General features: G+C 32.3%; 37 protein-coding genes and 1 tRNA gene. 16 read left to right on the top strand and 22 right to left on the bottom strand.

Annotation, left to right across the window (positions count from 1 at the left end):
- Positions 1 to 273 precede the first annotated feature (273 nt).
- The 12 genes from ABY285_RS05890 to ABY285_RS05835 all read right to left on the bottom strand — a co-directional run bounded on the left by ABY285_RS05890 (position 274) and on the right by ABY285_RS05835 (position 17,361).
- Positions 274 to 2,169, bottom strand: coding sequence for a helix-turn-helix domain-containing protein (locus ABY285_RS05890; RefSeq protein WP_372768007.1), 1,896 nt, complete (start codon positions 2,167 to 2,169; stop codon positions 274 to 276).
- 424 nt (positions 2,170 to 2,593) lie between these two features.
- Positions 2,594 to 4,063 (bottom strand): GH3 auxin-responsive promoter family protein, encoded by a 1,470-nt coding sequence (locus tag ABY285_RS05885; RefSeq protein ID WP_372768004.1) that lies wholly within the window; start codon positions 4,061 to 4,063, stop codon positions 2,594 to 2,596.
- 207 nt (positions 4,064 to 4,270) lie between these two features.
- Entirely contained in the window at positions 4,271 to 5,350 is a 1,080-nt protein-coding gene (locus tag ABY285_RS05880) for a serine hydrolase domain-containing protein (RefSeq protein ID WP_372768002.1), read from the bottom strand.
- A gap of 10 nt (positions 5,351 to 5,360) precedes the next feature.
- Positions 5,361 to 6,419 (bottom strand): GNAT family N-acetyltransferase, encoded by a 1,059-nt coding sequence (locus ABY285_RS05875; protein WP_372768000.1) that lies wholly within the window; start codon positions 6,417 to 6,419, stop codon positions 5,361 to 5,363.
- Positions 6,420 to 6,427: 8 nt separating this feature from the next.
- A complete protein-coding gene (locus tag ABY285_RS05870; RefSeq protein WP_372767998.1) occupies positions 6,428 to 7,744 on the bottom strand; it encodes an aspartate aminotransferase family protein in 1,317 nt (438 codons plus the stop codon).
- Between the two features lie 1,319 nt (positions 7,745 to 9,063).
- The gene (locus tag ABY285_RS05865; RefSeq protein WP_372767996.1) at positions 9,064 to 9,336 is read right to left on the bottom strand and encodes a hypothetical protein; all 273 of its coding nucleotides are present in this window, start codon (positions 9,334 to 9,336) and stop codon (positions 9,064 to 9,066) included.
- Between the two features lie 240 nt (positions 9,337 to 9,576).
- Positions 9,577 to 10,347: a response regulator transcription factor gene (locus ABY285_RS05860; RefSeq protein ID WP_372767994.1), complete on the bottom strand. Its 771-nt coding sequence runs from the start codon at positions 10,345 to 10,347 to the stop codon at positions 9,577 to 9,579.
- Between the two features lie 617 nt (positions 10,348 to 10,964).
- Complete coding sequence (locus tag ABY285_RS05855) at positions 10,965 to 11,633, bottom strand: DNA-binding response regulator (RefSeq protein WP_372767992.1); 669 nt, start codon at positions 11,631 to 11,633, stop codon at positions 10,965 to 10,967.
- Between the two features lie 5 nt (positions 11,634 to 11,638).
- Positions 11,639 to 13,579 (bottom strand): hypothetical protein, encoded by a 1,941-nt coding sequence (locus tag ABY285_RS05850; protein WP_372767990.1) that lies wholly within the window; start codon positions 13,577 to 13,579, stop codon positions 11,639 to 11,641.
- A 76-nt stretch (positions 13,580 to 13,655) separates the two neighbouring features.
- Positions 13,656 to 13,802, bottom strand: coding sequence for a hypothetical protein (locus ABY285_RS05845; RefSeq protein ID WP_372767988.1), 147 nt, complete (start codon positions 13,800 to 13,802; stop codon positions 13,656 to 13,658).
- 329 nt (positions 13,803 to 14,131) lie between these two features.
- Positions 14,132 to 16,627, bottom strand: a complete 2,496-nt coding sequence (locus tag ABY285_RS05840) for an ABC transporter permease (RefSeq protein ID WP_372768011.1) — start codon at positions 16,625 to 16,627, stop codon at positions 14,132 to 14,134.
- Between the two features lie 41 nt (positions 16,628 to 16,668).
- Positions 16,669 to 17,361: an ABC transporter ATP-binding protein gene (locus ABY285_RS05835; protein WP_372767986.1), complete on the bottom strand. Its 693-nt coding sequence runs from the start codon at positions 17,359 to 17,361 to the stop codon at positions 16,669 to 16,671.
- A 31-nt stretch (positions 17,362 to 17,392) separates the two neighbouring features.
- Here ABY285_RS05835 and ABY285_RS05830 point away from each other — a divergent pair, with 31 nt between their 5' ends.
- Positions 17,393 to 18,136, top strand: coding sequence for an arylesterase (locus ABY285_RS05830; RefSeq protein ID WP_372767984.1), 744 nt, complete (start codon positions 17,393 to 17,395; stop codon positions 18,134 to 18,136).
- A gap of 182 nt (positions 18,137 to 18,318) precedes the next feature.
- On the opposite strand, the gene ABY285_RS05825 is transcribed toward ABY285_RS05830, so the two are convergent.
- Positions 18,319 to 19,899: a phytoene desaturase family protein gene (locus tag ABY285_RS05825; RefSeq protein ID WP_372767982.1), complete on the bottom strand. Its 1,581-nt coding sequence runs from the start codon at positions 19,897 to 19,899 to the stop codon at positions 18,319 to 18,321.
- A gap of 340 nt (positions 19,900 to 20,239) precedes the next feature.
- Between ABY285_RS05825 and ABY285_RS05820 the strand changes: the two genes are divergently transcribed.
- From ABY285_RS05820 to arsB, 5 genes are all read left to right on the top strand, one after another.
- Positions 20,240 to 20,902, top strand: a complete 663-nt coding sequence (locus ABY285_RS05820; protein ID WP_372767980.1) for a hypothetical protein — start codon at positions 20,240 to 20,242, stop codon at positions 20,900 to 20,902.
- A gap of 253 nt (positions 20,903 to 21,155) precedes the next feature.
- Entirely contained in the window at positions 21,156 to 21,488 is a 333-nt protein-coding gene (locus ABY285_RS05815) for an ArsR/SmtB family transcription factor (protein WP_372767978.1), read from the top strand.
- A gap of 49 nt (positions 21,489 to 21,537) precedes the next feature.
- Entirely contained in the window at positions 21,538 to 22,374 is an 837-nt protein-coding gene (arsM, locus tag ABY285_RS05810; RefSeq protein WP_372767976.1) for an arsenite methyltransferase, read from the top strand.
- Between the two features lie 19 nt (positions 22,375 to 22,393).
- Positions 22,394 to 23,029, top strand: a complete 636-nt coding sequence (locus ABY285_RS05805) for a low molecular weight phosphatase family protein (protein WP_372767974.1) — start codon at positions 22,394 to 22,396, stop codon at positions 23,027 to 23,029.
- Positions 23,030 to 23,221: 192 nt separating this feature from the next.
- On the top strand, positions 23,222 to 24,259 hold the full coding sequence (gene arsB / locus ABY285_RS05800) for an ACR3 family arsenite efflux transporter (protein ID WP_372767972.1): 1,038 nt from the start codon (positions 23,222 to 23,224) through the stop codon (positions 24,257 to 24,259).
- Positions 24,260 to 24,575: 316 nt separating this feature from the next.
- Here arsB and ABY285_RS05795 read toward each other — a convergent pair whose 3' ends face one another.
- Both ABY285_RS05795 and ABY285_RS05790 read right to left on the bottom strand, forming a co-directional pair.
- On the bottom strand, positions 24,576 to 26,636 hold the full coding sequence (locus tag ABY285_RS05795) for a tetratricopeptide repeat protein (RefSeq protein ID WP_372767970.1): 2,061 nt from the start codon (positions 26,634 to 26,636) through the stop codon (positions 24,576 to 24,578).
- A gap of 214 nt (positions 26,637 to 26,850) precedes the next feature.
- Positions 26,851 to 27,285 carry a GNAT family N-acetyltransferase gene (locus tag ABY285_RS05790; protein WP_372767968.1) on the bottom strand — a complete coding sequence of 145 codons (435 nt, stop codon included), beginning with the start codon at positions 27,283 to 27,285 and terminating at the stop codon, positions 26,851 to 26,853.
- 116 nt (positions 27,286 to 27,401) lie between these two features.
- On the opposite strand from ABY285_RS05790, the gene ABY285_RS05785 reads away from it, so the two are divergent.
- Both ABY285_RS05785 and ABY285_RS05780 read left to right on the top strand, forming a co-directional pair.
- The gene (locus ABY285_RS05785) at positions 27,402 to 27,827 is read left to right on the top strand and encodes a GNAT family N-acetyltransferase (protein ID WP_372767966.1); all 426 of its coding nucleotides are present in this window, start codon (positions 27,402 to 27,404) and stop codon (positions 27,825 to 27,827) included.
- Between the two features lie 56 nt (positions 27,828 to 27,883).
- Positions 27,884 to 27,956 (top strand) — tRNA-Gly (locus tag ABY285_RS05780).
- A gap of 33 nt (positions 27,957 to 27,989) precedes the next feature.
- Here ABY285_RS05780 and ABY285_RS05775 read toward each other — a convergent pair.
- The gene (locus ABY285_RS05775) at positions 27,990 to 28,634 is read right to left on the bottom strand and encodes a rhomboid family intramembrane serine protease (protein ID WP_372767964.1); all 645 of its coding nucleotides are present in this window, start codon (positions 28,632 to 28,634) and stop codon (positions 27,990 to 27,992) included.
- A 107-nt stretch (positions 28,635 to 28,741) separates the two neighbouring features.
- Between ABY285_RS05775 and ABY285_RS05770 the strand changes: the two genes are divergently transcribed.
- Positions 28,742 to 29,626, top strand: a complete 885-nt coding sequence (locus tag ABY285_RS05770; protein ID WP_372767962.1) for a lysophospholipid acyltransferase family protein — start codon at positions 28,742 to 28,744, stop codon at positions 29,624 to 29,626.
- A gap of 201 nt (positions 29,627 to 29,827) precedes the next feature.
- Here ABY285_RS05770 and ABY285_RS05765 read toward each other — a convergent pair whose 3' ends face one another.
- The 4 genes from ABY285_RS05765 to rpsA form a co-directional block, all read right to left on the bottom strand.
- On the bottom strand, positions 29,828 to 29,977 hold the full coding sequence (locus ABY285_RS05765; protein ID WP_372767960.1) for a hypothetical protein: 150 nt from the start codon (positions 29,975 to 29,977) through the stop codon (positions 29,828 to 29,830).
- 43 nt (positions 29,978 to 30,020) lie between these two features.
- Positions 30,021 to 30,302, bottom strand: a complete 282-nt coding sequence (locus tag ABY285_RS05760) for a hypothetical protein (RefSeq protein WP_372767958.1) — start codon at positions 30,300 to 30,302, stop codon at positions 30,021 to 30,023.
- 200 nt (positions 30,303 to 30,502) lie between these two features.
- The gene (gene glmM, locus ABY285_RS05755) at positions 30,503 to 31,891 is read right to left on the bottom strand and encodes a phosphoglucosamine mutase (RefSeq protein WP_372767956.1); all 1,389 of its coding nucleotides are present in this window, start codon (positions 31,889 to 31,891) and stop codon (positions 30,503 to 30,505) included.
- Positions 31,892 to 31,992: 101 nt separating this feature from the next.
- A complete protein-coding gene (rpsA, locus tag ABY285_RS05750; protein WP_372768009.1) occupies positions 31,993 to 33,699 on the bottom strand; it encodes a 30S ribosomal protein S1 in 1,707 nt (568 codons plus the stop codon).
- 536 nt (positions 33,700 to 34,235) lie between these two features.
- Between rpsA and ABY285_RS05745 the strand changes: the two genes are divergently transcribed.
- The 7 genes from ABY285_RS05745 to lipA all read left to right on the top strand — a co-directional run bounded on the left by ABY285_RS05745 (position 34,236) and on the right by lipA (position 42,794).
- On the top strand, positions 34,236 to 36,143 hold the full coding sequence (locus ABY285_RS05745) for an alpha/beta fold hydrolase (RefSeq protein ID WP_372767954.1): 1,908 nt from the start codon (positions 34,236 to 34,238) through the stop codon (positions 36,141 to 36,143).
- Between the two features lie 213 nt (positions 36,144 to 36,356).
- The gene (locus ABY285_RS05740) at positions 36,357 to 38,459 is read left to right on the top strand and encodes an elongation factor G (protein ID WP_372767952.1); all 2,103 of its coding nucleotides are present in this window, start codon (positions 36,357 to 36,359) and stop codon (positions 38,457 to 38,459) included.
- Positions 38,460 to 38,801: 342 nt separating this feature from the next.
- On the top strand, positions 38,802 to 38,987 hold the full coding sequence (locus tag ABY285_RS05735; RefSeq protein WP_372767950.1) for a membrane or secreted protein: 186 nt from the start codon (positions 38,802 to 38,804) through the stop codon (positions 38,985 to 38,987).
- A 3-nt stretch (positions 38,988 to 38,990) separates the two neighbouring features.
- The gene (locus ABY285_RS05730; RefSeq protein WP_372767948.1) at positions 38,991 to 40,100 is read left to right on the top strand and encodes a glycosyltransferase; all 1,110 of its coding nucleotides are present in this window, start codon (positions 38,991 to 38,993) and stop codon (positions 40,098 to 40,100) included.
- Positions 40,094 to 40,660 carry an RNA polymerase sigma factor gene (locus ABY285_RS05725; protein WP_372767946.1) on the top strand — a complete coding sequence of 189 codons (567 nt, stop codon included), beginning with the start codon at positions 40,094 to 40,096 and terminating at the stop codon, positions 40,658 to 40,660. Before ABY285_RS05730 ends, ABY285_RS05725 begins: the two co-directional genes overlap by 7 nt.
- The gene (locus tag ABY285_RS05720; protein WP_372767944.1) at positions 40,657 to 41,886 is read left to right on the top strand and encodes an Nramp family divalent metal transporter; all 1,230 of its coding nucleotides are present in this window, start codon (positions 40,657 to 40,659) and stop codon (positions 41,884 to 41,886) included. The genes ABY285_RS05725 and ABY285_RS05720 overlap by 4 nt, the downstream gene beginning before the upstream one ends.
- 35 nt (positions 41,887 to 41,921) lie before the next feature.
- On the top strand, positions 41,922 to 42,794 hold the full coding sequence (gene lipA / locus ABY285_RS05715; protein WP_372767942.1) for a lipoyl synthase: 873 nt from the start codon (positions 41,922 to 41,924) through the stop codon (positions 42,792 to 42,794).
- Between the two features lie 311 nt (positions 42,795 to 43,105).
- On the opposite strand, the gene ABY285_RS05710 is transcribed toward lipA, so the two are convergent.
- Complete coding sequence (locus tag ABY285_RS05710) at positions 43,106 to 43,810, bottom strand: hypothetical protein (protein WP_372767940.1); 705 nt, start codon at positions 43,808 to 43,810, stop codon at positions 43,106 to 43,108.
- Positions 43,811 to 43,883: 73 nt separating this feature from the next.
- Positions 43,884 to 44,395: uracil-DNA glycosylase (gene ung, locus ABY285_RS05705; protein WP_372767938.1), on the bottom strand; the 512-nt coding region annotated here is incomplete at its 5' end.

Raw genomic sequence — 44,395 nt, 5'->3', positions numbered from 1 at the left:
TTCAAGGGTTGTTTTACTTACTTCCTCATTTTGAGGTATGTTTAAGTCGTCCTGTAAGCAGCTGTTAAAAGTAAAAATTACTGCAATTGCCAGCGCATAAAAGCACAATTTGTAAAGTTTAGTTTTCATAACTATAATATTTAAAGTTTATACATTAAAATTAAATAGAATAGCGGCTTGCAAAGTATTAACTGTGCGGCAAAAACTTATACTTTTTGATGTAATTGTTGTAATTATGAAGCATTTAATTATTTTAAAAAGATAAGAATAGATTTAATCTTTAAAATTAAAGTCATTTTTGTTCATAGTTAAACCCATATTTAAAACGACACCCGTTTTTTTAACCAGCTCTCTAAATCGGGGTTCATTATGTAAGTCGTTGAATTCAGGCCTGAATAATAATACAGGTAAATATTCAAAGCGGTATTTATAAGCAATTTCCAGATACTCTAAGGCCTCTTGTTTTTCAGCCATAAGCATATGTACTTGTGCTGTTAAAATAGGGTAGGAACAAAATTTTGGATCTCCTGCTCTGACATTAGTAAGCCAGTATCTAAAAACATCTTCCATAGGCTCTTCTTTATACCTTTTTACCATATCATAGTTACCCCTAATTTCTTGTAATTTTATAAACGAGTTCTTCGAATCATTTATTTGCCAGTTTAGATACTGAACGAATCCTAATTCACTTAATACGCTTCCGTAGCTTGGGAAAATTTCCAATACTTTTTTGTATTGTATTATTGATTCTTCGTAATTGTTTGCCATGCAATATAGTACGCCAACTTTGGTTCCTATCCAAGGATTCATCGGGTCAAGCCCTTCAGCAACCAACGCTTCCTTTATAGCCATATCAAAATTATTATTCACCAAATAATAATCAGATAGTAACATATGTCCATAAGCATTGTTTGGATCTAATTTCAGTCCTTTTTCCACCATTTTTTTCATCTCTGCCCATTTCCAGTCAAATTTCCCTAAAATATTTCCTTTGGTAATATAAGCTTCCGCTAAATTATGATCCAGTTCTAATGCCTTATTGATTGCCCTCGTGCTTTTTTCCCTGTTCAGAAGCTTTTCTTCGTTATTGCTAATGAATTTATTTAAAGTTATATAAGCCTCCGCCAGTGTTACGTATGCAGGCGCAAAACTTGAATCCAGTTTGATTGATTCTTGCAAGTTTTCAATGGAACTTATCGTTGTTTTGTGGGATTGTTGATTCCATAAATGGCGGCCTTTTAAGTAATAGGTATAAGATTCAGTATTAACTTTATAAGTATTAGCCGCTATATCAATTGGCGAAACTTTTGCGTTGATCTCCTTCGAAATTTGGTTTGATACGCGACCAACTAGTTGTAAAGTATTTTCATACTTTTGATGGTAACTGTCCTGCCAAATATGTTTTTCCTCAGGGAAAGGCTTTATGAGTTGAACTATTACTTTTATACTGTCTCCACCAAATAAAACAGAACCTTCTAATAAATAATCGACATTAAGCTCATTTGCAATGTCAGCGGATAGTTTAACTCCTCCTTTGTAACTCATTGCTGAAGTTCTTGATATAACTCTTAAAGCGCCAAATTTTGATAACTCTAATGTTATGGCTTCCGTAATTCCATCCACAAAGTAATCTTGGTCTTTATTATCAGATAGATTTAAAAATGGCAGTATGGCAATTGAAGCTGGCTGAAATTTTATTTCTTTTAGTTGGTTAATTGAATTGCTATATAAGAAGTAACCAACAACAGCAATCATAATAACCGGTATTGAATAAAATAATAGCCCTAACTTTTTTTGACGAACTTGTTGGGCCACCTCGAAGTTGGTTGTACTTTTAATTATATCGCCGCCTTGATTTTTAAATTCTCCCGGCGTAAAACCAAAGTGGTCAAGAAAACATTTGTTAAAATAAGAGGGGCTGCTAAATCCTACCAGATATGAGATCTCAGATGCCGTATAATCAGAATTCTTAATTAATTTAGCCGCTTCTTCCAAGCGTATTTTCCGAATTAAATGATTGGCTGATTTACCTGTTAAGGATTTAATTTTTCGCAATAATTGTGACCTGCTCAAACCTATTTCAGAGGCTAACTGGTTAACATTAAATTTTTCATCTTCTAAATTCTCTAAGATGATTTGTTTAATTTTATTTATAAAAGCTTCTTCCATTCTTAAATAAATATGATATACTAAATTGGTTATTTTAAAATTACAATATTTTTTTTATATATTATTAAATATTCTTGATAGAAGTATTTGTATATTAGTATTTTGCATCAAATATTTATCTAAAAACGAACATAGTTTCCAAATTTCAAAAAATAAAGTGCTCTGATTATCAATTAGTTGAGTTTTTTTTAAATAGAAATTAACAATTCATAACCCGGAAGTCTCCAGTTCAATTCTGGATCACGCTACTTCAAATCAAGGACTTAGGTATATAACTTAAGTCCTTTTTCTTTTTGCGTAAGGAATTGCGTGCCAAAAATTACACTAAAACCAGTATTTATGCTATCTTCAACAAGTCATAAAAAACAGAACCTATATTTTACTCATAAAAACCAAATAAGAGCCCCCTCAAGAATTGTTAAAATCATCCCTCCTTTATATTTTGTGTCTCAAGAAAGTTGAGCCAACTAGCTGTTTGTTTATTGGATAAAACCCTGGGAAATTTATTAGAACCACCTATTTTATTACAGGTTTTCATCCATCCATAAAATAAATTATTAGAAATTATATTCACATTTATCTCTTTTAATGCATAACCACGTTCCGTATCATAATCATCATTTAAGGAACGTATTATTGAATCTAATTTATCGCACAATACCTCACGCTCAACATCTTTGTCTATTCCAAGCCACCAAGTATGAGAAAAGTAACTATCTACCTTACCTCCTATGACTGTAAACTCCTTAATATTTAGGTTCATTTCCTTATTTAATCGAGAAACAGCGTCATTCATATTTCCAACAGATAAATGCTCTCCACAAAGACTTAAAAAATGTTTTATTCTACCCGTAATTACTATTTCATATTTACTAATATCTGTAAACTTAATAGTGTCTCCAATTAAATATCTCCAAGCACCAGCATTGGTCGAGAGAATAATAGCATATTCTTCATTCACTGTTATTTTATTTAAATTAAGTGCTCTTGCCTTATCGAGTAAAACGCCTTCATTCGAGAAATTATCTGAATTAAAAGGTATAAATTCATAAAAGATTCCATTTCCCATTACCATACTCATCCCTACTGCCCTATGATATTTTTGAAATGCAATAAATCCTTCAGAAGCCGTATAGGTGTCCAGGTAGATTAAATCGTTTCCCAATAATTTATTAAAATAACTTTTATAGGGTTCCATAGAAACACCCCCATGAATATATATTTTAAAATTAGGCCAGATATCATAAATACTGCTCACTTTATAATGGTCAATTATGCGTTCAATTAATATTTGCACCCATGCCGGCACTCCTGTTACGATTCCAATATCCCACTTATAGGCCTCTCTAATTACTTTATCTAATTTTTTATCCCAATCGCTTTCTTTAGAAATTTTTATGGATGGTTCATAAAATTGATTCATCCAATTTGGCATATTTCCTGTTAGGATACCGCTTAGGTCTCCCATAGATAAATCACCCACTTGTTTTAATTGCGTTGCCCCTCCTAACATTAGAATTTTACTGTTAAAAAAGTCATTCGGTAAGTTCAGGTCATCCAAAAAAGTACCTATGCTTTTAAAACTAGCTTTACGCATCGATAAATGCATTTGATGACTTATAGGTATTTGTTTGCTTGAACTTCCCGTAGTTCCTGAACTCAAGGCGAATTTTTTTATACTTCCCGGCCAAGTAACATCTTTATCACCCTTTAATAGCCTATACCACCATTTATTATAGATCTCATCATAATCAAAAATTGGAATATTGTTCTGAAATGCTTCAATGATATTGGATGACTTAAGAATTGCCTCGAAATCATACTGTTTACCAAAATCGGTATAAGAAGCAGAAATTAATAATTTTCGTAATGTATTCTCTTGTAATTTCAGCATACTTTGATTAGAAATACTTAGTTTACTATATACATTAATAACTCTTTTGATTATCTTCCCTCTTAAGGTCATATTATATCGTTTTACTTAGTGTCCCAGTATAGATTTCATTCTCAAAAAATACATGGTCAATTACTGATAACATTAACTTTTTTTGACAGGCCCGACAGAACCTGTTTTAATAATAATAATAATAATAAAGCTTCATCAAGAAATAAAATCTTCGACCAATTTTTTCATAAGCCATTCTGCCTTATGAGGTGCTAAAACCTGATTTATCGCCAAAATAATACTAAATTTAGTTTCCAAGTCATAAAACATCATACCGCCGTAAGCACTATTATGGCCTATAAAATAATGATCTCCAATTTTTTTTTGTTGAAGACCCATTCCATGAGAAATCCTACCTCTTTTCGAAGGAATATTCATATTGTCATCATCAAAATTCATCATTAACTGAAGCGTTTCAACTTCCTTAAATAATTGACCCGTTAAAAGAGATCTTAGAAAGATATCCAAGTCGTTTGCTGAAGATATTAAGCCACCACCTCCCCAGTCAAATGATGTGTTTACATTTTTCAATGAATACATTCCATGAAATGGGAATATAATTGGCGCAGCACCTTTTTTGCTCTGATAAAATTCGAGGTAGGTATCATTAAGAGAAAGGGGACTTAATATTCTTTTTTCCAAGGCTTCATGATAGGGCATGTTGGTCAATTCTTCAATTAAAACAGCCAATAACAAATAATTGGTATCTGAATAATAAAAGTCTGTATTCGGCTTAAATACGCCTTTTTCATTTAGATTGTATTCAAAATATTTTTCCATGATCTTTTTCCAATCCCAATTTTGATTTGGAAAATCCATGATGCATTTAAAGAACCTTTCATCATCAGCAAAATAATCTCTAATACCACTTTTATGTTGTAATAAGTTCTTAATTGTGATGTGACTGGAGTAGTTAATACCCTCAAAAAATAGTAATTCTGAAAATATTTTTTTAGTTTCACTGTTTTTTAAACAATCTAAATAATGATCATCCAATTGAAGAGCACCTTCTTCCATTAACTGCAAAATAACAGTTGCCGTAAAAGTTTTTGTGATACTGCCTATTCGAAAACGGTAATTACTTTCTATTGCACCACCAGAAGCATACATCTGACCAAAAGCACCCGTATTTTTTATATTCCTTTTAGTGTCATTCAAGTACAACAGACAATTATAAATAGGCGCAGATCCGTTTGGGTTAATCAGCAACTTTACCAAATCTTCAAATTGTTTCATTAGACAACTATTAAATATAGTCAAAGGCTGAAGCGAACTTCGGCTGAGATTTTACAGAAGCTATTTCTGTTTCACTCATATTTTTAAAAGAGGCCATAATGATGATATCCGATTCCTTTAGAAATGAATGAATCAAACCTAATTTTCCTTTTTTAATTATCTTTTTCCTTAATGGGCAAGTATTTCCCATCCAGAACAAGGCCGATTTCAACTTTTCTTTAGCCAGCAAACCTTCAAATAATTCATATAATTTTTCTTCATATCCTTCTTTAAAATAGATGCCTTCAAATGCCAGAAACTCGAAACGCTTAGGATTGAACAATTTATTAAGTACGGGTATCATCGGAACTACTTTCATAATTAGTTTCCCGGCAAATCCTTTCATATTATTGATAACCCAATGTACACGGTGGTATTGACATCCGGCAACAATTTCATTGTTCTCTCTGATTACGAAATAGTTATCCTGAAGAAAAACGGCGTTGAACTGAACCAATGCATGTCTTTCGTATTTTTTTTTCAATAATTCAGATACTTCTTGTCTTCCCTCATTGGAATTTATTTGGAGCATGTTTTTATTTGATTTTGGGAAAAACCTGCTAAACCCCATTGTTTTTACTGTGCCAATATCTGTATATCCTGAACTTTCGACAACCTGATAAGAAGCCCTGTTTCCCTTTTCTATGCAAGCAAAATAAATGGTTTTTTCCTTTTCGTCCTCACGAATCAATTCCATTATTTTTTTAGTAAAATGTTTGATGACTCCTTTGCCCCTGATGGCTTTAGAGGCAGCGAAGTATCTAATGTAGTTACAGTTAAATTCTTCACCATCAACAGCTACCAACGTATTTGAAAAAACAGCTGTTCCTCTTATCTCATCACCTTCATACCCTGCAAATAATATCGGATTGTGGAGCAATTTAAGGTGTTCTTCAGTGTTTTTGTGTTCATAAATAGCCCCTTCATTTCCCCAGGCAATACTGTCTAAAAACTCCATTGCCTCCTTTGGAATTCCGGTATGCCGCTGAATGTGATAATCGCCTTCGGTGAAAAAGATGTTTTTTTTCATAATTTCTGTTATTCCTTAAGTTTGATAATGCCTTGTTCTGCTAATTGTCTGCAACTCAATTTTATTTTATCCTCTAATGATGTAATTATTTCTTCAGTATGCGCTGCTGATAAAAAACAGTTTCTTCCTTCCCAAACATACACGCCATTTAAAAGAAGCTGACTATAGAGTTCCTTATATCTTCCTGGTGTAACAAATCTGAATAAGGATCCAAAATGTACCATTGACAATTTCGGATAGTTTTCTTTGAAAAATTCATTCATGCGAGTGCAAAAATATGCGGTTCTGAGATTTATTTCCTGCAGCAATTCTCCGTTAGAGGACTCGAGTATTTCTAACGTTTTTAAAGATGCAGCCATCGCTAATGGATGGTGACAAAAGGTACCCGCAACAAAAGTCGACTTCACCTCCGGAAATGACTGATCACCATACTGCCATGCCCCCCCGTCTATAACATCTAAAAATTTTGATTTTCCAGCTACAATGCCAATTGGCAATCCGCCTCCAATTACTTTTCCATAAGTAACAATATCAGCAAGGATATTAAATAATTTTTGACAACCCCCAATATCAATCCTAAAACCGGTTATTACTTCATCAAAAATAAGTGCGATATCGCTTTGTTCTGTTACACTGCGCAATTCCTTTAAAAATGATACAGGCTGAAAACTTGGGTTTCTGCTTTGAACTGGTTCAACAAGAACGGCTGCAATATGATCTTTATTCTTTTTAATAAAATTTAAAGATTCTTCTGAGCCATAATCAAAAATATATGATTCATTTAAAATGGATTGTGTAATCCCAGGAATAGATTCTTGAGCCATATTTGTCTGGGGGTTCTTTTTAAGGGTAAGCAATGGGTCAAATGTACCGTGATAGGCCCCTTTAAAAAAAACGACATATTTTTTTTTTGTAACCGCTTTTGCAATTCTTACAGCAACCATGACAGCTTCTGTACCAGAATTGAAAAACGCAACTCTTTCTGTTTTTGTAATGGCTGTAATTTTTTCAGCTAGTTTTCCTGCCAACGGTGAAATTGGGCCTACAGACCAACTCTTTGCAAGCTGTGTCTCAATTTCTTTCCGGATGGGTGTATAATTATGTCCAAAAAGAATTGATCCAAACCCCATGGTTAGATCAATATATTTATTATTATCAATGTCCCAAATAAATGCACCATCGGATTTGTCTGAGACTAAAGTGTAAATAAGTTCTTTTTTCAGGATATTAAAACCTGCCACATTTCTATTCAAAGCAAAACATTGTCTATAACGCTGCGTATGTTTTTTTGAAAGTAAATTTTTTTGAGATAATTTATGAATCATATATGATTTGTTGTTTGGTAATAATACGATTTAAATTTATAACTAAAATCGTTATTGTATTAACTTAAAAGGCAAAATCTTACCCTAACATTTATTATAATATTTAAAATTTAGAAAAATAGTCAACTCAATTCTTAAAAAGAAGTAATTATTTAAAAAAATAATTAATACCTATCAGTTTTTTAATTTTTTTGCATCAAATATTTGTCTAACAAACGAACACAATTTCATAAAATATAAAAATAAAGCAATTGATTATCAATTTGTTACATTTTTAGAAAATGCCAATTAATAATTCATAATCTGGAGGTCCTCAATTCTGGATCACGCTACATAGAAATCAAGGACTTAGGTATTTAACTTAGGTCCTTTTTCTATTTGCGTGAGGAATTGCGTGAGGAATGTTTTAATTTAGCCATTAAAAGCTTAAATCTAAATTTTTATTAAAAACTTTTTACCGCTTTTTGGTATGAATTTTTAAGATCTTTCCATTGCCCAAAAAATGATATTTTTTGAACTTCATGTTATAGCTGCTATAACACTACTATAACACTATGTACGGAGTATGTATGGAGTATCCTCCCTTTATCCTCCCATGAGCCCCCATTAAGACTACTGTTGTGCCCATCAAAAGAGGCAAAAATGACCCGTCCTAAAATAACTATACAGGTTGGCAAATAAATCCTACTATAGCTATACAACTATAATTTTTAATCCTAAATATACTATACATCTACTATTTCATAGTTATATTTTTTATTATAATTCTTCCCATGAGCCGGATGGCAATATGTTCAATAGATTGCTGTTTTTAATTTATTTGTCTGTTTTGAAATAAACATCATGTTTGGAACTCCATCCATTTCTTCTTTTTCTTTTTTGCATCGCCAAAAAAAGAAACAAAAAAGTCTAGTCTGGTGATCTTTTTCTGTAAAATGAATTGAATTTTCGCCTTGCGCCAGCTGGCCTGTTCACTAAAAACATCCACTCCAACACGCCGGCTGGCTCCTGCGCTAAAAACATCCACTGGATGTTTTCTTTACGCTTGACCCTCTTAACGATCTGTCCTAACCAAAAAAATCATAGGTCGGTTCTTTGGGTTTTGGGTTTTGGGTTTTGGGTTTTTGTTTTTGGTTTTGAGTATATAAACAAGTTTGAATCAGGGGATGAAAGGTTGTTATTTGTGTTCCATACAAACTTTGTTTGTGTATAGCTATTTCAGGACAAGACAGCTTCTTAAAAAATAAATTAGTCTAAATCTTTAATACTTATTTTTAGCAGAAGCGACAGGCCCTTTCAAATTATTTTAATTTGAACAATTAGTTAAAAATAAACATTGAGAATACTCCAAATAATACCACAATAATAACAAGATAAATCCATATATTTTTTCTTCTTTCCTTTTTTGACAAAAGACTAATTTTTTGTTTTAATTCATCACGTCTTTTTTTATCAAGATTGGGAAAATCAAACTTTTCGCCAAATTGAAATGATCCGTTAATTCCTTCTGAGAGTAAAGTGTCAAATCTATTTTCTTGGCAAGGCACTAAAAGAAATGGCAATGCCAAAAACCATCTAATTAATCTTTTCATAGTAATATAGTTTTAGTTAGCAATAATATTTTAACAAGCCAAGGAAATTCCTTAGTGTAAATTGTTTTAAAAATTCGAAACGAGGGTTATTTTATTGGGGTAGCAATTATTTGAGCAAATAAATCTCTTTCACAGCAATTTAATTTAAAAAATTTTGTAAAACAACTTTTTTGTAAAGATGCAACAATGTATCAAAAGTTACAATACTCAATTTGAGTATTTTATAGTTATTTTTTCAGATTAAAGAGCAATCTTATTCATTTTCAACATTCCAACCAATTCACCTGTTGATGATATATTCAATTTTTTTAAAATATTTCTTCTATGAGTATCAACCGTATTTGATGAAATATAAAGTTTTTCAGCAATCTCTTTACTTGAATAATTTAACACTAATAAACGTATAATGTCTCTTTCTCTATTTGAAACCCCATTTGTCAATAATTTTTGAGAAAAATTATTAAAATATTGGGTTTCATATTCATTCTTGTCATTTAACCATTTGGCAGATGCACAAACATCCATTTTAATATTAGAGTTTAAAACGGTATAATGAGCCATTCCAATTATTGGTTTATTCTCCATGTCAAATTCAAGTGGCGTTGTATTTTGAATAACGTTAACATATTCGTCTTTAGAATTTTTAAACCTATAATTCCAAGTATAATTCATTCTTGTTCTTTGCTCAATAGAAATTTCATTGACCGTATAATTCATCAATTCATTAAGTGCCGCTAGCCATCGTTCAACATCATCAGGATGCATGCGACTCCAAAAATAACGCATCCCTTTCTCTTTAAGCAACGTTTTATCTAACCCTAAACAAGATTTCATGTTTTTACTTATATACTCAAAGGAAAGCGTTTGGGTATTGGTTATGCAAAAAAATGTTGAACTGTATGGTAAAAACTCATCCAATTCTATGACCTTCTTTATATGATTCTCCAAAGAACCATGCCCATAAGACTCAAATATCTTACTATATAATCTTCTAATTTTTGCTGTTATCATTTTTTCAATTTAGCAATCTGTTTAAAATTAGACATTTAAATTTGCATATAAAAATAATGATTGATTAAATTACTAAAGCAAGTACCGGTAAGGCCGCTGTTCCAATACCAAATCCTTTCCAAACTGCACCTGAATTTTGTCCTTTGTAAAATAGTTTTGAATCCCGTTCTCCTCTCATTGCCGTGCTTCCTTCAGATTTAACCTTATCTTCTGTTTCATTGAAAAGGTCCTTTGTTCCATTTTTATAGCGAACTAATTATAAATCAGATTTTAGACCTGTAAAAGTTGGGCTATCCGTATTATCAAAATTTTTATACTTTATTTCTGATGGAGTTACTTCAAGAATTTTGGCTAGAATATCGTCACCAGTTTTTTTTGTAATTACATTCTGGGAAAAACAAAACCTCACGGTTTCCCGTAAGGTTTAAGTTATTTATACAAAAAGTGAGGTTATATTTTTTGTATTTTTTTAAGCAAATCTTTTTCGTAAATTTTGCAATTCTCCTTTTAAAAACCTCCAAGTAATATCCTATTAAACTTTTCTAAAAGCTTAATACCTCAAAAGTAAACTGAATAAAATGAATAAAGTTATGGGTTCCCGTAATTCAAGAAATATTTTAAATAAGTCCTAAATCTTTTGTAATTGAAACCAGATGTGCTGGATTGTTAGCATTAAAATGTTCTTTTAAATATTTTAATCTTTTTTCAATAGTACTCACACTTATTGGCGTCCAATTTTTCTCTTTAAGTTCTATGCTAATTTGTTCCTGTAACAATCCTTTAGAAAGACATTCTATTAAAAAGATATCATAGTCTGATATTTCAATGGCTTTGTTCTTAGATAGAGATCCTGCAACATGAGGTGAAACATAGCTGTTTTCAGAATTATATATTAACTGAATGGCCTTTTTAAGTTCTCTTAGCCCTTCCCTACTTTTCCAAACATATGCATTGATTTTATGCTCATTGAATAAAGTTTGTACTCTATATTCTTTGTCTTCCACTGAGAAAACAACAATTTTTAATAATGGAAAATCTTTTCTGACTTCTTTTATCAAATCATCACCACTTGTAATTTTTTGTTCCAAATGATCCTCATCAAATGACAAATCACTAATCAACAAATCATAAGGTACATTATTTAATTTGGCAGCTTTTAATTTCAACAAAGCTTCATCGCAGTATTGAACATAATCAATTTCTGGTATGTCTAATTTTATTAATTGAGACTTTATTCCACTATTAATAAAGTCCATATCTTCTGCTATTAAAACTTTTTGAAACATAGCTTTTATTTTTTGAAACTAATAAACACTTTAAACCCCTTATTTAAGGATGATTCAAAATTAATAATTCCATTTATTGATTTTATACGGGTTTCCACATTTTTTAGACCATTCTCTAATACAAGTGTTTCAAATTTAATTCCAACTCCATTATCAGAATAATTTATAAAATATTGACTTTTAGTATTATTAAATGAAATCGCCACCAAAGATGCTTCACTGTGTTTTTGCATGTTCACCATTAACTCCTGTAATACTCTATAAATTTCAATCTGCTTATTTTTAGTGATATTTTCTAATTTTACCTCATGAATATTTTTAAGAATAATGGTAGTGGTATCATTAGTAAAACTTGTAAGTAATATTTTCAAAGAAGCCTCAAATTTTTCACCAGTTTCAATCGTATTATTTTGATGTGAAATATTTCGTGTCAATAAATACACCTTTTCCAAATCATCTAAAAGCACCTCTTTAGGCTCTTCGGCATATTGAACTTTATTCATAATATTTACAACATTATTTGCTACTTCATCATGAATTTTTTTTGCAATACGTGTTTCTGTTTTATATATCTCAGCTCTTTTTTCCTGTTTGTGTTTTTGGGTTTTAAAATAACCAAATACTAAAAGTGCAAATACTAATGAGCCACTTGAAACAGCACCAATAATATTGGTAGTCCGCTCCTTTTCTAATTCTAATTCTTTTTCTGAATGCACCACCTTTAACTCTAAATTTTCCTGACGGTTCTTTTTACTGTCGTATTTTAATTTTGCAAATTTATTCTTAGCACTTTTTTCTGCTTCATTAAGGCTATCACTTATGTGTATATAAGAAGCATAATACTCTTTTACTTTGGGAGAGTCATCTAAATTAATTAATTTTTGTAGCGCCTCTAATTGGTCATGTGGGCTTCTTTGTATACTAGCCAAATGATACATTTTTGAAGCATATACTAATGACAATTTAGTATTCCCTTTTTTATAAAACTCTGAAAGATGCGCATAACTTGCAATCAATCCCCAAATATCATTTTCCATAAGTCGAATATTCAAAGCATTATCCATACCTGAAGAATCCTCATTTTGTTCATTATTCAACCATCTTGTATATGCAAGATTGTCAATAATTCTAGCTTTTGTTGCATTACTTTCTATAGGTACTTTACTTAAACTATCTAAAATCGCTATTGATTTATCATATTTTCCTAAATCTCTGTAAGCATTTGATTTATTTTGTAAACATTTTATTTTATCTGTGTTTTTTGTTGAAATATTTATGGCTTTATTATACCAATAGATTGCTTCAGTATAATCCTTTTGTTTTCTTGAATTAATAGCTATACAATTGTAAACAGCCGTTAAGTATGGTATATTTTTATCGTTCAAATATTTCAATGCCTCAATAGCATTGTTATCACTTTCTTCAAAATCACCCAAATCAGATAGCAGAATTGCTATTTGCGCTAAATTTTTTCCGATTTCAGAACTATCACCAAGCTTTAAATTTATTTCATTAGCATAATTATAAAAAAGATAAGCACTGTCTTTTTTTAAGTCTGCACTATAATAATAAGCAAGTGTAGCATAATGATTTACAATAGCTATGGAATCATTCTCTTTTAAGGATAAATTAACTAGTTTTTTACTAATACTTATAGCACTATCTAGTTGCTTTAAATTTCCAAACAAATATGTTTTATAAGTCAAAATTTCCTTAACAATTTTATAATTCGATTGTATTTTGATTGCATGGTTAAGGCCTAAGTTAGCCTGAATTAAACAAATAGAGTCTGATAACGTTCTGTCTTTCATTTGCTGGACATAGTAACTTACAGAGTCAATTTTAGCTTTTTGACTTGTTTCAATTTTCTCTTGCCGCTTACAAGACTCTAATTGAAAAAGACTAAAAATTAAAAAAAAGAGAAATACAATTTTTAAATTTTTCATTCCTCTAAATTAATATAAATGGGTTAAATAGCTAATAGTTATATTTAATTTCCTTCAAAAACTTATTTTTAAGGTTCTAGTGCTGGTTCAGGTGGCGGTGGTGGCGTCTGTTTATGTTCACCTCCCATCCATGCATTTCCATATCTGATTGAAAACTAATTAAATCTTGATCATCATCATTTGAACAAGAAAATAATATTCCAATCATTAAAAAAAATTCCAATTAATGTAATTTTTTTCATTATTTTAAATTTAAAAATTGAAGTAGTATTCCTATTCGAGTCATTCTCAACATTTTTTGCTTTACAGCAATACACTCTATTTTGAAGACATTTTCTTCTATTCGGGAAGTATGAAGTTTAGAAACTGCATACGATTGCTTATACGATTTGCAAATAAAAAAGGATTATACTGAACCAAAAGTGTATACAGGCAGTAGAGATCTTTCAAAACGTTGGTATCTCTATTTCTTCTTACAGAAACCCAAAAACCGGTAAATTGGAAAGACAAAATTCAACATATGTTAAATACAAAAAACGAAAAATAAATTCACTAAACCTCTTTTCTTAACACTTCTAACGGAGGACTTTTTAAAACACTTCTAATATTGCTTAAACCAATTAATAAAACCAATGCTGTAATTCCCGGTAGAAATATTAAAAAAGGAACAACGGACGGAACAAAAGGCTCTTTAAATAGCATTGTTGCTAACAATTGACTGCTAATTAAAGACAATAGAATACCTACAAGACTTCCTAACATTCCCAAATAAACATATTCAAGTGCCGTAATTCGTACTATTTGTTTGCTCTTTGCTCCTAATGTTCTTAACAACACACTTTCTTTAATTCGCTGATACTTACTGTTTCTAACCGAACCGATTAAAACTATAATTCCTGTAAGAATACTAAAGAAAGCCATAAAATTAATAATCCATGAGATTTTATCTAAAATGTCTTCAATAATAGTGTAAACCTGTCGTAAATCTAATACCGAAACATTGGGGAATTTCTTCACCAAATCTCGCTGTAAGTCGGCTGAAATGGCTTCATTTGGCACATAGGTTGTTAACACATTAAACTGCGGCGCATTTTCTAAAACACCGGTTGGAAATACCACAGAGAAATTAAGTTGCATGCGTCCCCAATCTACTTTCCGAATACTTCCAATGGTAGTTTCCATTAAAACTCCTTGTACATTAAAAATGAGTTGATCCCCTATTTCTATAGCTGCATCTCTCGCAATATTATCTGAAATAGAAATTAAAATAGGGTCACCCTGCCCTCTTTCTTTTGTCCAAGTTCCTTCTAAAAGTTCTTCTGAAGCTAGCAATGAATCGCGATAGGTGACTCTAAACTCATGATTTAATATCCATTGATTTATAGTTGAAGTGCTGTCTTTACGAATATCATTCACCAATTTATCTTTAATACGATGCATTCGCATCGTTACAATAGGAATGTTATCTATAACCTTCAAACCTTTTGGAAGCACTGTATTGACCACTGCTTCTTTTTGTTCGGTTTGCACATCCATTAAAATGATATTTGCATTTTCTGAGTTATTCTCAATAGCTGTTTTAGCTAACAGAATGTCTTTCGTAAAGTATAACGTACTAATTAAAAAAGTACCTAAGCCTATGGCTAAAATCAGTACCATAGTCTGATTGTTTGGACGAAATAAGTTTAACAAACTTTGACGTTCTGTAAAACCCCAATTGGTTGGGAAATATTTTTTAATGGCTTTCATAAAAAGACTTGCAATTCCCGCCATAATGGAGAATGCAATTAAAATACCAACGGTAAACGCCAATCCAAATAAGGCATCTTTTAACAACCAGAATGAAAATAAAAATATAAAAAGTAAAATTGCCGCTAAAGTGAACAGTCGTGCTTTCCTTGGTTTTACCAAATTTTCATCTGTTCCTCTCAACACTTCCAAAGGAGAAACGTACCAAGTACCTAACAATGGCAGCAACGCAAATAACACCGACATCAAAATACCCAACGTTATTCCCATTATCAATGGCTTCGCTGTGATAGAAATTTGAACATCAAAAGGTAAAAATCCTTCTAAAATATAAGGAAAGGCATATTGCAAACCAATTCCAATGACGGAACCTAAAACACCGCCAATTAATCCAATTCCGGCAATTTGAATCAAATAGATTAAAAAGGTCTGTTTTCTTGTAGCTCCTATACATTTCAGTACCGCTACATTTTTCAATTTTTCTTTAATATAAATATGAACAGAACTTGCTATTCCCACACAACCCAATAAAAGCGCGACAAATGCCGCCAAATTTAAAAATTTACTCACGTTTTCATACCTTCTGCCTAAACGCTCACTAGTACTGGTATGCGTATCTAAATCAGCATTTTCGTCATCTAAAATAAGATTTAAATTTTTATCTAACAGCTCCAAATCCATTTCAGGTGGTGCAATGAAAAAGTATTGATATTCTTTTCTGCTTCCCAATTGTAGTAATTCCGTATCGTCTATAAAGCGAAAAGGAATAAGCACTGGAGGAGCTATTGAAGTGGAAACAGCTGTGCTGCCAGGAACAGATTTTAACGCTCCAATAATAGGAAATGTTAGCTTTCCTAATTTAATAGAATCTCCGGGTTTTAAATTGTATTGTAGCATTAAAGTAGCATCTACCAATGCCCCACCCGATTCTTGATACTGTGAAGCAGCGTTCACTGGATCGGTATCTAAAGTTCCGTAAAATGGAAAATTACCTTCTATGGCGCGTATATTTACCAGTTTTGTTCCCTCATTTTTTGGAAATGCAGCCATTGAAACAAAATTAACTTCCGAAGCGGCTACATTTAAAGAATCTATAATGGCTTGCACTTTTTCAGAAGGAAGTTGTCTGCTGTCTATAATGAAATCAGCGCCCATTAAAGCTTTCGACTGATTTTTAATGTTTTGTTTTAAATTCTCACTAAACAATTGAATGGAAACAACAGCAGCAATACCCAGTATAATAGATGCCATAAATAGCATTAATCTAGAAATACTTGCTTTTCCATCTCGCCAAGCCATTTTAAATAGCCATTGTACCGAAGCTTTTGAGGGTAAACTACTCATAAACCTGCTATTGTTTTTTCGTTAGACATTATTTTCCCTCCTTTTAATCTCAATATTTGTTGCGTTCTATTGGCTAAATCTAAATCGTGGGTAATTATCACTAAGGTAGTTCCGGCTTCTTTATTCAATTGAAAAAGCAATTGAATTACCTTTTCGCCCGTTTCTTCATCTAAATTACCCGTAGGTTCATCGGCAAATAAAATAGAAGGTTTGTTAGAAAAAGCTCTGGCTAACGCTACACGTTGCTGTTCACCACCTGATAATTGTGATGGATAATGATGAGAACGATCTGCCAAACCTACTTTTTGTAACAATTCCATACCAACCTTAGCGGCATTTTTTTCACCTTGCAGCTCTAAGGGTACAATTACATTTTCTAATGCAGTAAGTGTAGGTAGTAATTGAAAATTCTGAAATATAAAACCAACTTCTTTATTGCGCAATTGCGCGCGTTCATCTTCATCCAACTCTTGTAAATTACTTCCACACAATTCTATGTTCCCAGCGCTTGGGTGATCTAAACCAGCGCACAAACCAAGCAAGGTAGTTTTGCCACTTCCTGAAGGACCAACAATAGAGAAGATACTTCCCTTTTCAACTTCAAAAGAGATATTGCTTAACACAGTTAATTGTTTTGAGCCACTCGTATATGTTTTCTCTAGTTCGTGAATCTTTAATATCTTTGTCATAGTATTCATTTAATATATATTTTACCAAGAAATGCAAAAACTGAAAAATAATCAATTGATTTTAAATTTAAGTGATCGTGGAATAAAGATTTTCTTAAAGTTTTGTTACTTTTCATTTTTACTGCTACTCTCTTGTGGTTCGGATACTTCTAAAAAGGAAAAAACAACTGAATCAGCGCCAATTAAAACTGAAAGCAACATCACAGAAAACAGTGCTACAAAAACTATTTTATTTTTTGGTAATAGTTTAACCGCTGGTTATGGATTAGACGATGTAAATGATGCTTTTCCTGCAATTATTCAAACTAAAATAGACTCGCTTTCGTTGGATTATACCGTTATTAATTCAGGGTTGAGTGGTGAAACAACCGCAGGTGGAAAAAGTAGAATTAACTGGGTGCTGAATCAAAAAATTGATGTTTTTGTACTGGAATTAGGCGCTAATGATGGTTTACGCGGCATTCCTTTAAAAGAAACCAGCAAAAACTTACAAGCAATTATTGATGCTGTGCTCAAAAAAAACCCAAAGACTAAAATTATATTGGCAGGAATGCAACTTCCTCCAAATATGGGACAAGATTATATTAGGGAGTTTAAAACTATTTTTCCTGAATTAGCCGAAAAGAATGAACTCCACTTAATTCCGTTTTTATTGAAAGATGTTGGTGGTATTCCAGCATTAAACCAAGCAGATGGCATACACCCAACGGTTGAAGGACAAAAAATATTGGCAAAAAATGTTTGGGCTGTTTTGCAATATGTAATTATGACGTAATCCTACAAAAACCAAAATCATCATATGTTTATAAAAGATGGAGCATGTATGAGGCCTAAATTATGATAAAGTGTGAATCGATTAGGTCATTTTCAAATCTGATTCTGTTTAAGTTTTCACGAAATTTCATCGATGGACTTGCAACAAAATTAACTACTTAATTAAAAAAGGTTTAGCAAAAGCTAAACCTTTTTTAATACATTTTTACCGGTAATGGCCATTGCAGTCAACACTCCTGAAAACAAGGCGCCTCCAACACCTGCCGTTACAATATCCTGACCTGTGAGATAAAAGTTTTTTATCGGTGTCCTGGGTTTCAAAAAGGATTGTCTAAATCTGGCAGGGCTGTGGTCCAATCCATAAATTTCCCCTTTTTCATAATTGACAAAATGTTGCGTGGTAAGCGGTGTAGAAAGTTCATAACAATTCACCTTCCCTTCCACTTGAGGAAGTTGTTTGTATAGCTCCTTTAACAAACGCTGGGCGATTTCCTCTTTGATCGCTTCATACTCATCCCCTCTTTTCTTCCAAGATGTATCAGACCAATTCTCGAATGTTTCGTAAGGAACTAAGGTAATAATATCAATGGTACTTTTACCGGGGTAGCGATTAGACCAGTCGGGGTCCTTGGCTGACGGAAAAGAAAGATACACTACAGGAAATGGTTGTGTTAAATCATCTAAATATCTTTTAACACAAGTATCATGATCACCTTCGGCCGGATAAATCCAATAATTAGTTTTTGGAATATGAAGTTCTTCCGGAGAGCCTTCTAAACCAATGTATAAACTTACATGTGCCACTGATCGCTTCACTTTTTGCAACTGTTCTTTCAATCGGTGTTTTTCAACCGTTGCAGATGGCAACAGTTTATGGTAGGTGGTCATTATTCCTGCATTGCTTACAATGTTTTTAGCTCGAATAATTTTTCCATCTTTCATACGCACTCCTGTGGCTATGTTGCTTTCAACAATCACTTCTTCCACTTCTGCATTTATTAAAATTGTTCCGCCAGAAGACGCTATTACCGGGTCCACTGTTTTCACAATTTGCGAAGAACCTCCAACCGGGAAATTTCCTCCATCAAAATAATGTCGTGCCACTGATGCGTGCATGTAGAAACTGCTCTGCTTTGGAGGTAATCCGTAATCACCATATTGACCGGAGAGTACTTTTATTAAGGTTTCATTATTCGTCAAAGAACGAAGAACCTCATCCGTCGTTTTATCCGCAAATTTGTAAAACGGTTTTTTCATAAACCCGCCTACCAATGCATCCAGTAATGGAGGAATCGCCTTGCTGATGTAATAGTTCTTACTTGTTTTTACGGCCTCAAAAACCAAATCGACGTATTTATTGATGGCCTGATCTTCCTCTGGGAAATAGGAAATCAGTTGTTTCTTGAAGTTTTTAACCCCTTTTACAAAATCAAAGTGCTGATCGCCTATGACTATACGGTCATACACTTCGCCTATGTCAGCCCATTTCAGTTCGCCGTCGGTCACATAATCAAACAGTTTTCTCATTATGCTGTTTTCACGCTGTACCTCTCCGATATAATGGATCCCCACATCCCATTCGTAGCCTTTGCGTTTAAAAACATGGGTAAAACCGCCTGCCGTATAATGCCGTTCCAGCACCAATACCTTTTGACCTTCTTTTGATAGGATAGCAGCTGTTGCCAGCCCTCCCATTCCTGATCCTATAATAATGGTGTCATAAGTTTCCTTTAATTTTGGTTGTTGCTTGTAGGATTGAATCATTTGGCTATTTTTTTTTTAACGAATGTACAAAATAGAAATCACTTTTTTTTGTGATTAATTTCACTAATTTCCTGCACTTGAACACATTTTGAATATAATATGCCTTAATACTGCTTCCATCTATAAAACATATACTTCTAAAAGTAATTTTATTGAATAATTTTAAGATTATGTAGGCTTATTGTCCTGAAATTAGTGAGCCTTAAAAAATATTTCAATAAAAAAAATGTATGAATCATGTAAGTTTTATTTTTTATTATGTAACAAACTCCCTAACCTTTATATCTAATTTTGTTCCGTTATAATAAATCATTATCAATTAATTTATAAAATGAAAAAAATGAAAAAAAGAAATTTATTTTTAGGAGTAGCAATAATCTCCTTAGCATTTACATCTTGTAAAGATGAAAAAGTAACCGCAGCTGAAAAATCTGTAGATACCTATGTAGTATATGTAGATTCAATAGGAAATATTGAATCTACAGAGGCTAAAGCACATTGGCAGGCAATTGATGATTCTTATCAAATAAGAGTTGTTGAAGCTGAATTGGCTTTAGAAAATTTAAAAGAGAAAGAAAAAGCACAAGAAAGAATTGATGCAAGTAAAGCAAAATACGAAGCATTAAGAATGCAAATTGAAGCAGATATGCAAGCCGAAGCCATGGCAAACTCAAAACAATTATTGAGAAATGCCTTGTTTGGTGAAGGAAAAATTGGCGAAGACATGAATTTTGGTTGGGTAAACAAAGACAATATTCTTGTAGTTTACGATCAATTTATAAATACTGCCGTAGACAATAAAGACAGTTATTCTCGTGAAGATTGGGATGAAATTAAATTAATGTATGAAGCTCTTGACAGTAGAAAAAATACTGTAGAAAATGAAGGCCTTACTTCGGCTGACAACAGAAAAATTGCTGGTTTAAAAATTAAATTTGGTCCAGTATACACTCTTAAAAGAATGAGTTCGAAAACTGAAGAAATGCAAGAAGCTAAAGAATAATAACTTTTTGGTTAGTTAATGTGAAAAATGACAGTTGGAAACGGCTGTCATTTTTTTTATAATTTATTTTAAACAAATTCAAATTGCCCGAAAAGAGAAAAAATTATACGTGCAATTTTACTTATTTCCTTAATCTAGTTTTATTTCTCGAAGCATGATGTTCCTTCGACAATAACAATTGTTAAAAAATAACATCTTTTTATTTGCATATTTCTTATTTAATCGTAATATTGCAATAAACAAATAAAGCAATATGGGAATTACAAAATCTGAAATATTTTCTACAGAACAAAATCAAATCGCAACCATTGCAAAAGCCTTTGCGCACCCAGCCAGAGTTGCTATTTTACAACAACTTTTTAAATTGGATGCTTGCATTTGCGGCGATTTGGTTGAAGAAATCGGATTGGCGCAACCGACCATTTCACAGCACCTGAAAGAACTTAAAAATTTAGGATTGATCAAAGGAAATGTTGAAGGCACCAGCGTATGCTATTGCATAAATGAGGAAGTTTGGCAAGAAACCAAACAGCTTTTTACGACATTTTTAAATCAGGATATTAATCTAAAAGGACAATGTTGTTAAAAATAATTAATTTAATAATCGTATTATTTTACAATAAAACAAATTTAAGATGCAAACAGATAAAGAATTAAAAGATTTGGTAAAGCAAAAATACAGTGAAATTGCCTTACAAAATCAAGATGAAAACAGGGCTTCATGTTGCGGAGCTGGTGAGTGCTCAACCGAAGTTTACAATATTATGAGCGATAGTTATGAAACCATAGAGGGGTATCAGGCAGACGCCGATTTAGGTTTGGGCTGCGGACTTCCAACAGAATTCGCCTTAATTAAAGAAGGTGATACCGTATTGGATTTGGGGAGCGGCGCCGGTAATGATTGCTTTGTTGCCCTTGCCCAAACAGGTGAAAAGGGAAAAGTGATTGGCGTTGATTTTACCCCAATTATGATTGACAAAGCGCGTGAAAATGCTGAAAAAAGAGGATTTAATAATGTGGAATTCAGGCTGGGAGATATTGAAAAACTGCCAATTACTTCTAATGTAGTGGATGTAGTTGTCAGTAATTGTGTACTTAATTTAGTCCCTAATAAAAAAGGGGTATTTCAAGAAATACTTAGGGTACTAAAACCAGGCGGACATTTCAGCATTTCAGATGTCGTTTTGATTGGAGATTTACCCTCTACAATTACGCAAGCAGCAGAAATGTACGCTGGATGTGTATCCGGGGCCATTCAGAAAGATACTTACTTAGATATGATTAAAACCAGCGGTTTTATCGATATAAAAATTCAGAAAGAGAAATCTATCTTCATTCCCGATGATATTTTAAAAAATTATTTGGATGGAGAAGCGCTAACGTCGTTTAAAAATTCTGATACAGGAATCTTCAGTATCACTGTATTTGCTCGCAAACCCAGCAACTGCGAACCCGGTAATGGTTGCTGTTAATCCATAAATTAAGTAAATAATGCTACATAAAAAACTTAAAAACACCATGGCTTCTTTAAAACCAGAAGCTATTTCCAACGAACGCAAAATAACATTGCAGCCGTTAATAGATTATATCCAATCTAAAGTTACTTCAAACAAAAACGCAAATCTAAATTTTATTTGTACGCACAATTCGCGCAGAAGTCATTTATCGCAAGTTTGGGCGCAGGCAGCAGCGCATTTTTACCAACTAAAAAATATTTATTGCTACTCGGGCGGAACAGAAGCCACGGCGTTATTTCCAATGGCTGCTAAAACATTGGAGCAGGCAGGTTTTGAAATTGTAACCTTATTGGAAGGTAAAAACCCTGTATATTCCATTAAATATGCAGAAAACACACCTCCTATTATTGGATTTTCAAAAACTTTTGACCATCCATTCAATCCGAAAAATGAATTTGCAGCGGTAATGACCTGTTCCCATGCCGACGCCAATTGTCCGTTTATTCACGGAGCTGAAAAACGCATTCCCGTGAAATATGATGACCCGAAAGAATTTGACAACACACCGCAACAGGCAGAAAAATATCAAGAAAGAAGTAACCAAATTGCAGCTGAAATGTTGTATGTTTTTTCAAAAATTAGTCAATTAAAGAAAATAGGCAATAGTTAGATATTAGAAGGAAATAGGCAATAGGTAATAGGCAATGCGCAATAGGCAATAGGCAATAGGCAATCGGTAATAGGTAATTAGCTGATCAAAGAATAGAAAATAGAGATAAGTTTATGGAAATAAACAACTTTCAAACTTTTTAACAAATAAATAGTTACACAATTAAGCAATTAAACGATTCAACATTAAATTATGAAAAAATTAAGCTTCCTCGACAGTTATTTAACCTTATGGATATTTATTGCCATGGCTTTTGGTGTAGGAATTGGCTATTTTGTTCCTTCATTTCCAGCTCTTATCAATTCTTTTAGCAGCGGCACCACTAATATTCCCATTGCCATTGGTTTAATTGTAATGATGTACCCACCTTTGGCAAAAGTAAATTACGCACTGCTGCCAAAAGTATTTAAAAATGTAAAAATTCTTTCCATTTCCTTGCTGTTAAACTGGATTATCGGACCCGTATTGATGTTTATCCTAGCCATTACATTTTTACAGGATTACCCTGAATATATGGTCGGATTAATATTAATTGGCCTGGCACGTTGCATTGCCATGGTTTTGGTTTGGAATGATCTGGCCGAAGGCAGCAGTGAATATGGAGCCGGTTTGGTGGCCTTAAACAGTGTTTTTCAGGTATTTGCCTACAGTTTTTATGCATGGTTATTTATAACCGTACTTCCGCCCTATTTTGGTTTTGAAGGCGCCATTGTTGATATCTCCATTGCAACTATTGCAGAAAGTGTGGCTATTTATTTAGGAATTCCATTTGTTTTGGGTATTTTGAGTCGGTTGATTTTGGTAAAATTGAAAGGTGAAAATTGGTACAACAAAAAATTCATTCCAACCATATCTCCATTAACATTAATTGCTTTGCTGTTTACCATTGTGGTGATGTTCTCCTTAAAAGGCGAATTGATTGTTGAAATTCCCATGGATGTGCTGATAATCGCCATACCATTGCTCATCTATTTTACGATCATGTTTCTTATTGGTTTCTTCGTTACCAAAGCAATGGGCGCCACTTATGATAAAACAGCCGCAGTTGCCTTTACTGCAGCCGGAAACAATTTTGAATTGGCGATTGCTGTCGCCATTGCAGTTTTCGGATTAAACTCCGGACAGGCATTTGCAGGTGTCGTTGGACCTTTGGTTGAAGTCCCTGCCTTAATTATATTGGTGAGGGTTTCTTTTTGGCTGAAGAAAAAGTATTTCAAGAAAAAAAATTGAGAAACAAAAAAACCAGGGAAATTACCTGGTTTATTTTCTTGTAACTAGCTTAGTATGTATTATAATTTTCGCATTTGGTCAACCATTTTTACAAATTTAAAATAGTCATCTAAACAAAATACAAATCAAATATATCGAATTTTAGATTACAAAAGTCATTTATTTCAAATTCATTTTAATAATTTGTTTTTATAACAAGCTTATTTAAGGCATATTGACTTTTTTTTAGTCATTTGTCTTCAGTTAAATTGAAAGGTTCAAAAACAAAAAAAACAAGCAAATTGCCTGGTTTTCATTAAAGATAAATACTTGTTTTCTATAAATAATCTCGCCAAATTGGCAAGGTAAACTTAAATTCGCTTCCTTCATTAACAACACTTTCTACCCAAATTTTACCGTCGTGGCTTTCCACAAAATCCTTGCATAAAATTAATCCCAATCCTGATCCTTGTTCATTAGATGTTCCTATACTAGAGTTTAGTTCTTTAACACTAAAAATAGCTTCAATTTCAGTCTCCATAACCCCTACTCCATTATCATTTACAGTAATTTCAACAAAATCATTTTTAAGGGTTGAATAAATTTGTATTTCGCCCATAGGTTGGGTAAATTTTATGGCATTTGAAATTAAATTTCTTAGAATAGTGTCTAACATATTCTTATCGGCTTTAACAAAAATTGTGTTATCAACAGTATTTGAAATAGTGATGTCTTTATTAATGGCCTGAATTTCCAAAAATGAAACCACATCTGTTACTTGTTGTGCCACGTTAATCTTTTTCGGATTAAATTTTAAATTACCCGATTGTGAATTTGCCCAAATAAGCAGATTCTCGAGTAAATTGGAAACTTTTGCCGTTGAACCTTTAATTATTTTTAACAATTTTATTCGTTTTGTTTCATCATAGTTATCATTATTTTCAATCATAAGTTCTGTAAAACCAGCTATTGAATTAAATGGATTTTTTAAATCATGAGCAATAATGGAGAAAAATTTATCTTTTGTGACATTAAGTTGTTTTAATTTTTCGCTTTGCCCATAAATTTCATCTTTCATTTTATTCACCTGGTAATTTTTATACTCGAGCAAATTAAAAGCTTTTCTTTTAGAAGTGTTTTGATGAATCAATAAAATAAGTAGCAATGCAAAAATGACAATACCAATAATTAAAAAATGAGAATACCTTTTCTCATTCTCATATTTCAACTTGGCAATTTCATTTGATTTAGATAAATCAACTATGGTGTACTGTGATTTTTCTAAATCGTTCAAGGTATTGAATAATTTAATCTTTTTAACCCTGTCCATTTTTGTTAAACTATCTCTTATGGCTGAATAATCTTTTATATGTTTTAAAGCCATCTCATTGTTCCCCAACCCCTCATAGGCTACGGAAGCGTTCAATAAATTTTCTAATTTATAGTCTAAATTACCTATTAAATCGGCTATTGCATAACTTTCTCTTGCAGCATAAATGGCACCTTGATAATTTTTTTGTTTATTTTTTACATCTGAAATATTTAAAAGCGCTAAAGACTGTAAATCCTTTTCATCAATATCATCGGCAATTTTTAAAGCTTTGTAAAGATATTCAAGTGCTTCTTTATATTGTTTCAAATTAATATAGCAATCGCCAATATTGTTGTAATTGATGGCAATGCCATATTGATCTGCCAATTCTTCCTCAATTGCAATAGATTTTTTATAGTACTTTAGGCCTTCTTCTACCTTCCCATTATCAGCCAATGTATTTGCTATATTTGTATAGCTGGTTGAAATCCCATATTTATCGTTCAGCTTCTCATAAATGAGCAATGCATCCCTAAAATATTTTTCAGCCAAATTGTAATTTCCCTCTTCATAATATAAGTTCCCAATGTTTGTGTAGCTTGACGCAATACCCCATTGATTTGAAATTTCCCTATTAAGTGATAATGATTTTAAATAATATTCGATAGCCTTATCCTCAGCATATAACTTGGAGTAATTGTAGCCAAGAGAATTGTATACATAGGCTATTTCTTTTTTATTACTCAGTTTTTCAAAAACAGATAAAGATTTATTATAATTATCAATGGCGTCTTTGTAGTTAGCTGTTTTTTCATGATAATATCCAGTTCTATTTAAAGTTTGGGCAATTTTAGATTGATCACCTGCCTTTATTGCCAATACCAAAGCTTTGGATAAATTAACAAAAGCGGAATCTGTATTACTATTGAAATAAAGTTTTGCGATTTTTAAGTGAATTGATACTTTTGAGGTATCAATCAATTCTTGTTGAAGCGCCTTTTTTAATTTAACTATTTCATTGGTTTCCTGCCCAATTAAAAGTGTAGAAAAACCAAAAAAAAATAAAATTATTAATTTATTTTTCATTTATTTATTTTATCGAGACTCTGAAAAAATATTTAATTTGTAGTATAGCAATTGATTTCTAACAAATTATAATTACAAATTTAATGTAAATTTTTTAACTTAGAAAATAGAATGACACTATTTAATATATAAAATGCAATAAAAAACTAATGAACGTCGTTAATTAACACATATTTGGTGAATGAAATGTCAAATATTTAATTACCTTTTCTTTTTAATTCAAGTTTTTAAACATCACATAGTGTTCGCCAACATAAGAAATCTCAAATTTTTTACCAAAGGTTTGAAATCCTTGTTTTTGGTAAAAATTCAAAGCCGCAATTCGCGCATTACACCATAAAACAGCTATGTTTTTTTTCCTTAAAATTACAAAGGCTTGTTGTAACATCAATTTCCCGGCACCAGAACCTTGATATTCTGATAAAGTGGCCATTCCCCTGAGTTGGTATTGACTTCCTTCAAAATTCGGATTGCTTGCTTTCATAAAACTGGAAACCGCAATAAGCTCATCGTTTTTAAAAGCCCCAAAATGTATGGTATCTGTATCAAAATCGCCATTAAATTCATGAGGCAGCGGAATGTTTTTCCGCAAAACCTCCAACCTTATTGGAAACGTATCCTGAACCGAAATTTCTTTAATATGTATCATTTCATAAACCTTTACTTATTTAATTGAATAGAATTATTCACATAAATATGGAAAGAATTCTTTTTCTGAAATTATTTCCATACTATTGACATGAATGATGCTAATTTACTATTAATATGGAACATCTTGAAATTAAATTAATTGAGAAAGAAAATATATTTACCATTTTACCTCTGCTAAGAGAATTGAACACAAATACCTCAGAAATTATCTTAAAAAAACGATTGTTAGAAATGACAACACAACATTATAAGTGCATTGGTGTGTATTTAAAAGAGGAATTGGTTGGTATTTCTGGTTTATGGTTTTTGACGCGACACTATTCCGGAAAAACGGTTGAGCCTGATCATGTGGTCATTGGAAAAAATAACAGAAATAAGGGATTGGGTAAAAAATTATTCGAATGGATTCACAATTACGCACAAAGTATTGGCTATGAAGCTTCTGAATTAAATACCTATATTGAAAATGAGAAATCACACCGGTTTTATGAAAATGAAGGCTATAAAAAATTAGGATACCATTATTTAAAAAAGTTTTAAAATTCTTAAAAAAACGTTTGTAATAGTCTAAAAGGATTGTATATTTGCCAGCGATTGCGAGAGTAGCTCAGTTGGTAGAGCTTCAGCCTTCCAAGCTGACTGTCGCCGGTTCGAGCCCGGTCTCTCGCTCAAAAAAAGCCAAACTTTCGTTTGGCTTTTTTTTTATAAAAATCTTTTTCCGAATACTAATAAAAGTACTATTGGTATCCCCAATAAAATCACGGTAGATGTACTTTGCAAAAACACTTCCGGGTGCACCAACAACATCAGCGCATATCCGCCAACTGAGCCTCCCAAATGCGCTGCATGCCCAATATTTCCCAATTTATTTTTCATGCCATAAATAGAATACACCAAATAACCAATACCAAAAATATAACCAGGAATTGGAATTGGCAGGGGAAACATAAAAAGTTGCATAGCTGGGTTTAATAAAATTGCTGCATAAATTATACCTGCAACCGCTCCTGAAGCACCTACTGCGGTATAATACAATTCTTTTTTATGATAGCTGAGTGTTAAAACGCTTCCCGCAACCAAACTGCCAAAATAAAGAATCAAAAATTTTAGAACACCAAGGTTGAGAATAATTTGTGGGGCAAAAATATATAAAACATACATATTTAAAATTAAGTGCATATAATCTACATGTAAAAATGCCGATGAAAACATTCTTACTTTTTCACCTCTTATAATGGCGCCTATTTGAAATTTATATTTATCGAAAAATAAGTGATCACTAAAGCCTTTAATTGATATCATCACATTGGCAGCTATAATTATTAATAGAACGATATTTATATTCATGCTTTTAAATTTTAAATAGCGAAAGTATAAAAAAATGCCGATACCATTTCCTTGTTTATGCACCAATCAAAAAATATTCAAAAATTAAATACGATATTTGCACCCATATGATGCATTTATTGGTTTACATATTGATTTATCCGGTAATTTGGCTTATTTCCATGTTGCCCTTTAGCGTTTTATACGCTATTTCAGATGTTGTTTATTTGCTGGTTTATTACGTAATCGGCTACCGAAAAAAAGTTGTGTTAAATAATTTGAGACTGGCTTTTCCAGAAAAAACTGATGAAGAAATTGTTAAAATCCGTAAAAAGTTTTACCGCCATTTTGTCGATGTTTTTGTTGAAATGATAAAATCCTTCACCGTTTCCAAAGAAGAAGTTTACAAAAGGTATAAGTACACAAATCTTGAATTATTTGATGAATTGTATAAGGATGGCAAAAGTGTAATTCTCACAGGTCCGCATTATGCAAATTGGGAATGGATTATGAGTCTGGATTCCTTTGTGAAATATAAAGGATATGCGGCATTTACTAAAGTGAAAAACCCTTATTTAAATGAAAAAATATTAAGATCAAGAGCAAAATTTGGTACTAATTTAATACAGACTTCAAAAATAATTGCTGAAATTAAACACAACCATAAACACAATATTCAGGCGATGTACGGCTTGCTTAGCGATCAGTCGCCTCAACTGTCCAAAACATTTTATTGGAGTGAATTTTTAGGCGTGAAAGTGCCAATTCATACAGGTGCCGAAATGTTGGCAAAGAGATTCAAGATGAATATGGTTTATATAGAAACAAAGAAAATAAAACGAGGCTATTACGAAACTTCATTTAGTTTAATTTCCAATGAAACCGAAAAATATCCTGATTATAAATTGACCGATATTTTTACAGATAAAGTTGAAAAGCAAATTCGTACCCAGCCAGAATACTACTTTTGGACGCATAATCGGTTTAAACACTTGAATAAGGCTCCAAAATAACTGATAATTAATCAATCAGGAGCCAAAACTTTAATTATTTTTTCAAATTAAATTTAGCACCAAATACATAAATATTTTCAAAAAAAGTAAAATGCTGTGATGCTGAATCTGTTTTATTATTTGTCGTCCTAATATCACTCATATTAACATACCCGAATTTCACATTAGATTGAATAAAAAAGTATTTGAAAAATGTAATGTTTAATCCCACATGGGCAGAAAGCCCATAACCTGAAACTCATCGTAACGTTCTTTTCCCAATAAAGTAATATTTGTTTTAGGATACAATACACCTACTCCAATGCCTTCCGTTAAGTTAATGTCAATATTTTTTACAGGAAATTTAAACAATTATCTAAATTATCATATCTGCTAACCTCAACATTTACATAGTTTAAACCATCGGTATGGTATGCTCAAATAACAAAAAGTCACTAGTTAAAACAATATCATCATTATTATAAACACCATCAAAAGCTCCACCTTTATTTATATTTCCATTAATTTTTAAAGTTTGATTATTGCTCATTACATATTTCATATGATCTACAGCAATGGAGACTGTATAATTTTCTTTAAAGAAATATCCAATTCTAAAATTAGTTTGTGGAATAGTTATTTCATCAACTTTAAAATAATAAATACCAAAAGGTTTTGGTTTGTCTTTTGCATCCACATTTTCCAATGTAAAATTATAATTATCTCCTTTAAAAGTAATGTCTGAATTTGAGTAATTCCCTCTATTCCATCCCCAATAAGCAAAAAGCTTCCCTTTATTTGCTCCTGCATCATTATAATTTAGGTCTTGAGATTTTACTGCTTCTTGTTAAAAATCAATGGTACTGCTTAAAAAGAGTACGGTTAATATTAAATTTTTTATTTTATAGTTATGGACTCTATTTCCTTTATAAATCTGTTTGCCAATTCGTCGGCATTTTTTTGCGAAGTGCTCTCCGTATAAATCCTGATAATTGGCTCTGTATTTGATTTTCTTAAATGCACCCATTCAGTTTCAAAATTAATTTTCACCCCATCAATAGTAATAACATCTTCATTTTTATAATTTGAAGCGATGGTGCTCAAAATATTGTCAACATTAATTTGAGGTGTTAATTCAATTTTATTTTTACTCATAAAATAAGCAGGATAGCTGTCTCTTAATTGTTTACAAGATATTTTTAATGTGGCTAAATGTGATAAGAATAAAGCAACTCCCACCAAAGAATCTCTGCCATAATGAGATTCAGGATAAATAATGCCGCCATTTCCTTCTCCTCCTATAATTGCATTTGTTGATTTCATTAAAGCAACCACATTTACTTCACCAACAGCACTTGCCTGATACTTGCCACCATGTTTTAAAGTGACATCTCTTAAAGCTCTTGATGATGATAAATTAGACACCGTATTTCCTTTGGTTTTACCCAACACATAATCTGCACAGGCGACTAACGTATATTCTTCACCAAACATAGCACCGTCTTCACAAACAAGCGCAAGCCTGTCTACATCCGGATCAACCACAATTCCTAAATCAGCTTTTTCTTTAACCACAAGTTCTGATATATCGGTTAAATGCTCTTTTAAAGGCTCCGGATTGTGTGGAAATTCTCCATTAGGTTCACAATACAATTCAACACATTCTACACCTAATTTTGCTAATAAAGCAGGAATTGCAATACCGCCGGTAGAGTTAACCGCATCAACCACCACTTTAAATTTGGCCTTTCTTATGGCTTCAATATCAACCAATTCTAAATTTAGAACTTCTTGTATGTGTTTGTTAATATAATTTTTCTTTCTTTCATAAGTCCCTAAATCATCTACTTCAGAAAAAAGGTATGCATCATTCTCAGCAATTGACAACACCTCTTCACCATCTTCTGCATTCAAAAACTCCCCTTTTCCATTCAATAGTTTTAAGGCATTCCATTGTTTCGGATTGTGACTGGCAGTGATAATAATTCCTCCGTCGGCATGATCCAAGGTTACAGCAACTTCAACAGTTGGTGTTGTGGACAATCCGATATCTACAACATTTATTCCTAACCCCACAAGTGTATTGCTCACCAAACTACTTACCATTTTACCTGAAATTCGGGCATCTCTGCCTAAAATTATAGTAAGCTTTTCTTTATCTGTATGATTTTTAAGCCACATACCATATGCTGCAGCAAATTTAACAGTATCAATTGGGGTTAAATTATCACTTACTTTTCCTCCAATTGTACCTCTTATTCCTGAAATTGATTTAATTAGTGCCATCACTTAATTTTAGTAAACAAAGATAATTTTTATAGTTGTAATAAAAACAAAAAAGCTGTATCAAATTGATACAGCTTTTTAATATTTAAATGAAATTAGGCTTATTTACCTCCTTCCATTTTTTTCTTTAATGCAGCAAGATCACCACCTAAATCACCAAGAGTCGTTTTTTCTGCACTGTCAACACTTTTTTGTTGTGCTGCTTTTACATTTTTCTCTTCTTGAGCTTTAAAAATTGAGGTATGTGAAGCTACTACACGTCTAAATTCTTTGTTGAATTCAATTATTTTGAATTTTGCAACATCTCCTTTAGCCAATTTAGTGCCATCTTCTTTTACGATGAAACGACTTGGAACAAAAGCTTCAACACCATCTTCCAATGATACTATTAATCCTTTATCGCTTTTATCTTTTACCGTTCCTTCGTGAATTGAATCAATTGCAAATTTCTCTTCATGAGCATCCCAAGGATTTTCATTGGTTTGTTTGTGACCTAAATTTAATTTACGTCCTTCAACATCTAACTCTAATACTTGAACTTCCAATTTATCACCTACAGAAACGAAATCTGATGGGTGTTTAATTTTTTTAGTCCAAGAAAGATCAGAAATATAAACCAAACCGTCAATACCTTCTTCCAATTCAACAAAAACACCAAAGTTTGTATAATTACGAACTGTTCCGGTGTGAACTGAACCTACAGGATATTTTTCAGCAATATTGGTCCAAGGATCTGGATGCAATTGTTTAATCCCTAAAGACATTTTTCTTTCTTCTCTATCTAAAGTCAATACTTGAGCTTCCACTTCGTCGCCAACAGACACAAAATCCTGAGCTGAACGTAAATGAGTAGACCAAGACATTTCAGATACATGTATTAATCCTTCAACACCTTTAGACACTTCAATAAAAGCACCGTAATCAGCGATTACTACTACTTTACCTTTTATAGTATCACCAACTTTAATATTTTCGTCTAGTGCTTCCCAAGGATGTTTGTTTAATTGTTTTAATCCTAACTGAATTCTGGTTTTCTCATCATCAAAATCAAGAATTACAACATTTAAGGTTTGATCTAATTCAACTACTTCACTTGGGTGATTGATTCTTGACCAAGATAAATCTGTAATGTGAATTAATCCATCAACACCACCTAAATCAACAAAAACGCCATATGAAGTAATGTTTTTAACAACACCTTCCAATACTTGACCTTTTTCTAATTTACCAATAATTTCTTTCTTTTGAATTTCAATATCAGCTTCAATAAGTGCTTTATGCGAAACCACAACATTTTTAAATTCATGATTGATTTTCACCACTTTGAATTCCATTGTTTTTTCAACATATTGATCGTAATCTCTAATTGGTTTCACATCAATTTGTGAACCTGGTAAGAATGCTTCAATTCCAAAAACATCTACAATCATACCACCACGAGTTCTGCATTTAACGAATCCGTTAACCACTTCACCTGTTTCGTGGGCACTATTTACACGATCCCAAGCTTTAATAACTCTTGCTTTTTTGTGAGATAATACCAATTGACCGGTATTGTCTTCTCTTTTATCAACCAAAACTTCAACCTTGTCTCCAACGGCTAAATTTGGGTTGTAACGAAATTCATTTAATGAAATAACCCCTTCAGATTTTGCATTGATGTCAATAATTGCTTCACGGTCTGTTTTTCTTATAACAATACCTTCAATTACTTCACGCTCACTAACTATTCCTAAGGTAACATCCAGTGCTGCTTCAAAGGCTTTTAAGTTTTCTGCATCAACAGCTTCAATACCTTCTTCGTACATGTGCCAGTCAAAATTCGCTAAAAATTCTTCCGGATTTACTTTTACAGCTTTTGGAGCTTCAACTGTTTCAGCTACTTCTTCTTTAGCAACTTTTTCAGCTTTTGGTGCTTTTGGAGCTTCAACTGTTTCAGCTACTTCTTCTTTAGCAACTTTTTCAGCTTTTGATGATTTTTCAGCTTTTGGTGCTTTTTCAGCCTCAACTGTTTCCGTTACTTCTTCTGGAGTTTCTGTTTGGGCTTTCGCCGCTGTTTGATTTACTTCAGTAGCATCATTTTGCTCTTCAGTTTTTTTTGTTTCTTCAGACATACTTGCTGATGATAATTATTTGTATCTTATTGTTATTCAGATTTTTATACGATAATAACGCAAAGAGTTGGTTTACATTATTTTTTCTCTCATCCCTTTTAAAATCTGCTCTCGTTAAAAGGAGTGCAAATTTAGTAATTTTATTTTATTATAACAACAAGTATTTACGCTACTTTAATTATAATTTGCTAAAAATCATTATATTGATACCCTAAAAAATCATAACTAATATGAAAAAATTAATTTATTATCTATTACCTATTCTAATTGTAGCTTGTAATAGCAAAACAAAAGAAGCTGACAATTCTGTCAAAAATCTTAAAGAGTACTCTATTAATCAATTCATGGATAATGAATCTGTTAATGGCGGAAGCTTTTCACATGACAAATCTAAATTACTAGTTACAAGTAATAGAACTGGAGTCTTCAACATGTTTACGATATCAACAAAAAATGGTGAATTTACACCTGAATCCAAGTCGGATAGTTCTTCCGTTTTCTCAATTTCATACTTCCCTAATGATGATAGGATTCTATTTCGTATGGATGATAACGGAAATGAATTACATCATATTTATATGAAGGACTCAACCAAAGTAACAGATTTAACACCTTATAAGGGATCTACGTCTAGTTTTTTCGGTTGGGCAAAAGACAATGAAAGCTTCTTTTTCGGATCAAATAATAGAGATCATCGGTATATAGATGTTTATGAAATGAATATCAATACTTTTCAGTCAAAATTACTTTTTGAAAATAAAGAAGGTTATAATTTTAATGGTTTATCAAACGATAAAAATTACCTAGCTCTTAGTAAAACTGTAAACACTAATGATAGTGATTTGTTTATTTATAACCTAAATAATAAAACATTTACAAAAATTAATGAAAATTTAAGCTCAAATTCTGCCTCGGATTTCAGTATAGATAGCAAATATCTATATTTTACAACTGACGATAATTCAGAGTTTTCTTATCTTATGAAATATAATATTGAAACAAAAACAAAAGAAAAGGTATTAGAAAAATCATGGGATATAACTTCAAGCTATTTTAGTTACAATGGAAAATATCAAATAACTTCAATAAATGAAGATGCTAAAACAAAGGTATTTATTAATGATACAGAAACAGGAAATGACATAAAATTACCAACTTTTGATAACGGAAGTATTATTGGAGTTAAATTTTCTAGAGATGAAACTCAAATACTATTTTATGTAGGAGGATCAAACTCCCCTTATAATCTATATGTTTATGACATAGCCAGTAAAAAAGCTAAAAAACTTACTGATGTGCTTAATAAAGATATTGACCCAACGCATATGGTCAATTCAAAAGTTATTCGATTCAAATCGTTTGACGGCATAGAAATTCCGGCAATTTATTATGCTCCTCATCAAGCAAATAAGAACAATAAAGTACCAGCACTTGTAATGGTTCATGGAGGTCCAGGAGGACAATCTGGCCAATACTACAGTCCTCTTGTGCAATATTTAGTTAACCATGGTTACGCAATTTTAGCTGTTAATAATAGAGGAAGTAGTGGGTATGGCAAAACTTTCTTTCAAATGGATGATTTAAATCATGGAGATAAAGACTTAAAGGATTGTATTGAAGGTAAAAACTGGTTGGCTGAACAAAAAATTATTGATTCAGAAGCTATTGGTATTATGGGTGGCTCGTATGGTGGCTTTATGACTATGGCTGCTCTTACATTCGCACCTGATGAATTTGACGTTGGGGTTAATTTATTTGGAGTTACAAATTGGTTAAGAACTTTAAAAAGTATTCCGCCTTATTGGGAAGCTTTTAGAGTAGCTTTATATAAAGAATTAGGTGATCCATATTCGGCAGATTCTATAAGATTACATAAAATTTCTCCTTTATTTCACGCGGAAAACATTACCAAACCACTTATTGTGCTTCAAGGTACTCAAGACCCGAGAGTGTTAAAAGTTGAATCTGATGAAATTGTTGCTGCAGCAAAGAAAAACAATGTTCCTGTTGAATATGTGCTATTTGAAGATGAAGGTCATGGTTTTGTAAAAAAAGAAAACCAAATAACTGCCTATGGAAATATACTGAAATTTTTAGATACTTATTTAAAGAAAACGGAAATTCCCGTTAAACAATAATAAAAAAATCTTTAACTCGCTCACGGCTTATAATAATTTCTGAATTTTTGTAACTGCAATTTTAAACTATAAAATAGAAAGCCTGAAACCTTAAATGGATATTTTAACCTTAATTAATAATTAAAACACTTTTAAAAAAACACTAACATTCATCATATTATTATATTAAAAAGTTTGTACTTTTATAAAACTTTTAATAAAAACCATTGAATTATGAAAATATACGATGATAAACACATTAAAAACGTTGCTTTTGTTGGCGCCCATAAAAGTGGCAAAACAACATTAGCAGAAACAATGCTCTTTGAAGCCGGATTAGTCAGCCGCCGTGGTAGTGTTGAAAATAAAAACACTGTTTCCGACTACCACGCAATTGAACATGAGAGAGAAACTTCCGTTTTTGCCACACCCCTTCACACAGAATGGCGCAACTACAAAATAAACATTATTGACACTCCCGGTTTAGATGATTACATTGGTGAAATTGCTTCAACAATGCATGTTACCGATTCTGTTGTAATGGTAATAAATGCACAATACGGCGTAGAAGTTGGCACAGAAATAATATGGGATTATGTAGACCGATTTTCGCGCCCAACCTTGTTTGTAATCAACCAAATAGACCATCCAAGCGCAGATTTTGACGAAAGCTATAAAAGCATTATTGAATTAGTGGGTAAAAATGTGGTTAAAGTGCAATATCCGTTGGTTATTGATGGCGCTCAATGCATTATTGATGTGCTAAAAATGAAAATGTATAAATTTGGACCTCAAGGAGGAAAACCTGAAAAACTGGAAATTCCTGCCAATCAAAAGGATCATGCCGCTGAACTGCAAAATGAGTTGATTGAAAAAGCTGCTGAAAATGACGAAAATTTGATGGAACTTTATTTTGATAAAGGCACCCTTAATGAAGATGAAATGCGAGAAGGAATTAAAAAAGGAATGCTAAACCATGAATTGTTTCCTGTATTTTGCATTTCAGCTTTAAATGATATGGGTACTGGTCGTTTAATGGGATTTATTGACAATGTCGCCCCATCTGCAGCCGATTTAAAAACTGAGCAAAGTATTGAAGGTAAACCTATTGAATGTAAAGTTAATGCACCAACCGTACTTTTTGTCTTTAAAACTGTGTTTGAACCTAACTTGGGGCAAATTAGTTTCTTTAAGGTGAAATCGGGAGAAATTAAGCAAAATGACAAGCTGGAAAATTCCAGAAACAGTGAAATTGAAATCGTAAATCAGCTCTATATTATGGATGGCAAAAATCGGGAACTGGTTGAAAAATTAAGTGCCGGAGATATTGGAGCCACTTTAAAATTAAAATTTACCGAAACAAATGACACCCTCAGAACAAAAGGCTGTGACATTACCGTAAAACCTATTGACTATCCTGAAACTAGAATTACTAAAGCTGTAAGAGCTTCTGATAAAAACGATGATGAAAAACTAAACGAAGCGCTTAAAAAGATTCATAGTCAGGATCCAACAGTAATCGTTAAGTATTCATCGGAATTAAAACAACTTATTTTATCCTGTCAGGGTGAATTGCATTTAGCAACAATTGACTGGATTTTACAAAACACTTATGGCATAAAAGCAGTTTTTGAACAACCTAAAATCGCCTATCGAGAAACCATACAACGTTCGGCAACTACGAGTTATAAACACAAAAAACAATCTGGAGGTTCAGGCCAGTTTGGAGAAGTCCATATTAAAATTGAGCCCTGGTTTGAAGGAATGCTGGAACCTGAAGGATTTAACATAAGAGGAAAAGAAGAAATTAGCCTGGATTGGGGCGGAAAATTAATATTCTATAACTGCATTGTTGGAGGTGTAATTGATGCGCGTTACTTACCTTCTGTTTTAAAAGGAATTTTAGAAGTCATGGAAGAAGGTCCTTTAACCGGATCTTATGCCAGAGACGTTAGGGTAATGCTTTTTGACGGTAAAATGCATGCGGTGGATTCTAATGACATTTCATTTAAAATTGCTGGAGCTCATGCTTTTAAAGAGGCCTTTTTAAATGCCAAACCTAAATTACTGGAACCAATTAATGAACTTTCCGTAAAGGTTCCCGAAGAATTAATGGGTAATGTCATGACCGATTTACAATCGCGCAGATCCATAATTTTAGGGATGGACAGTGAAGGTAAATATCAAACCATTAGAGCTAAGACACCTTTAGCAGAAATGTATAAATATTCAACAACGTTGCGTTCCATTACGCAAGGCCGAGGAAGTTTTAGCACTAAATTTTCAAATTTTGAATTGGTACCTACCAACGTCCAAGAAATACTGGTGAAAAAATAACGCTTATTTTTATAAAAGCAAAGACTCGTCTGTTTAATGCAAATGGACGAGTCTTCTAGTAAAAAAACCAATTAATATTTATTAATTCAATTAATTTTTATAATTCTTAAAGTTTTAGATGGTTATTAAACAATAAATTTTAAAAAAATCAAATATCAATTGACTGACAATATAATAATTTTTTTTTACCAAACAAAGTTATGTCGCTAAAAATTAGCATATAACCCCTTGACAATGCAATTATTGACGTGTTTTATTGTATTTAATTCAATGAAAAAATTATATATTTCATTATTTATTCATCAATGATAAATCTGTATCTTTGCACCATAATATATTTTCATGAAACTAATCTTTATTACAATTGCCCTATTAGCTATTGGTGTTGCAGGAATAGCAATTAAACTTTGGGCGAAAAAAGACGGTAAATTTGCAGGAACCTGCGCAAGTCAAAATCCACATTTAAACAAAGACGGAGAACCCTGCGGATACTGCGGAAAACTACCAGATCAATGTGAAAATAAATAAGATATGCTCGAATATCTATTTATTGCTTTTATAGTAATTTTTTGTATTCAGTTTATTTATTACATTTTCATTTTTGGCTCTTTTTCTATTTCTAAAATAAAACCATCCGAAAACAAATTCAACCTGCCTGTTTCAGTCATTATTTGCGCTAAAAATGAGGCCAAAAACTTAACTAAAAACCTACCGCTTTTCCTAAAACAAAATTACAAACAATTTGAATTGGTTTTAATTAATGATTGCTCCCGTGACCGCACTTTAAAGATTATGGAGCAGTTTAAAAAAGAAACTTCAATCCCTGTAAAAATTGTAAATATTGAGGCAAATGAGCAATTTTGGGGAAGCAAAAAGTATGCACTTACTTTAGGCATTAAAGCAGCCTCGCATGAACATTTATTATTTATTGATGCCGACTGTATTCCTGTTTCTGAAAGCTGGATAACTGAAATGGTCAATAATTTCAGTAATGAACATCAAATTGTATTGGGCTATGGTGCTTATAAAAAAATAAAAAAATCATGGCTGAACAAACTTATTCGGTTTGAAAGCCTATTAACGGCCATTCAATATTTTGGCTATGCAAAAACCGGAATTCCTTATATGGGCGTTGGCCGAAATTTAGCCTATACAAAATCGATTTTTTTTAAGGTAAACGGTTTCGCAAATCATATGCATATTAAATCGGGTGATGACGATTTATTTATTAACCAAGTGGCAACAAAAAAAAATACAGCTATTTCCTGTTCACAAAACAGCTTTACCGAATCCGTCCCAAAAACAAACTTTAAAGATTGGATTCATCAAAAGAGAAGACATATTTCAACTGCATCTTTATATAAACCCGCACATAAATTTTTACTGGGCTTGTTTTTCATTTCACAATTGTTATTTTGGATTTTAGGTACTATACTGTTATGTTTGCTTTATAAATGGCAGTTTGTTGTAATTTTGGTTTTTGTCCGAATCCTGTTTTTGTATTTGGTTGTTGGTTATTCTGCAAAAAAATTAAATGAAAGAGATTTAATACTGCTTATTCCTTTTTTCGAAATATTTTTAATTTTGATACAAATGTTTATCTTTATAAAAAATATGATTTCAAAACCCACACATTGGTAAATAAAAACAATGATATTACCGATTTAATTGAAAAAGCAAGAAAAAAAGACCAAAAGGCTTTTAACACATTGCTAAATACTTATTGGAGTGATGTTTATCGTTTTCAATTGTCAAAAGTTGAAGACGAAGACGAAGCTGAAGACATCACCATAAAAACCTTTTCAAAAGCATTTGATAAAATTGACTTATATAACGAAAGTTACAATTTTAAAACCTGGTTGATTTCAATTTCAAAAAATATTTTTTTAGATCATTTGAGAAAACAACGTACAGAAACCATTTCAATAAACAAAAAGCAATCTGAGGCGTATAAAATTTCAGATGAAACTCCGTCTGCTGAAGATCAGCTAATTATCGATCAAAATTTAGCGCAATTACTAAACTATTTAAAGCAGTTAAAACCACATTATCAGGAAATTATAAATCTGCGCTATTTTAGGGAAATGAGTTACAAGGAGATGGCCGAAGTATTAAATCAACCTATGGGCAATATCAAAATAAAGTTATCAAGAGCGAAAAAATTATTGGCAGAAATCATTAAAAAATCTACTGAAAGTTGATTTCAAAGAAATCGAATTGGCTTAAAAAATTAGGTCCGGGCATTCTTTTTGCCGGAGCTGCAATTGGAGTTTCCCATTTGGTGCAATCCACTCGAGCCGGTGCCGATTTTGGTTTCGGATTGGTTTGGGCGTTGGTTTTAATTCATATTATAAAATACCCCTTTTTTCAGTTTGGTCCAAGATATGCAACTGCAACAGGCGAAAGCTTATTGGATGGGTATAAAAGGCTAGGAAAGGGCGTGCTGCTTGCCTATTTTATTTTAAATCTAGCTACTATGTTCACCATTCAGGCAGCAGTAACTGTTGTAACAGCAGGATTGGCAGCAAATTTATTCGGAGTCACTACTAATCCGGTAATTTGGAGCACCATAATTACGCTCATTTGCCTTACAATATTAATTATTGGACGTTATAATTTGCTCGACAAATTGATGAAATTAATCGTGATTACCTTAACTTTGAGTACCATTATTGCTTTAATTGTGGCGGCTGTTAATTCTACAAACACACAAAGTTTCGTGCAAATTATTCCAAAAGGAACTGTTGAAGTCGGATTTTTAATTGCTTTTTTAGGATGGATGCCTGCCCCACTCGATGTCTCTATTTGGCAATCGCTCTGGGCACTTGAAAAACAGAAAGACAAATCCAATGAGTTCACTGTAAAACAGGCGATTTTTGACTTTAACATCGGATTTCTGAGCACTATAGTACTGGGTATTTGCTTTGTTGCATTAGGCGCCATAGTCATGTTTAATTCCGGCGAAACATTTAGTTCAGGGGCTGTTCAATTTTCCGAACAACTCATCACTCTTTACACTAAAAATTTAGGACCGGAAATGTATATTTTTATTGCTGCCGCTGCCTTCACCACAATGTTTAGCACTACGCTCACTACGTTAGACGCATCACCAAGAGCCATGACAAAGGCTTTCGACTTACTAACCGATAAATCGTATAAAAATATGTACTGGTTTTGGATTTCTTTTTTGGCAATTGGCACTATTTCTATACTGGTTTTCTTTAAGTCGGAAATGGGTTTCTTAGTAAAAGTCGCAACAATTTTATCGTTCTTAACGGCGCCTTTTTTTGCCATAATGAATTATATCTTAATTTCCGGTAAACATACGCCCGAGGAATGGCGACCATCTATTAGGCTTAAAATACTAAGTTGGTTTGGTATTTTGTTTTTAATTGGTTTTAGCACCTGGTATCTTTCTAGTTTATAATTTCTTTGTATTTTTGCAATCTATTTTGATTTAAAATGACACAAGAAACCACTTCATTGCCAAATAAAATTCAAAAACCTGCATGGTTGCGTGTTAAGCTGCCAGTTGGAAAAAAATATACTGAATTACGGAATTTAGTTGATAAATATAAATTAAATACCATTTGCACCAGCGGAAGCTGTCCGAACATGGGTGAATGTTGGACAGAGGGTACGGCTACCTTTATGATTTTAGGAAATACCTGCACACGTTCGTGCGGATTTTGCGGTGTAAAAACAGGCAGGCCTGAAACTGTTGATTGGGAAGAACCTGAAAAAGTGGCACGCTCCATAAAACTGATGAAAATTAAACATGCGGTAATCACTTCAGTTGACAGAGACGATTTAAAAGATGGTGGATCCATTATTTGGGCTGAAACCATTAATGCCATTAGAAGGGCCAATCCTGAAACCACACTTGAAACCTTAATTCCCGATTTTCAAGGGAATAAAACCAATATTGACCGAATTTTAGCGGTTGCTCCCGAAGTAATTTCCCATAATCTGGAAACTGTCAGACGCTTAACGCGCGAAGTCAGAATACAGGCAAAATATGACCGCAGTCTGGAAGTTTTAAAATATATGAAAGATCAAGGGCATCGCAGAACAAAATCGGGCATTATGCTTGGTTTGGGTGAAACTGAGGAAGAAGTAATAGAAACTATGCAAGATTTGGCAAATGCCAAAGTGGATGTTTTAACCATTGGTCAATATTTACAACCAAGCAAAAAACACTTGCCCGTGATTGAATTTATTAATCCTGAACAATTTATTAAATACAAAGAAATAGGTATGACAATGGGCTTTAAATATGTCGAAAGTGGCGCTTTAGTAAGGTCTTCTTATAAAGCACAGCGACATTTGGAATAATTGTCAGTTAATTTTTTTATGTGCCAGAAACTTTAAAATTTAATTACACAGGACTTTAACAATGGGCCCGTGTATTCAGTCATTATCCGCTAATAACGAATATATTTACCTCTAAATAAACCATTTAGCCTTATTTCACTTTAACTATAAATTAACCATACATCTCTAATCTTGGTATATGAATTGCAATAAATTAGATGTAGCAAAGTTTAGTAACCTTTGTTATCATTCTTAGTAAGTTTGGTTAGTATGAAAAAAAGTGCCTTTCGGCACTTTTTTCTGTTTAATCTAACTTCCATTATATTAAATTTCTATTTAATCAGTGCTCCTTCTTCAAGTATAATAGGATAAACATAACCTTTTCCAAATTCTTTATCCAAAGCTACCTTTCCTTTAAAGATTACTGTATCACCAACTTTAACCAGTTCACTTGTAGTTATTGTTAAATCCCCTTTATTTTCAAACTTTGTACCGTCTACAATATGAACCCAGTTTTTATCCATAATGCCATTATTAACTTTCACTACTTGTCCTTTAACAATGATAGATTTTCCGGAAAATGATTTTTTATCTGAAAATAGTTCTCCTAAAGAAGTTCCGTTTGCTGGTTTCTCGATTTTTACATCAACATTAAATACAGGATTTGCATTTACATGTGGATTGGCTTGATTACTTTCAGCTGTTTTTTCAGTAGTTCTTATACCTTCAGCAAAAGTTATGACATCAAAAGTTTTTTCAAGTTGTTTACTCTCAAAATCCTTCATCAACATACCTCCATCATAATAATAAGTATCGCCTACTTTTACCTGTGTATTCGGTATTGCCATCCAATAGGTATTTCCATTTTCATCAACATTTAAATAGGTGTAAGTACCGCCATCCACAGATTCCTTCACCACAATTTTATGAACATCTGATTTAGCGGCTGTTGTTTCGTTATTTATTTTTGAATAGTTTCCTTTATCCTTGCAACTAACCAACATAAGTACGCTAAAAAGCACTGTAAATAATTTCATTTTATTTTTCATTTTATTTAATTTAATTTTTTGTAAAAGTAACTATTATTACACATATACAATATGATTTTAATCACCATTTTATGACCGATAAATTATTGTTTTTAAGATAGTTATTTGTTTCACTGAAATGTTTGTTCCCAAACCAATACCCTCGGTTTGCACTTAAAGGAGAAGGGTGTCCGCATGTGAGTACGCAATGCTTCTTTTGGTCAATTTTTTTACCTTTCTTTTTGGCGTAACCACCCCACAATAAAAAAACAACATGTTCCTTTTTTTCTGAAATAATTGTAATTACTGCATCCGTAAATTGTTCCCACCCTTTATTTTGATGAGAACCCGCATTTTTTGATTTTACCGTTAAAGTTGCATTCAATAAAAGTACGCCCTGTTTTGCCCAAAGCTCTAAATTTCCGCTTTCGGGATATGGAATTGACAAATCGTTCTCAATTTCCTTAAAAATATTTTTTAATGATGGCGGATGCGCAACACCATCATTTACAGAAAAACACAACCCGTGAGCCTGCCCTTCTCCGTGATAAGGGTCCTGGCCAATAATTACGACTTTTATTTCCTTAAAAGAGC

The sequence above is a fragment of the Lutibacter sp. genome (assembly GCF_041555395.1).
GTDB lineage: Bacteria > Bacteroidota > Bacteroidia > Flavobacteriales > Flavobacteriaceae > Lutibacter.
Note: the sequence above shows the minus strand (reverse complement) of the source record. Positions and strands in the feature narration are given on the sequence as shown.

Bases quoted from the DNA above. Each gene is read 5' to 3' on its own strand.
- ABY285_RS05890 (WP_372768007.1), bottom strand. From the start codon at position 2,169: ATGGAAGAAGCTTTTATAAATAAAATTAAACAAATCATCTTAGAGAAT.
- ABY285_RS05885 (WP_372768004.1), bottom strand. From the start codon at position 4,063: ATGCTGAAATTACAAGAGAATACATTACGAAAATTATTAATTTCTGCT.
- ABY285_RS05880 (WP_372768002.1), bottom strand. From the start codon at position 5,350: ATGAAACAATTTGAAGATTTGGTAAAGTTGCTGATTAACCCAAACGGA.
- ABY285_RS05875 (WP_372768000.1), bottom strand. From the start codon at position 6,419: ATGAAAAAAAACATCTTTTTCACCGAAGGCGATTATCACATTCAGCGG.
- ABY285_RS05870 (WP_372767998.1), bottom strand. From the start codon at position 7,744: ATGATTCATAAATTATCTCAAAAAAATTTACTTTCAAAAAAACATACG.
- ABY285_RS05865 (WP_372767996.1), bottom strand. From the start codon at position 9,336: ATGAAAAGATTAATTAGATGGTTTTTGGCATTGCCATTTCTTTTAGTG.
- ABY285_RS05860 (WP_372767994.1), bottom strand. From the start codon at position 10,347: ATGATAACAGCAAAAATTAGAAGATTATATAGTAAGATATTTGAGTCT.
- ABY285_RS05855 (WP_372767992.1), bottom strand. From the start codon at position 11,633: ATGTTTCAAAAAGTTTTAATAGCAGAAGATATGGACTTTATTAATAGT.
- ABY285_RS05850 (WP_372767990.1), bottom strand. From the start codon at position 13,579: ATGAAAAATTTAAAAATTGTATTTCTCTTTTTTTTAATTTTTAGTCTT.
- ABY285_RS05840 (WP_372768011.1), bottom strand. From the start codon at position 16,627: ATGGCTTGGCGAGATGGAAAAGCAAGTATTTCTAGATTAATGCTATTT.
- ABY285_RS05835 (WP_372767986.1), bottom strand. From the start codon at position 17,361: ATGACAAAGATATTAAAGATTCACGAACTAGAGAAAACATATACGAGT.
- ABY285_RS05830 (WP_372767984.1), top strand. From the start codon at position 17,393: ATGCAAAAACTGAAAAATAATCAATTGATTTTAAATTTAAGTGATCGT.
- ABY285_RS05825 (WP_372767982.1), bottom strand. From the start codon at position 19,899: ATGATTCAATCCTACAAGCAACAACCAAAATTAAAGGAAACTTATGAC.
- ABY285_RS05820 (WP_372767980.1), top strand. From the start codon at position 20,240: ATGAAAAAAAGAAATTTATTTTTAGGAGTAGCAATAATCTCCTTAGCA.
- ABY285_RS05815 (WP_372767978.1), top strand. From the start codon at position 21,156: ATGGGAATTACAAAATCTGAAATATTTTCTACAGAACAAAATCAAATC.
- arsM (WP_372767976.1), top strand. From the start codon at position 21,538: ATGCAAACAGATAAAGAATTAAAAGATTTGGTAAAGCAAAAATACAGT.
- ABY285_RS05805 (WP_372767974.1), top strand. From the start codon at position 22,394: ATGCTACATAAAAAACTTAAAAACACCATGGCTTCTTTAAAACCAGAA.
- arsB (WP_372767972.1), top strand. From the start codon at position 23,222: ATGAAAAAATTAAGCTTCCTCGACAGTTATTTAACCTTATGGATATTT.
- ABY285_RS05795 (WP_372767970.1), bottom strand. From the start codon at position 26,636: ATGAAAAATAAATTAATAATTTTATTTTTTTTTGGTTTTTCTACACTT.
- ABY285_RS05790 (WP_372767968.1), bottom strand. From the start codon at position 27,285: ATGATACATATTAAAGAAATTTCGGTTCAGGATACGTTTCCAATAAGG.
- ABY285_RS05785 (WP_372767966.1), top strand. From the start codon at position 27,402: ATGGAACATCTTGAAATTAAATTAATTGAGAAAGAAAATATATTTACC.
- ABY285_RS05775 (WP_372767964.1), bottom strand. From the start codon at position 28,634: ATGAATATAAATATCGTTCTATTAATAATTATAGCTGCCAATGTGATG.
- ABY285_RS05770 (WP_372767962.1), top strand. From the start codon at position 28,742: ATGATGCATTTATTGGTTTACATATTGATTTATCCGGTAATTTGGCTT.
- glmM (WP_372767956.1), bottom strand. From the start codon at position 31,891: ATGGCACTAATTAAATCAATTTCAGGAATAAGAGGTACAATTGGAGGA.
- rpsA (WP_372768009.1), bottom strand. From the start codon at position 33,699: ATGTACGAAGAAGGTATTGAAGCTGTTGATGCAGAAAACTTAAAAGCC.
- ABY285_RS05745 (WP_372767954.1), top strand. From the start codon at position 34,236: ATGAAAAAATTAATTTATTATCTATTACCTATTCTAATTGTAGCTTGT.
- ABY285_RS05740 (WP_372767952.1), top strand. From the start codon at position 36,357: ATGAAAATATACGATGATAAACACATTAAAAACGTTGCTTTTGTTGGC.
- ABY285_RS05735 (WP_372767950.1), top strand. From the start codon at position 38,802: ATGAAACTAATCTTTATTACAATTGCCCTATTAGCTATTGGTGTTGCA.
- ABY285_RS05730 (WP_372767948.1), top strand. From the start codon at position 38,991: ATGCTCGAATATCTATTTATTGCTTTTATAGTAATTTTTTGTATTCAG.
- lipA (WP_372767942.1), top strand. From the start codon at position 41,922: ATGACACAAGAAACCACTTCATTGCCAAATAAAATTCAAAAACCTGCA.
- ABY285_RS05710 (WP_372767940.1), bottom strand. From the start codon at position 43,810: ATGAAATTATTTACAGTGCTTTTTAGCGTACTTATGTTGGTTAGTTGC.